Below are 55,296 nucleotides of genomic sequence, written 5' to 3' on the forward strand. Positions count from 1 at the left end.
AGCTCGCGCAACTACGCCGGGAGAACCGCCGGCTGCGTGAGGACGTCGACATTTTGAAACGGGCCACGGCTTTCTTCGCGAAGGAGACCCGGTGAACGCGTTCGCGTTCATCGAGGTGGAGCAAGCCGGCAAGCACAACGTCAAGCGTGCGTGTGAGCTACTCGAGGTCTCCAGGTCCGCCTACTACCAGCACGCCCGCGGCCACCAGTCGGTACGGGAACGCGTCGATGAGCAGCTGACCGGCCAGATCATCGCGGTTCACGAGGAATCGAGAGGCACCTACGGCGCTCCCCGGATCCACGCTGAGCTCGCGGGCGCCGGCCATCGGCACGGCCGTAAACGCATAGCCCGGCTGATGCGCGGTGCCGGTGTGCGCGGCAAAAGCCCTCGACGGTGGCGCACGACCACCGTCGCCGATCCGGCCGCCGCCAGCCGACGAGATCTGATCCGCCGGGACTTCACCACCGACCCGGCCCAGGTCGATACCCGCTGGTGCGGCGACATCACCTACATCAACACGTGGCAGGGCTGGCTGTATCTGGCCACCGTCATCGATCTGGCCTCACGCCGCGTGGTGGGCTGGGCCGTCGCTGACCACCTCAAGACCGACCTGGTCGACGAAGCCCTCCATGATGTGCTCACCCGCCGCCGTCCCACGGCCGGGCTGGTCTTTCATTCATGCCCGGGAGTCTCGGTAGCGTGTACTCATGGCCCAGCCGCCGGCATTAGATAAGGATCTGGTGAAGCTGCTTCACGATCGTGGTGGCGTGGAGACCGTGGTGATGCTCCAGGACGGTCGTCGCCTGGTCGTGTTCGACATCGCGTGGGGATACGACCTCGGGGACCAGTGGGCTCACGTGACGACGAATATCAGTCCCGGCCGCGAGGGCGCCGCCGTGAACCTGTTCTGGACCAACGAGGTGGTGTCGGTGATTGACGCCGGCACCGACCGAAAGATCTACACCGCTTCGTAGCTGCCGTTCGTCCAGCGGACCAGGCGTCGCCAGCAGATCAGAACGCAGGCGAGGCTGACAAGACCGTCGTGGATGTCGAGGCGGCGTTCCCAGCGCACCGCCGAGGCGGCGGAACTGGTGCAACAGCGCGAACGTCTGCTCGACGACGTAACGGAACCTACCCAAACCTTTGACGCCGGCTGTCTTGGGCTTGGGGATGATCGGTTCGGTGCCCCGATCGCGGCAGGCCTGCCGGAACGCCGCGCTGCTGTACGCCTTGTCCGCCAGCAGAGTCGCGAAGCGACGGCGAGGCCGACCTGGCCGGCCCGCGATCGGCGGGTAATAAACCCACCGACCGGCCCGGCGACCCGGACGAGCCCCACCATCACCGACGGTGGGCCCTCATGACCCCTTCGCTTGTAAGTCCTAGGCGGCTCGTCCGGCGTTGTCTGTACGTGGCTCTGACCTCGGGGGAGTCGTCCGTTGGTGCGTCGCTTCGACCGAGATCGTCCGGGCCGGTTGCTGTCACCGTTGCCGTCAACAGCTCCGCCCCGGCGACCACTTCCGTGTCGAGAAACGATCATGGCACGATGACCTTGGCGCAACTTGGAGCTGAGCTGCACGGACAGTCCACCGAACTCCGTCGCCGTCCGCCGGTGCACACCTAGGTTGTCACTCAGTGTGAAGAGCGACTGGGTGGCCGCCTGGCGCAACTGGATGCGCCGTGAACAGTCCACCATCGAACTGCGTCCCGGATTTCAGGGTACGCGGGTGCAAACCGCGGTGGACCCGGCAGTAACACCACCGCGCACGCCAGAGGAAATGTGTCCGGACCATCGAGGCCACCGCGCTGCGACCTGCGGCCTCTGCCGCGCCGAACGCATCGCAGCCGACATTCCTTGATCGACTCGGGCGGTCTTACCACCACCCAGCAGGATAGGCGCTCGCCCGAGCCCGGCGTCGGCCTGGTCGGCGGCGAGTGGTTACGCCAGGCGACGACCTCGAGCTTGACGACGGCGGAGGGCTGGTCGTCGTCGCGTCAGGACTGCTGGCTCGCCTGTCTATCGCTCGATGGCGTGAAGGTATGGAGGTTCATGGCAGTGGAGTGAAACGGAAGCTGGCGGCGTCCGCGGCTGACGAGGCGGTCGCCTCCAGTAGGCCGGTGTATCGGGGCGGGCCGTCGCGGCGGGCTGACAGGTAGCGGTTGCGGCCGATCGAGAACAGTGTGACCTCGCCCTCGGCGGCCGGGACGACCGTCAGCCATTCGTATGGTCCCTTGCTCGCCGCAGACAGCCGCAGCACCGCATCGCCCGGACGCCGCGGCCGCGTCGACATGAAGCGCTTGTGCGCGGCGAACCCCCTCAGCAGGAAGCTGTCCGGCTGTCGCGGGAGGCGGCACATCTGGAACTGTTCCCAGGTTCCGTAGGTGTCGGGACGCGTCCTGGCCCGCAACACTCCCGCGTCCAGCCCCTGGTAGCCGTCTTCGGCGGCCACCAGCAGACCTGTACGCACCTCGAGCAGCCCCACGGCTTCTCGCTCGCAGTGCAGCGGGTCAATCATCGTTGCGCTGCCGGGAACAGTGGCCAGCGTCAGCAGGCCGACAAGAACCGACGACAGCCAGCGTCGGCGAAACCTGCGGCTGCCATGACGTTCCGTCTCAGCCGCTTCGTGGCGGATGCTCTCGTCGACGAACCGGCGTTCCAGTGGGCTCAGCGCCGCCCGCCACGACGGCGACGTGGTCCACTGCCGGGTCTGTGCCAGCCGGTTGCCTCGGTAGAGAGTGCCCTGGTCGTACCCGAGTTCCTGCCAAACGACTGCGGAATCCGCGAGGTGCCGATGCGCGCGCAGCGTCGCGCGGTCTTCGTCCACCCACAGGCGCAACCGCGGCCACGCCCGGATCAGCGACTCGTGCGCCAGTTCAACGCTGCCGTGGTCGGTGGTGAGCAACCGCGCATCCACCAGCCGGCCGACCAGTTCCGCCGAGTTGACCTGCGAGAGCAGCACCCGCCGGCCCCGCACCCCAGCCAGGTCGTCGAGGTCGATCATCCGGAGCAGCAGCCGGCGAACCGCCGTGCGCTCCTGGTCGTCGAGGCCGCGGTAGACGCCCTCGGCGGTCGCCGCGACCGCGCCGTCCACCCCGCCCGCCGTCTGGTAACCGTCCAGCGTGATCGTGGTGCCGCGTCGCCGCCGCCACGCCTCGAGCAACGCGTGCGAGGCCAGCGGAAGCGCCCCGGGCCGGCCTGCCACCTCGGCCACGATCGCGGAGACCAGGGCGCCCTCGACCCGCATCCCGACGTGGTCGGCCGGTTTCACGACGGCCTCGCGCAACTCGGCCGGGCTCATCCCGCCCACCAGCAGCTGCCCGTCCTGCATCTCGGCGAGCAGGTCCGGGAACTCCACGAACCGCGGGTAGTGATCGGCGCGCACCGCGAGGACCACGCGTGTCTTGCTGTCCGCCCGGCACAGAGCCACCAGGGCGGCGATGAAGGCCGCCCGCTCGCAGTCCCGTACAGAAGCCGAGAAGACGTTCTCGAACTGGTCAACCACCAGCAGCAACTCGGCGGTCTCCGCGAGCAACGCCTGCCGCACCACCAGCTCGGCGTGTGACGAATCCTTGGTCAGGTCGTCGAGCAGCGCACCGGCCGGGATCCGGGCCAGGACGGCCAGCTGCAGCGAGAGGTCGGTCAGCGGACTTTCCCCGGGAACCATCAGCACCGCCGGCCCGGACGTTGCCGCTATCAGCCCGGCCCGCACCAGCGAGGACTTGCCGACGCCCGACGGCCCGAACACCACGACCAGCCGGCGCTGCGACACCCGTCGCACGAGGTCGCCGGCGAGTAGCCCCCGCCCGAAGAAGAGCGCGGCGTCGTCCTGCTGGAAGGGCGCCAGCCCCACGTACGGTGGGGTGCCGTCGACCGGCTCACCCGACTCGGGCTCAGCCGGCTCGGGACGGCCCGCCCTCGCGAGCACGCGCCAGCGATCCTCCCACTCCGTGACGTCACCACCGCACGCCCGGACATACGCCCGGGCCACCTGCAGTGTCGGCAGCTTACGCCCGGCCGCGGCCGCTGCGAGCGTCGCCGCGGAGAAGTTCGCCAGGACGGCCAACGACCGGTATGACGGACTCCCCGCCTTCTCCCGCAGCTTTCGCAGTCCGGCCGCGAACTCGACAAGCGGGTCACCGGTGTCACCTAACGCGCGCTCGGGCCGCGGCACATCCACCCCCGTGAGTTGAGCAGCAGTCGTCCGGTCCATTGTCCAAACTGGTCAGGAGGAATCAAGTCAACTTTGTCGGCCGCTAGTAGGGACGCATCCCGTTGTCCAGAGTTGTCTGCGGTCCTTGTCCAAAGCGCCCGGTCGGAAGCTAGACGACCTTTCGGCGTCTACAACGGATTCCGAGCAACGGATCGACCGCTCTCGGAAGGGACAATGATGCGACGAACTGTCAGGCGCGCCACTGCGGCGCTTGCCTTCACCGCACTCGCGCCGCGTGATGTCCGCGACGGGCAGTTGATCCACCACTCGGACAGGGGATCGAACTACACCAGCTTCCGGTTCTCGCAACGCTTGCAGGACAACGGAATCCGGCCGTCGATGGGGTCGGTTGGCGACACCTACGACAACGCGCTTATGGAGAGATTCTGGTCCACGCTGAAGATCGAACTGGTCTACCGCACGAGCTGGCGGACCCGCGACGAAGCCGAGAACGCAATCTTCGGATACATCGAAACGTGATACAACACCTGCGGCATCCAACGCGAGCTGGGCTACCTCAGCCCGGACGAATACGAGACCGCCTGGCACGCCCAGAACCAGCCAGATAACCTCACCCCCGCCCCGACCGGGAGCACTCTGTAGTATCAGGGTGACACTGCCAGCAGCCCGCTCCCTCTGGGAGCGGGCTGCTGAGTTCTACCCGGCGCTATTAGGTCACCCTCACCAGCGGGCTGCACCCGACCGTGTCTTCACAAACGTCGAAGGAGACGACCACGGTGGTGGGCACGTAGCCTACGGCGCTGCCACACCCGTCAGGGTCACGAACGCCGCCCGAAGAGCCGCTTGAAAGGTTGTAGGTCGCATAGACGCCGTGGCCGTCGCACTCATGATCACTGACGTAGACGCCGGCGTGATTGGCACCGACCCATGCCATGTCGAGGCCGTGCCAGGCAGAGACCTCGTGAGCGGCGGCGCTGGAGCTCCAGGTCACCAGGACAAGAACGGTCCCGGCCGCGACAGTCGCGATCCGCCGGTAGGCCCTGGGGAAGCTCTTTTGTTCTTCCCTGCTTCGTAGACGTGTTGCGTGATCCTGTCCACATACAACCCGGCGTTTGTTCTTCAGCATGTGAAGCCTCTCTGCCGATCGATGATCGACCTGGATGTGGTGCCGGAAGTCGGTCTTCGCCGACGTCTCGGCTTCGTCGAGACCCCTGTCTAGCGGCGTGAGAGTTGTCTAGCCACTGCTCAGGGTCATCGGACAACAACTCTGGACAACGCGGAGACAATTGACGGTGAGCGATGGATGTCGTGGAGTGGGGGGGTCGGGGGATGCCGAGGCCGGAATGACCCTTGGACGAGCCGGAGGGCCCGGTCGCGCAACTGGCGGCTGAGCTTCGGCAGTTGCGGGAGAAGGCGGGTAAGCCGGGCTACCGGCAGATGGCGGCGCGGGTGAACTACTCGGTGGCGACGCTGTCCGCGGCGGCGTCGGGCCGGCGGTTGCCGACGCTGGAGGTGACCTCGCGTACGTCGCCGTGTGCGTGCAGCAGACGGAGCCGTCGGCGCGCTGTCATTCGGCGCGCGGGGGCCATCCCGTGAGGCCAACCGTCAGTTCGCCGGCACTCCGAACCAAGCCCATTGCTGCTCGGTGGCGCCGTTGGTGCGATCCCACAGCCGCGAGCAGTACCTCATCCGTATGAGGCGCACCGGAAACCTCTCGCCAGCCACGCTCGCCGAACTTGACGAAGACGCCGATGACGACTGACCGACCACACCGCGAGCATGATCGCCGCGCCGCAAACGCGACCCTGACGGCAACCGTGGTCCTCGCGTTGATGACGGCCTGCGCCCCCGCCGACGCCGGAACGGAACCCGACCCCGAGAGCATCACCTTCACCTACGAAGCGGCAAGCTCACCCGGGCCGGGCGTCACGGACTACCACGGGGCGTACAACACGGCAGACGGATTCGCACACACCTGGCGCCGCGACGACCTCCCCGAACAAGCCTGGCGCGACGTCCTCAAGACATACACCACGCCAGAACAGCACGACCGGTTCGACACCATGCAACCGGGGACCGGGAGAGCGTTGCGGGGGCGTCTCGCCCCGATCCGCAGCGATCCGGGACAGGTCGACTTCACCGTCCAACTCGACGCGGGCACCCTCGTCATCCACACCCGGCAAGCCGACAACAGATGGGTGATCACCAACGCCGCCGTGGTGCCCTCACCAACTACCTCACCCCCGCGATGATCAGCGCCCCCAGCGGGCGCATCGAGGCCAAGTCGATACGCGGTGCGGGTCGGGCATCGATGAAGGATTGAGCCTCGAAGCGCGACGAACCAGGTACGGGCAGGCCCCTGAACTCCTCACTGCGAGGCATCGAGGCGTAAGCGATCGAACTCTGGCCGAAGAACGGCGCCTAATACGTCGCCAGCCTCCCCGGCCGTAGGAGGAATGTCGGTGGTCGCCACTAGCGTGTTCCTATGGCTGTCCCCATGGGTTACTGAGCTTCTGGAGTCGAGGTTACTCTCGTGTCCGCATCACCGCGTGGGGTGATTCCTGCTGGTTCGCGTGTGCTGTCTAGTTAGGGCATGCGATACGGGGACGGCGGCGGGGTGGGCCCGCGGCAACGCGCCCGCCGTGAACAGGTACGACGGCAGGCGGCACGGATGTTCGCGGCCGGGGTGAGTGCGCCGCAGGTAGCCGCCGAACTGGAGATCTAGACGAAGTCGGCGTACGCGTGGCGGCGGGCGTGGCAGGCCGGCGGGGAGCAGGCCCTGGCTTCGCGAGGAGCACCCGGACCCGACCCGGTGCTGTCCGAGGTCCAGGTGCTGAAGCTGATCGGCAAGCTGGAGCAAGGTCCGGGCGCCGCCGGTTGGGACGAGGATCAACGCTGGACCCTGGCCCGGGTGCGCACGCTGATCGGCCGGATGTTTCACATCAGCGTCAGCATCGCCACCGTGTGGGAGACCCTGCGCCGTGCCGGCTACACCCCGCAGCAGCCGATCGGTCGCGCCGCGGAACGCGACGAAGCCGCCATCGAACACTTCAAGCGGTATCAGTGGCCCGCGGTAAAAGAGTCGCGCGCAGGCTGGGTGCGTGGATCTGCTTCGCCGACGAGTCCGGCCTCTCGCTGAGACCAGCCCGGGCCCGCACCTGGGCCCGGCGTGGCAGCACCCCGATCGTGAAAGTCGCCGGCCGCGGCGGCCGCAAACTATCGCTCGCCGGGATCGTCGCCTACCGCATCGGAGACCAGCCGCGCGTCATCTACCGCACCATGGCCCACCGTGGCCGTAAAGGCGAACCGAAAGGCTTCGGTGAGCACCACTTCGCCGATCTGCTCGACGCCGCCCACCAGCACCTCGGCGCGCCGATCGTGCTGGTCTGGGACGGACTGCCCGCCCACAAGTCCGCCAAGATGCGCGCCCTGATCGCCGCCCGGCCTTGGCTGCGCGTCTACCGGCTGCCCGGCTACGCTCCTGAACTCAACCCCGTCGAGAACATGTGGTCCAGCCTCAAACGCGGCATGGCCAACCTCGCCCCCCGGCCGGATCGACGACCTGCTCCGCATCGCCAAGAACCGGCTCAAACGGATGCAGTACCAGCCCACCCTCGCCTTCGGATTCCTCGCCACCAGCTGGCTGGCACAACCCTGACCCTGACCCCAAAAGCTCAGTAAGCAAGGGATCTCGCGGCGGCTCTGCGGGGCACCGCCCTACAGGGCCACCCCGTGCAGGAAGGGCTCGGTGACACCTTCCTCGTCGGTGAGGTTGATTCTGCTCGGCTGCTCGGGGCCTGGGAGGCCGCTCATGCGGTCATGCCCGTCACCGGCCGGTGGCCGATGTTCACCTTGCCGGGCAACCTGCGCCACCGGGAACCGGTAGCGGCGCGGCGGGGTGGGGATCAGCGGCTCATGGCGCTGCCACAACTGATCAGTCAGGACTCGTTCATCCACGACCCACAGCTTCAGCCGACCACCACGTCCATCGACGCACACCGCGTCCGCTCATTCTGAACTGAGCTCTAAGAACGCACCCGGTATGGCAAGCTCCTGGAATGGAGATGGGGCCGTACGCGGGCGGGCTCGGTGCCGTGATGGGTGCTTCGGTTGCCTTAGTCGGTGTGGTCGTCACCCATCAGCTGAGCTTGCGCCGGGAGTTGGCGCTTAATCAGTGGAAGCTGACTGCGGAGACCTACATCGATGTCATTGCATGGACCGGGTGGGTGCAGCACTGGTTCATCATGGGGTCGCCCGACCCTCATGAGCGGCCATACACCGTGACGATGGCACGAATTGCGGCTCGGCTGACTGCGTTCGGCGACAAGGCAGCTGGCGACAAGGCATTCGAGCTGCTTACCGAGTTAACACCGTACGTGAGCAACAAAGACATCAGCGGGCATGCGCCGCCGCCTGCTCACATTCGTGTCCTGGCGACCGAACTTGCCGACCTCGCCCAGCGGCGCCTTGCCGGACCGGCCAGACGCAGACCGTAACTTCTGAAGGGTGCCGATACAGGGCGCCATGCAGAGAGCCCTTGCCTGAGGCTTGGGACGATTCCGACACAGCGCCGTGGCCAGAGCCCGGCATGAGACAAGCGTGACTGGTCGCCATCCTTGACCCCGCGCCGAGCACTGCGGCTCACCTGCGTAACCATGCACGATCGCCGACGGCTGGCGAATCCGGATGGCAGCGCCTGCATGGATCTGCCGAGCCTGGCTACAGCCTTCAACGGCGGGCGGCCCGCGGAGTCGGCGGCGATTGCGGCCTGGCGCCGGGCCGGGTACGACGAGAAGCCGTTCCGGCGTGCTCGACTGCGACGACCCGTCGAGCCCGTGGGAGTGGATGGCGGCTGAGGCGGCCGCGTGAGGCTGCACCGACTGAACAACCTTCGGGGGAGGTGGTGGCGTGGTCGGCGCCGCACGACCGCGGCGCTTACGGCTGGGCGTGAATACCGAAGTCTTCGTACTCCCACATGGTGACCCGCCGCAGCCTGTCGTGTACGTCCTGCCAGGTCGCGTCGGCGATCGATTCGATCTCGTCCCGCAGCAGCTCCATGATGGCCGACCAGTCCCACTGCGTGACCAGCAGGTATCGGCGGCCGAACCGCGACCCCTCTTCGGCAACCTCATGGGCCAGGTACTTCGGCGTCGTCACGATCACCCGGTAGCAGCCGGCCTCCGTGCGCCCGTTCGCGCTGATCTCCAGCTCGACGACGATGCTGAAGTCGTCCGCTGCCTCCGGCGCGATCGCCCACGGGTTGCGGTTGTCGCTCGAGTTGCCGGCGATGAAGAAATTCCGGATCTTTGCCCGTACGGGGCGCCTGCTTGCCATGGCGGGCAGCTTGTTTCGGCACCGGCGGGAAGTCAACGCGATTGCCGGGCAGCCGAACGCCAGTGAGCCGCGTACCGGCGTCACGTCGGATGTCGATCGGTCAGTGGACCTGACAGATCATGCAGAGCCCGCCATCACAGGTCCTGCTGGCTGGACCCCCTGATCCGTGCGGCGTGAGCAAGGCCCGATCGCCGCCCGTTTGGCGGTCGTGAATATGCTGCGCCGCATGAACCCCCAGGATCCGCATACCGGGCAGCAGCAACCTTATCCGCCGCCGTACCCCGGCCCGATGCACATGACCGCGGAGGAGCAGGCGCGGCTCGCGGGGCATCAGAACCGGCTGCTGAACCAGGCCGGGAACCAGTTTGTGTGGGGTCGGCGCGTGCTCAAGGCGATGGCGGTGCTGTTCGCGGGGATCGCGGTGGTGTCGCTTGTCGCCGCGGTGGTCGTCGCGTTGCTGCCGAACGGGTCGCCGATGTATGCGTTGGTCGCCGCGTCCTGCGGCTGCCCGATGGCCGGCGTCGCCGCGCTCACCTGGTGGGCGGGGAACTCGTTCCGTGCCCATCAGGACGCGGTCGCCACGATGGCCGACATCACTCACCGCCAGTCGCAGCCCCCCGACCCGCGCTGACGTCCCGACCGTCACAGGGGGAGCGACATGCCGGGGCCGCGCTTCCCGGCCCACTGATGGCCTGAGCCACCAACGTTGCCTGCTGGCGGATCGCTGGCTCGTGCAGAGTCGTCGAGGCTTGAGCGAGGCGCGCTGCCACGCGAGAGGACGCCCTCGTTGGCCGGGATAGTTGACCGCGGCGGTAGGAGTAGCTCGCCGCCGAGTTGAGCCGGCGGATCCCGGACACGCCGACGCGAGTCGCGGCCGACGTCGAACCTCTTCTGGCACTCGGTAGATGCCGGAGGCCAACTCACGTGCCGGGCGTGCTGGTGCGCCGGTCGTACCGTTGGTGCATGTCGTCGCAGCCACGGATCACCCTGCTCGTGCTGTACTGCCAGGACCTCCACGCCAACCGGGAGTTCTACGCCGGTCTGGGGCTGCGCCTGGAGCCCGAGCAGCACGGGGATGGACCACGGCATTGGGCGGCCGAGCTTCCCGACGGCACCGTGTTCGAGCTCTACCCTGCCAGCGAGCGGCGACCCCCGAGCAGTCTGCGGCTCGGGCTGGCCGTCACCGCCGGCCGGACCGACCCGCCGCTCGACCTCGGACGCCACCTGTTGCGGGATCCCGACGGGCGCACCGTCGAGGTTCACGCGGGCTGACCGGCGGTCTGGACCCGTGTGCCGGGACCGTGCCGCTCCGCTCGGGCGTCGAAGGGTCCCACCACTTCCCGCGGGTGGCGAGCGGAGCGGTCGGTGCCGGCGTTCTCGTCCACGGTGGAGCCAGCCCAGGACCGTGGATCTCACGCAGGATGACCGCGTCGGTGATATCCGGGGGTCAAGGGATCGAGCGGGCGCTGTAGGTGTAGCCCCAGGCCACTCGGGTCGCTTGTAGTTCGCCGGCAACATCGAGGAACCCCGCGGAGTAGCCGGGTCGATGTCCAAAGCGGGTCCCCCCGAAAGCCTGGTGAAGCGCCGAACGGCGGCCCGCTGAATCAGTCGGGCCGCCGTTCGCGGAGTCTGGATCAGAGCGGGCGGATGTTCGACGCCTGCGGGCCCTTCTGGCCCTGGGTGATGTCGAACTCGACCTTCTGGTTCTCGTCGAGGCTGCGGTAGCCGCTCGTCGAGATCGCGGAGAAGTGGGCGAAGACGTCGGCGCCACCGTCGTCCGGGGTGATGAAGCCGAAGCCCTTGTCGGCGTTGAACCACTTCACGGTACCTGTAGTCATGTCTGCTCTTTCGCAGGTTGTAGAGGCCGCACTGTGCGGACTCTTACGTCGCCGCATTGATCACCCATGCCGGAACCGACACGTCAACGAAAAAGCGCCCGTAAGGGCTTGGATAACCCATACAGGCGCCGAAAACGTCTATGGAAATCAAACCGGCAACTCGGACACGGTAGCACACGGGCAGCCGCTCGCCAGGTGAAATCTCGCAGTTCAGCCGGCTGTGTAAGGGCTGCTGCGCTACGCATGCCACTCGGATCGTTCGGCAGAACCTGTTCTGCTGCCCCATTGATCGGCCGACGGGCCGCACGCGCTAGCCGCACCATCGTGGCCCATCGGCGCGTGCACAGCACTGCGGCCCGCACTTCGGCATGGACCCGGCGGCAACCCAAACAGCGAGGGCTGGTGGGCTGTCTCGGTGCCCTAGCGTTGCCGTCGTGCCATCGCCGTGTCGTGGTTGCCGCGCCGCCATGCGATAACCACGGCACTGCCAGTGCACGGCGGACAGCCCACCCCACATACCTGTCCGCCGCGCCGGCGTTGACGGGGTCTGCTGCTCATCCGCGCCCCACCTGCCGTGGCCGTGGCGGCGCCGTGAGGGAGTGTTCTCGCCAACGCATCTCGAGCTCCCGGCGTCGCTGTGTCGCAGTCCACCGACGCCTCTCTTCCTTGTGGATAACTCCCGGCTGTGGATAGCCCACTCGCCGGGTCGCTGTCGTGCTACGGCCAGGACCAGCTCGGCAGGGATGGAGAAGCCTCGGTGGGCCGCGCGCTGTCGTCGCCCGATCCGCGTACGGGCGCGACCGGTCCGTGTCACGATCACGCGGGAGGTGGTGTCATGCGCGCGGCGCGCGTGGTCCTGCTGGTGGGTGCCCTCGCGGGCCTGCTGACCGGCGCGGCGGCCTGCGACTCGGGCGGCGAGCGGGCCAACGGACCGGCCGGTCGGCCGCAGGACCGGCCGACCGGGGGCAGCTCCGCCGCGGCGCCTCCCGTCGCTTCACCCGACCCCCGCGGCCAGGTCATCGAGGGCGCCTTCGTCGACATCCGGCAGTACGCCGCGGTCTCGAAGTTCCGCAGCTGCGAGGGGCACGACTTCAGCGGCCGTAACATCCAGGGCAAACCCGAGTCCGCCCGGTCGATGAAGCACTACCTGCAGGCGCGGCCCACCCTCGTCGGCTCGACCGGGAAGCTGGCGGTGCGGGCGCCCTTCGACGGCACGGTGGGCATGCTGGAGCCCGACCAGCGCGGCCAGCGGCTCGGCATCGTCAGCGCGCGCCACCCCAACTGGATGCTGCTGTTCTTCCACACCGATCCGGCGCCCGGGCTGCGGGCGGGCTCGAGCGTCACCCTCGGTCAGACGGTGGGGTACGGCAACCTGTCGGGCGGCGCCGAGAACTTCGACGTGACGCTCAAGTGGTTCCCCGGCGGCAACAGCCAGGAGGAGCGCTGGGACTCACCGTTCCTGCACCTGACCGACGCCGCGTCGGCGAAGTTCGGGCAGCACGGTGTACGGCCGGAAACGGTAGTGACCAGCAAGGCGAAGCGCGACGAGGCGCCGTGCCGGAAGTTTCGTCGCGCCGCCGAGAACTGGACCACCGTCCGCTAGTACTGCAACGACAGTTAGATGAGTGCGTAGCCTCGGCGTTTGTAGTGACTGAGGCGGGCTTGGTGCTGGCGTTTGCGGCGCCAGTGTGACCACCACCAGACGTGCGGGGGCGGGGGCGGCGCACGATGAGTGCGGCGATCAGGCGTCGTATCTCGGGTACCGCGTAGCCGATCATCATGGCGTCGGCGGCGGTGGTTCCCCTTTTGCTGTCAGGGTTTTGGCGGCGACGAGCCAGGCGTGCGCGGCCATCGACAACGTGATGTGGGCATACCAGGCCCGCCAGTCGCGAACCTGGTACTCGTCGAGGCCTGTGGTGTTCTTGGCTTGCTGAAAGCATTCCTCGACGGCCCAGCGGGAGCCGGCGATGCGGGCCAGGTCCATCAACCGGGTCTTCCTCGGCCCGTAGCAGACGTAGTAGGCCAGCCCACCCGTGCTGATGTTGCGTCGTGCGAGCAGCCAGTGCCCGCGTCCGGGCCGCCAGCAGATCCGGATCGGGATCCGCGCCCACCAGTATTCGCGCGGACCGTGAGCGCCCGGCCCGGCCGAGATCTGCGACCAGGCCCGGCCGGGCAGCGCCGCGATCAGCTTGTCGACGCGGGCGAAGCCCATCGAAGTGGTGACTACCTCGTCGTTGCGGCGAGTCGCGACGACATGCGCCTGGTCGTGTTCCTCCATCCAGACACGCAGCGACTTCGACTGCCCGTAGGCCTCGTCCATCGTCACCCAGGCCGCGGCGACGCCAGCGGCGAATGCCCGGGCGAGCATGTCACGAGCCATGTCAACCTTCGTGGCGAAGCCGACCTCGTCGGGGATCCCCGCGGCCCGGCAGCGCGCACGGTCGTCGGTCCAGGCCTGCGGTAAATACAGCTGTCGGTCGATCAACGCGTGACCCTTGGCCGAGCGGTAGGCCATGAACACGCCGATCTGGCAGCTCTCGATCCGCCCGGCCGTGCCGGAGTACTGCCGGGCCACCCCGGCGGACCTGACACCCTTCTTCAAGAAGCCGGTGTCATCGATGATCAGCACGCCGCCCGGGTCGCTGAGGTGCTCAAGCACGTAGTCACGGACATCGTCACGCACGGCGTCGACGTCCCAGTCCGCCCAGCGCAGCAGCCGTTGCATGCCGTCCGGCGAAACGTCGCCGGCCTGCTCGGCAAGGGTCCAGCCGTTCTTGCGATCCAGGCCCGCGACGAGTCCAGACAGATACTGCCGTGCCCGCTGCCGCGGCTCGGACCGGGCGAACCGGCCCGCGATCCGGGCATGCAACCGATCCAACTCCGCCGACCACACCGCAACATCGACATCCGTCACACCATGACCAACGAACCGATCATGAACTCGTTTCGCCTGGTAACTGCCGTTGCAGTACTAAGCCAAGCTGTTGCCCTGGTGGGCCAAAGTTGCTGCCCTGGTGGGCCAAAGTGCAAACGGTCGAGGCGCGCCGCGAGGTGGCCGGCGTGGTGGTGAGCTGGCGCGGGCCGGGCACGGCGTTTCGCGGTGTATCGGGTGGACGGCGGCGCGGCGGTGCTCGTGCCGATCCGCCGGAGCGAGGGCGGCCAGGAGCGGCGCTGGCTCGTCCGCATGCCCGGCGGGCGGTTCTGCGTGACCGCCCTGGACCGCTGCGGCAATCAAGGGCCGGCCGGCCGCGTGTGGCGCGCCCGAGTTGCCGCTCGGCGAACGCAATCGACCCTCCGGCTCGAGTTGCCAACACCTGTTAGTAGTTGGCGCCTGTTGAGATCTTGGAGGCATGCAGGTGACGGAGATGGCTGCACTTACCCGGCGGCACGCGCTGGGTCTGGGTTTCGGGTTCGGCGCCAGTGCGCTGCTGGCCGGATGCGGGGTGAAGACCGGCGGCGACGGCAAGGACGGGTCCGACTTCCCGCGGCGGCCGGTCGAGCTGGTGGTGCCGTTCGCGCCCGGTGGCAGTACCGACCTGGTGGCGCGGATGCTGGCCAAGGAGATCCAGCGGCCGCTCGGGCAGACCATGGTGGTGGTCAACCGGGAGGGCGCCGCAGGGGCGGTCGGCACCAAGGACGTCATCGGTGCGCCCGCCGACGGATACAAGATCGGGTTTGCGCCGAGCTCGCTGTTCACGCTCACCCCGCAGCTGGTCAAGAACGCCGACGCGCCCGCGCTCGATGCGCTGCGCGTCGTCACCGGGCTGACCGTGGAGAACATCGTGATCGTCGCGCACCGCGACTCGCCGTACCGCAGTCTCGAGGACTTGATCCGGCTCAAGGACGGCGGCAAGCGCATCACGTTCGGCCACTCCGGCGTCGGTACCGGCTCCTACTTCGCCCAGGCCGCGTTCTACAAGCTGGCCGGGGTCAACGCGGTCGACGTGCCGTTCGGCGGCGGCGGGCCGGCGGTGACAGCCGTGCTGGGCCGGCAGGTGGACGTCGGCGCCTTGCATCTGGCGGAGTCGATGAAGCTGGTGCAGTCCGGCGAGTTGCGCTGGCTGGCGCTGTTCAGCCAGCGGCGCAGCCCGCTGCTGCCCGACGTGCCGACCGTGACGGAGAAGGGCTTCGACCTCACCGTGGACCAGGCTCGGTTCATCGCTGGACCGGCCGGCCTGCCCGACGAGGCGGCCGGCACGCTGCGCGACGCGTTCCGGCAGGCGGTCCGCTCGACGGAGTACGACGCGTTCCTGAAGAAGAACTTCATCGACCGCTTCGAGACCGACGGCGTCACCGTGCAGGCGAAGATCCGGAGCGACGCCGAGCGGTACAAGGCGCTGATCGACCGGTTCGGGCTGCAGCCGAAGTGAGCTCGCCAGGCGTCGACGAAGACGTTGCCGAGGAGGAGGCGGCGGCGCGTGCTGGCGGGGCCGGCCACCTCGCTGCCTGCGTCGTGCCGGTACTGGTCGGCGCCGGCGGCCTCGCGTACGCGCTGACACTGCGGCTCGGCATCCCGGTCGACGCCGGGCCCGGGCTGTGGCCGGCCGCCGTCAGCGTGGTGCTCGTCGGCGCCGGGCTGTGGGCGCTCGTGGCCGGGCGCCGGGTGCGCGACGTCGAGCGGTTCAGTCGCGGCGCGCTCGACATCGCCCTGGGCCTGGCCAGCCTGGTGGCGCACGCGCTGCTGGTCCCGCTGGTCGGGTTCGAGATCCCGACGCTGCTGGTGCTGGCGTTCTGGCTGCGCGTGCTGGGCCGCGAGCCATGGCGGGTGACCGCGCTGGTGAGCCTGCTGACCACCGCCGTGTTCTCGCTCGTGTTGGTCGTCCTGCTGGGTGTGCCGCTGCCGAGATTGGCGTTCTGAGTGGACTTCCTGGACCCGATGCTGTCCGGCTTCGCGGTGGTGTTCGCCCCGCTGAACCTGCTGTACGTGCTGGTCGGCGTCGTCATCGGCATGGTCATCGGGGTCCTGCCCGGGCTGGGCCCGGTCGCCACGATCGCGCTGCTGCTGCCGGTCACCTACGAGATCCCGGCCGAGTCGGCGGTCATCCTGCTGGCCGGCATCTACTACGGCGCGATGTACGGCGGGACGATCACCTCGGTGCTGCTGCGGTTGCCCGGCGAGGCCGCGACGGTGGTCACCACGATCGACGGGTACCAGATGGCCCGACAAGGCCGGGCCGGCTCCGCGTTGGGCATCTCGGCGGTCGGCTCGTTCATCGGCGCGACCTTCAGCATCGTCGCGATGACGCTCGTGGCGCCGCTGCTGGCCCGGTTCTCGCTCGGCTTCGGCCCGCCGGAGTATGCGGTGCTGGCCGCGCTCGGCATCGTGCTGGTCGCCTCGCTCGGCACCAGCTCGACCGCCAAGAGCCTCGTCGCCGCCGCGTTCGGCCTGCTGCTGGCCACGATGGGGCCGGACCCGCTGGTCGCCACGCCACGGTTCACGTTCGGCAGCGTCCAGCTGGCCGACGGGGTCGACTTCGTCGCCTTGGCGATGGGTCTGTTCGGCCTCGGCGAGGTGCTGTACCACCTCGAGCGCCGGGCCCGGGGCCGGTCACGGCGGGTGCCGGTGGCCAACGCGTGGCCGTCGCGGCAGGACTGGCGGGCCTCCCGCGGCGCGATTGGCCGGGGCTCTGTGGTCGGCTTCCTGATCGGCCTGCTACCCGGCGGCGGTGGCGTGCTGGCGTCCATGGCGGCGTACGCGCTGGAGAAGCGGCGCAGCCGCCACCCGGAGCGCTTCGGCCGCGGCGCGATCGAGGGCGTCGCCGCGCCGGAGGCGGCCAACAACGCGGCGGCGACCTCCACGTTCGTCCCGCTGCTCACGCTGGGCATCCCGACCAACCCGGTGATGGCGCTGATCTTCGGCGCGCTGCTGCTGCAGGGCATCCCGCCCGGCCCGCGGCTGATCACCGACAACCCGGAGGTGTTCTGGGGCGTCGTCGACTCGATGTACGTCGGCAACATCTTCCTGCTGATCCTCAGCGTGCCGCTGGTCGGGCTGTTCGTCCGGCTGGTGAGCGTGCGGGAAACCGTGCTCGCCCCCATCGTTGTCATGATCATCATGCTCGGCGTGTACACGGTCAACAACAGTACGTTCGACATGCTGGTGGTGATCGTCTTCGGGGTAATCGGCTACCTGATGAAGAAGACCGGCTTCGAGCCCGGCCCGCTGGTGCTCGCGTTCGTGCTCGGCAGCATCCTGGAGACCGCGTTCCGCCAGTCGATGCGGATCTTCGACGGCAACGTGGCGGGCTTCCTGGGCCGGCCGATCGCTGGGCCGCTGCTGGTGGCCGGGGCATTGGTGCTGGTCGCGCCGGCCTTGCTGCGTGCCGCGCGCGGGTGGGTCAGAGGGCGCGGGCGGGTCAAAGGGCACGGGTCGGGCGGGCGACCGGAACCCGCGTCCGGTTCGCACGAGGCTGAGCCGCCCGCTTCGGCCGGACGGTCGTCGGACAGCCCGGCCGACCGCTCCGCGCCCGCCGCACCGCGGCTACCAGCAGACTAAGCCCGAACGACAGCAGCAGCCCGATACCGACCGAGACCAGCGGGTTGCTGCTGACCTGGCCGCCGAAGTAGCCGAGTTACAGTAAGTGCATCCAGGCCCGGCACGTACCCTTACCTTGGGCGAGAACGCTCGGTAAGCGTCGCCCAGCTTTGAGGCACGCCCCCTTCGGCGAAGGTAGTACCCGGCCTGTCCGTCGTCCTGTCCGCCCGGTCAGACCCGCCGTCTCGTATCAACGATGATGGCTCAGTTCACTTTGTCGAGCTCGCTGCGTAGCGTGATCGCCTTGAGTAGCAGGTGCCGGCCGATGAGGGTGAGCAGGAGCAGCACGACTGCTGCGCCGACGCCGCCGGCTGCTCCTATCCAGAGGCCGACGGCGTCCATGCCGTCGGCCGGGGAGGGGATGTCGGTGAAGGTGACGTATAGAAAGAGCCCAGTGGTGACCGCGGTGACCGCCGCGGCAGCGCCGACGCTGATGTGGGCCCAGGTCAAGGTGGGGCGTTGGAACAGGGTGCCGGCACCCGTCCGTCTGAGCAGGACGATTAGCGCGACGAGTCCTACCTGAACACAGGCGATGAAGCTGATAGCGGCGGTCACCAGGGGCATCTCCAGCGGCGCGTATGGCGCGTAGGCGGCGACCTCGGCGGCGGCGGCCGTGGGAATGACGACGATCTGCGCGAAGAGGCCGACGATCAGCGCGAAGCCGAGGATCAGCTGCAGGAGGAGGGCAACGGCACGGGGCATCCGACCTGGCCTCTTGCCGGTGTCGGCTTGTTCATTGCTGCCTCGCCCGCCATTGTGCCGCTGTCCGGATCGTTGTACGGCTTGGACGGCCCGGGTGAGCTCCGACGTGCCGGATGTGCCTCCAGGGTCCTGCCCGCCTGTGGCGACCAGCCGATCGAGCAGGTCAACCGTGGAGGGACGGCGGGCGGGATCCTTGTCCAGGGTGAGGGCGACCAGGTCGCGCAGGGGCCCGGGGAGGCCGGTCAGAACGGGGGGCCGGGTGAGGATGGCCGCGGCTGTTGCGGCCGCCGAGTCGCCGTCGAACGGGGTACGGCCGGTGCCGGCATACGCCACCACGACTCCCCAGGCGAACACGTCCGCGGCCGGCCCCACCGTGTGGGCGGCGTCGGTGTCGAAGCGCTCGGGGGCCATGTAGGCGACTGTGCCGACCAGCTGGTCGGTGCCGGTGTGCTGGCTCGTGGCCTCGAACGCGCGGGCGATGCCGAAGTCGATGACCTTCGGTGTGCCGAGGGCGAACAGCACGTTACGGGGTTTGAGGTCGCGGTGGATCACGCCAGCGCCGTGAATCGCCGCGAGGGCGGTGGCGACGCCGACGGCGACGCTGTACAGATTGCCGCCGCTGAGCGGGCCCTGGCTGGTGACGATGTCGGCCAGGCTGGGTCCGTCAACGTACTCGACGACCAGGTACGGGGGCTCGTGATCGGCATCTGCGTCGAGGACCTCGGCGGTGCAGAACGGCGGCACCTCGCGGGCCCGGTTGACCTCGCTGCGGAAACGGGCGCGGAAGTGCTCCTCGTGCGCGTACTCGGGCTTGACTACCTTGATCGCTACCGGGCGGTGGTCGCTGGTCTCTGCGAGGTAAACGGTGCCCATGCCACCCTGACCGAGGCGGCTCCGCAGGTGGTAGCCGCCGAGCCGGCGCGGGTCGTTCGGCAGTAACGGGCCTCTCACCTGGTCATCCCCGCTTCGGCCGCATCACTGACATCGAAGCGACGATACTACCTACGTCCATGCCCCCACCGGCGGCGCGGCAATGCGGTAGCTGTCAGGAATGGCGAGGTCACGCCGCAGCGGCGTCCGGCTCGGCATGTTGCCGTGAGGGCGAGCGCCGCCGCCGACCTCGAGGACTCCGACACCGCCGCCGGGGCCGGTACCCGGGCCTCGCGAACCACATCTACGCGGCGCAGAAGCCGAAGCTGCCCGGCAAGCCCGGTGGAATGTTCTCCGATCAGCCCGGCTCCAGCGGGAAGTTGACCCGGCTATACGACAAGAGTCTGCGCAAGAAGAACGGGTCGCGCGCCTGCCCCAGCGGTTTCCGCGCCAGAGCCGGGGGACCAGCGAGTACCACCTGCGACGAATACCCATTCCGGTCGACGAATCAGGGCGCCTACACGGTGGACAAACAGAACAACCTGCCGCGGACGTTCAGCTTCTGCCATCTGCCACGCACCTCCAAGACCGGTGTGCACGGCTACAGTCAGTGCTTCATCAACGGTAAGCAGAACTCGGCCGGAGGCCGATGGGTCGGCCGTTTCTACGGCACCGGCTCGGGAGGAATGCGCATCCTCGATGGTGACGGCTTCTACGTCGGAATTTCCTGACCGATAGCGCTACGACGGCGGTCCCGGCACATGTCGTGTGCTGGGATCGCCTTCACAGGTCGAACCGCCGGTGCAAATCTTCCAAAAACTGTTCATAGGCGGTATCGCCGTGGCTGATGGCGGCCAGCACCACGGCGTCCAGCGCCGCCTCGAGCGAATCCGGTCGCGCCGTAGCCACCACCGCCAGCACAGCGTTCCACGCGCTCACCGGCTCCTGGTCGTCCTCGACGACGCCGCCCAACGCGGCGATCCGCGCGACGGTCCCCTGCGGCAGCGTCTCTTCGACGGCGTCCTGCGCGTCGAACTCATCATCGAAGGGCGCCGGAACCTGCTCGCTGCGACGCAGCGCCGCGACCGCCGGGGCAACCGCCGGCAGATCCAACACGCCCGCGGCCGACAACGCCTGCAATGCGCTCCAGCGGGCGACCACGCGGTGCGTGTCGTCGTCCGCCTCGGCAAGCGCGTACATCAAATTCTCGTCCAGAGCCTTGATATCACCGAGGTAGAGCCGTACCGCCCGCAACCGGTCGTTGGACACCCGGTCGCCGGCCTGACCCCGTTGTGCCTGCTCAACAGCCGCCGGTGCGGAGATAGCACCGGCGTGCTCGCGATGCCAGTACGCCGCGACCTCGCTGGTCTGCCGCACGATTCGGTCTTCGGTGGGTTCACCTGCCCAGAATTCCAGCAGGTAGTGGTCGACCGGCTGGTCGTCGTCCAGCGACTCCACATCCCAGCCTTGTTGCATCCCCCGTGCGCAGTACCGGACCCGGTAATCGCCCGGCGGCAGATCGAGCCTGTAGCGGACGCCGTCCCACTCCCGCAGACTCACTCCGCCGGACTCGGCACGGAACGAAACCTCGACCACGTCCTCCCACCGCTGCTCGAGCGGCGGCTCCGTCGAGTGCCGGCGTACGGTGCAGGCCACCGGACCGTTACGCAGACCCGTTACCAGGAACAGTGCCCCCGGGACCGCGGCGCCACAGAGTCCGTTGCGCTGACCGCGGAAGGCAAGCTCGGCGCCGACTTCGTCCGCTTCGCCGGACTCGATGTAGAACTGGCCGTAGTCGACCTCCACCACACGGTCCAACAACACATCGACCGGCATTTCACTCTCCACCATTTCGAGCGGCTGAGGGCACGTCCTTACGGAGCCAGGCAGCCGCCGCCAGGCAAACGACCGGCAATGTAGCCGTGCTGCCCGTTGCGGTCGTAGACCAGCAGAACACAAACCGGACCGACCGAGAGCGCGGCCAACACGCTGCCGGCCGGCGTCGGGTCGTCCACGCGGGCCGTGCGCGCCACTGACTCGTGAAAACCCTCGTCGACCAGCGCCCGCCGAACCGTGTCCGCGGTCGGCGGCACCGGCGCGGCCAGGCAGTCATCGTCCGACGGCGGGCATGACTGCCCGGCCGCTGAGGCGACGAGGACCTGGGTGGCCCGGTCAGACTCGTTTTCGGCGGCCGAGCGCTGCGCATTGGTCAGGGCAGCGCGCCGTCCCAGGTCAACCAACACGCGTTCGCAGTGATCAGCAGCGGTATCGCAGCTGAGCCCGAAAGACACCTCTTCGGCTGCATGCCCCGGCGCCGACACCGCAGAGGAGCCGAACGGGGGAGCGCATCACGATCACGGCCACAGCAGCGATCATGGCCACCGCCGTCCCGACGATCACAGGACGCCGCCACCCGCGCTCACCAGCCGCCCATGGCATGATCACTCCGGCACTGTAACGCAGCTTTGAGAACGCAGTCGCCGCTGTGCGCCCGTCGCCGCGCGGGCCGGAGGTCGGTGATCTCCTCTCGGAATGAGTCCGGCGCGCGGCCTGATGAGGGCAGGCCACCGGCCTGCCCTCGTGACAACCTGCCCGAGGGTCGCAGAGGCTCCGAGGTCAAGGGCGGCCCGCAGGGCCGTCGCTTGCGACGCGAAGCGCCCTTGAGCTCGGAGGGGCGGCCCGTCACACTGCGCGCCGCCGGACCCGGCGCCGACGGCCGTGAATCGCCACGCAGTCTGGCGCGGCAGGTTGGCCGCGTGGCCCACGCCGCACCGGCCGGTCGCCGGCCGTACCGCAGCCGTGCGCCGCCCCTGTTGTCGCTGCGGCCCGGTCTGCTTCCCCACGCCAGCCGGCGGGCTGCCTGCGTGCTCGGGCCAAGCGACAGCGGCGGCCGGGCACGCGCCCTGGCGGCGGCGTGAGCGGCCGTTTCGGGCCGCCTTGAAGAAGTACAGAAACTTTGAACTACATCGGCGGCAGGCACATGTCCTCCGTCGACTGATGTGCGACACCTGTCCGCCAACTGATCTGCGACACTTTCGCGCGCTGATCGCGACACCCGGATTCGCCAGGTAGGAGTCGCGTGACGGCGTGTGGGCGGTCCGAGCTGCCTACGATCATGGGCGTGCCCAGTCTGCTCGAAGTGATCGCTCATCTTGATGACGTCCGTCCCGGTGACGGCTTCTCTCCCGGTCCGACCATCTACGCCCGGCTGCCATGGACGCCGCAGGCCGACGCAGTAATACTGCGCGACGACGAGGTCCCTGACGGAGTCGCAACCGAATCCGGTCACCAATACCTGTTGGAGGTGGACCTGGCCATCGAGGCCGTTGAGGTGTGGAGCGCCTGGCGGGACGGCGCGACGCCGACTCCGGAGGAAGCGACGTTGGCCGTAATCCACTATGGCGAGAACGACGCGTACCAGCCGGTTGACGGCGAACTCTGATCCTGGCCGTCTGATCCGCACGCTCATTGGCTACTCCGCACGTCCCGACGCCCGCTGAGGTGCCCCCAGGTTCATCACGCTGGCGCGCATCACGTGGCGGAGATGTGTCGCACACCAGTCGACGGACGACACGGCGGCAGGCACACGGCGGCAGGCACATGTCGAGGCCGCTTTGGTGACGCTCCTATTTCCCGCAAGGGGCGATCTCAAGCGGTAGCGAACAGGTGTGCGGTGGGGGTGTAGTCGATTTTCCAGTCGGTGTAGACGCCCAGAGTGTGTCGTCCGTGAGACAGCGTAGGCCCACGCTGATCCAGCGGACTTCGTTGTCGGCGGTCATGGCGAAGCCGACTGCGACGGCGAACGCCGCGTCGGGTGACCCGCAGGGCGCGGAGTGGGTGCCCACGCCAACTACCACTGTCGTTTGATCGCCCATCGTTTCTACTTCGCCGCGTCGGACAGGTTCTCGATCGCGGGCACCGGCTGAACGTTGGACAGCACGGGGATGAGGGACGAGCCCAGGCTCCTGATCAGGTCACTACGCCATCCGGTGCCAGCAGCGAGAGAGGCGATCTCGACGGTCGGGTCGACGGGTCTACCTGAAGGCACACAGCCGGTGAGAACTCGGTCAGACCCGACCGTCGAGATCACCATCAACATCATTGTCGGGCTCCAGTTGATGCGTAACGGATCAAGGTCAGATGATCCGTGACAGCTTCGGCTAGTGCCGAGACCACGAACGTTCGCGGTGTTGGGTGACACGCCGTCCAGCCTGACGGCTGGGCGGCGTTATGCCGTTCAAGCAGTGGCCCGCTACCGGCTCGCGTTCGTGCCGGTCCACTGCTGGTACGTGCATGAGCTACCCGCGATCTCGGACACCGAACTCGCCGCTATGCAGCTTGCCGGGTACCTTCGGCGGCGCACCGAGTTGACCCGCGCGAACATGACGACCTTCGCCGACAAGGCGTATGAGGGTGCCCGCGGCAGCGTCTGGACACCGTTCAAACGCCACCGCTTCCGGCCGAAGCTCTCCCGCCGGCAGAAGGCCGTCAACCGTGCGCATGCCCGGATCCGCGCCCGTGGCGAGCGGGCCAAGGCCACCCTCAAGACCTGAAAGTCCTCACGAAGCTGCGCTGCTGCCCCCGCCGTTTTCCTGCTCGCGTGTGCCGATGTCATGTCACCCACCCGAGAATCTAATGCACCGGAGGGCCCCGCCACCCCGATGGCCGGCGGGGCCCTCCGGTGCCGTCCTCAGCCGACCGTGTGGTGACCGGACCAGCCGCCCGCCGGGTTCCAGTAGTTCTCCGCCAGCTGTCCCGCCGAGGCGTAGTGCACCTGCACGTTGCGGTTGTGCGGGTTCACGATCACCGCGGGGTCACCGCTGATCGAGCCACCCAGATCGTGCTGACCGGACCAGCCCGCCGCCGGATTCCAGTACCGCTCGGCCAGCCGGCCACCGGCGTTGTAGTACACCTGCACGTTGTCATTGTGCGGGTTCACGACGACCGCCGGACTTCCCGAGACGCTGCCACCCAGGACGTGGTGACCCGACCACCCCGCCGCCGGGTTCCAGTAGTTCTCCGCCAGCTGTCCCGCCGAGGCGTAGTGCACCTGCACGTTGCGGTTGTGCGGGTTCACGATCACCGCGGGGTCACCGCTGATCGAGCCACCCAGATCGTGCTGACCGGACCAGCCCGCCGCCGGATTCCAGTACCGCTCGGCCAGCCGGCCACCGGCGTTGTAGTACACCTGCACGTTGTCATTGTGCGGGTTCACGACGACCGCCGGACTTCCCGAGACGCTGCCACCCAGGACGTGGTGACCCGACCACCCCGCCGCCGGATCCCAGTAGTTCTCCCCCAGCTGCCCGCCCGCGTTGTAGTGCACCTGCACGTAACGGTTGTGCGGGTTCACGATGGCCACCGGATGTCCGCTGACGGTGCCGCCCAGATCGTTCACCCCGGACCAGCCGGCCGCCGGGCTCCAGTACTTTTCGTGGAGCCGCCCGCCGGAGTTGTAGTACACCTCGATGTTGCCGTTGTGCGGGTTGTGGACGGCCGCCGGGGCGCCGGTGATCGCGTCGCCCAGCTCGTGGCGGCCGGACCACCCGGCGGTGGCATTCCAGTACTGCTCGATCAGCCGTCCGCCGGAGTTGTAATAGATCTGCAGATTGCCGTTCGCGGGATTGTGCACCACCGACGCCTGCGTCATCGGGGACTGCTCGTCCGCCGGGGCGCCGCAGTTGTGGCTCGTGAGGGTCTGCGTCCGCCCGATCTCGACCGTGACGAGCTGGCCGTCGAACGCAGAGCGGACCGTGGTGCCGTCCTGCATCTGCTCGAAGTGCAGGTGGGGCGCGCCGCTGTCGCCGGTGCTGCCCACCCGGCCGATGAGCTGGCCCTGGGCGACCGTCTGGTTCACCGAGACCGGCGGCTGCGAGATCATGTGCAGGTAGCGCGTCTGCCAGCCGTCGCCGTGGTCGATGCGGACGTGCCACCCACCGCCGTCGTCGTAGCCCGCCTTGACCACGCGGCCACCGGCCGCCGCGAGGATGGGCTGGTTGTTGCTGCCGCCGCCCACCTTCATCAGGTCGAGGCTGCTGGGGTTCGGCTTGTGGTCCGCCCGGGTGCTCGCCGTCCATTGCTGCCCGCAGGTGAACGGCAGTTGGAACAGGGGGCGGGGACCCGCGGCGTGAACGGTTACGGGTGCCGTCAACGTCGCCGCGACGGCGGCGAGCGTCAGTCCGAATGCGGTGATCGCTCGCCGCGGGAAAGTGCCTACAGGCACGGATTCCTCCACTGGTGACAGGGTATCGCCGGAAGCCACGACGGCTCCGGCCAGAGCCAGGAACAGCTTGAGATGCCACCGTCGTCGATGGAAGGCGCTGGGACGGGAAGGGATGAAACGCCGGGCCCATCAGGGGTTTCCCGGCGGGGCGGGACGCCGGGACGCCGCCCTCTAGGCTGTGGGCAGCCGTCGTACGGGGGAGATGATGGGAAGGTCCGATGCCGTGCGGGCATTGGCCTCGGTGCTGCGCGATCTGAAATGCCCGCCAACTATCACAAGCTGCACAGCGTGCGGCAGTTCCACGGCTGCTACTCGGTCGGCGACGACCAACTCTGGGGCGTCGTGCACCGCCGTAAAAGCGCCGCGAACACCCTCGGCGCACTCAAGTCCATCCGCCGAGCCCGCCCGGATGGGGCACCGATCTACGTGATCCTGGACAAGCTGTCCGCGCACAAGAGCAAGAAGATCCGCGCCTGGGCGGGACGCAACAAGGTCGAGTTGTGCTTCACACCGACCTACGGCTCCTGGGTCAACCCGATCGAGGCCCAGTTCGGGCCGCTACGCACCTTCGTGATCGCCGGCTCCAGCCACCCGAACCACGGCGCGCCAACCCGCCACCCGTACAAATATTTACGTTGGCGCAATGCCAACGCCCGCCACCCCGACGTCCTGGCCGCCCAGCGCCGCGAACGCGCCCGCATCCGCAGCGAACGCCAATGACGCTGGGGCCAACCCACCATCCGGGCAGCGTGACCCCAACACCTCAAACGTTCGTGGTCACGGCACTAGACGATCTTGCTTACCGTGTCGTAGGCACCCTCATGGTTGCGCGGTTGATGCCGCTGAGAGGCTCAGGGAGTGGAAGAGTCTGCGTGGTCTGAGGTCACGGCGCTGGCAGCAGCAGCTCCATACCCGGTGCAACTGCTGTTGACCGACCCTGAACGGGCGGCGGCCTGCTTAACGGCCTTGGGAGTCACCACCAGGTCATGGCTCGGCGCCGTGGTGGCCAACAGCGGCGGCCTGGTGATCGATCATGGTTGGCTTCGGGTACTCGGTGGTGGGCATGACGGGCTGCCGGAGGTGGCTGGCGATGATGGCCGCCTGGTCGTTGCCTTCGACGTGATGGGCGGACAGTTCGCATGGTTGCCGGCAGAGCCAGGCGCGAGACGTACGGTGCATTACTTCGGCCCAGAGGACCTGGAGTGGCAGGATCTCGAGCTCGGGTACGGCGATTGGTTGGATGCGATGCTCGCTGGCGCGGTGCCGCAGTTCTATGCAGGTCTGCGCTGGCCGGGGTGGGAAATCGAGGTGGCTGGCGTTGCTCTGGACGAGGGAATCAGCGCGTGGCCGCCGCCGTGGACCAAGGAGGGGAAGGATCTCTCGGTGGTGTCCCGTAGACCAATCCGGCTTACCGAGCTCGTTTCAGTTCAGCAGGAGACTGCCCGTCAACTGGGCTTCCTCTAGAGCACCCGCCGCCTTTCCGGACGACGACCGAATGCGGTGTCAACGGGGCGTGCATCAGACAGGCTGTGCCATCACGTTCGTCGCCGCATCACTCGGCGGAGTGTCACGCATCAACTGAAGCCACGGCGTAACGCATCAAGCGGAGTCAGACACACCATCAACATCATCCCCGTGAGAACTTTCTTTCCTCTTCAAGGCGCGGCTCGGGGCACGGCGCCTGCCGCCTTCGGCTCCGGCGCCGACCCCGGCCGCGCCGATGGACACCTCAGCCTCCACACGACGAAGCCCCGGCAGCTCCACGAAAGAGTGTCCGGGGCTCAACGGTAGGCCGTCGCTAAGTACCCTTGTTGCAGTCGATCAATGATCGGAGCGTCGCGACGATGCCACCTCAGGTCTGGGCTGCGCTGATCGGGGCTGTCGGTGTGCTGGCCGGTGTCGTAACCGGCGCCCTGCTTACGGCTTTCCACCAAGGGCAAGCGTGGAGGCGCGAACATGCAGCGCGATCGCGAGATGAGCGCCGCCGGCTCTTCGCCGACTTTCTGACCGCGGCGCGCGAGTGGCGTGCTACCACGCAGCATCCTGACACCAAGTTGGTCAAGGGTTCTGCAGTATCCAGGTCCGAACACGCGGATGGAGGCATCGCCGCGGTGCGAACGCTAGGGCTGCGGTCCGAGATCGCGCTGCTCGGACAACCTGCGATCATCCGGCAGGCTAGGGAAGTGACTAGGTCGCAGATTGCCCTCGCCGAGAGTCGCGCCAAGTACCCTGCGGGCTCACTGCCGGATCGGCTAGTGGCTGCATGCAGACACGCCGAGGTCAATTTCGTACGAGCTGCCCGGGAGGAACTAGGGATCGCCGCTGTTGAGGCAGAACTAGAAGACGCCCTCCGCCACATCGATAGCGATCCGGTTGAGACAGCCGACTGATTACGCTCGGCGCCATTCTGCGAATGAACCCGTGCCTCCGGCGGGCAGGATCTCCGACCCTGCACCCGGAGCGTGCCTCCGGCGGCCGGGCTGCCGCCCTGGACCCGGCGGCTCTGGGATGCCCGAGCCCAGCGGGTACCCATCGCACACCGACAGGCAGCCAGACCGCGCCGACCTGGTCCAGGTCGGTCAGACGTAGGGTGTTCCACCTGGACCAGGTCGGCGCGGCCCGGCAGGGCGATGCCTGCACGACGGGATGCCCGCTCAGGTAGGCGACCCTCTCGCCTGGGAGAAATCTGGGAGACGATCTTGTAGAATAGACCGCCGGAACCCATCCCAGACTCATGGACACCACCCACCTTAACCAGGCGATTATCACGCTTGTGCTGGTTAACTGACTGGGGTCAAGGGGTCGCAGGTTCAAATCCTGTCAGCCCGACCAAAGAACCGCAGGTCAGGGCCGGTTCCGCGAAATTGCGGACCGGCCTTTTCCGTTTCTTGGGCTTGCTGGGGAGAATTCTGGGAGATGATCTTCTCCCGGATCAGATGGTCGAGGATCGGCACCGGGGAGCCGGGGGAGAGCTGCAGGCGGGTCACCAACGCCTTCTCCCACACCACGGTCAGACCGTCGAGGAGCCGCCGGATCATGTCGGCGGTGGCGTGCACGTAGCGCGCCTGGACGGACCCGTCGGAGTGCCCCATCTGATCGTCCATCACGGTCGACGGTGTGCCGAGTTCCACCATCAGCGTCTTGTACGTGTGCCGTAGTCCGTGCGGCGTCATGCCCGGTGCGATCGGCAGCCAGCATGCGTCCGCCCGGCTCGCCGCGCCGCGACCCCGGATCGGTACGCCGGGCCACGGATCCGCCACCATCGGGACCGGCCGGGCGACCTTGGGTGCCCGCCCGGTCAACCGAGCGCACGAACACCGTGTGCGGGCCATCCGAGCCCGGCGTCAACTTCGCCGTGGCCGTACCACCTCCAGCACGGGCTCCGGCAACGCACCCGGCCAGCTCATGCTGATCCGGTCGGCGCCCGCACCCACAGATGCGAGTTCCCAGGAATCCGCGCCATGAGCCCCAGACAGCTTCAAACCATCCGGATGCGCCACCGGTTCCACCGAACCATCGGAGGCCCTCCGCAGCGTCAGATCGACGGGCACCCACGTTGCGTCGCGGCGGACACGCACCACACCAGCCGCGACAGTGGCCTCCACCCGCCCTTCAGGCAAAGCGAAGAACTCCGACGTCTCCGACGTCATCGACGCGATACGTACCCACTTGCCGGTCAACCGCGCCGTCACCAACGCCGCCGCCTCATCCGCCCGCTCCAACACCGCGCTGGACGGCTCCTGACCGGGCAGCGCTGCCTCAGGATCTATGGCGGCGGAACCTTAGGCACGAGAACGCACGGCGGTCAATCAAGCACGCAACGTGAGCGGTCGACGCGGTTGCCACCAGGACCGTTGCCCGTAAGACCACGGACGGTGATACCAGCGAAAATTCCAGTGCCCGACTTCAAGGTCAGACATCCGACTGTCCGACCAAGGTCGAAGTGGTTCGGCTGACCTGGAGCCGTCACCTCCGGCTGGCCCTGCCTCACAGCTCTGTGGCCTTTCCCGGTGGGACATGGGGCTGGACGGCGCAGCCGTCATCGTCGCAAGTGCAGCCGGCATTACCGCGAGGCCAGACCGGGCCGGGCCTGACCACGACGACGGGCGCCGGCGGCGGTTGATCCCGAAGGCCGACGCGGCATGATCTCGATCTGCCGACGGTCATGATGACGAAGCACGCCACGGTTGGCGCGACGGGTTCTCACCCACCGAGGTTCATTGACCGCTGCCGAACTAGGGGTTGTGCTCTCCAGCATCGCGCCGAGCCACAGGCTCCGCGTCGACCTCGGTTGTGGACGGTCCCGTGGCGAGGCCGCGGGTGCGTATGATGCCCGTGAATGCGCCGAAGGCACCGAACACAACCAGGAGAGTGGGCGGATGGGCCCGGGACGTAATGCCCTGGCCGCGGTGGGCCTGCTGGTCGGTCTCGGTGCCATGGTGGCGGTGCCGGCGGTACCGGCCGTCCTGCTGCCGGATGAGGGCCCGGCGTTGCCTGCCGGTCGCCTCGAGGTCGGTTACGGCGTCGCCCTGACCGTGCCGCACGGGGCGCGGCTACACCTGGGTGACTCCCGGCCCGGTGGCGGCGGCGTCACGTTCCGGACGGGTTCGACGACTGTCACTGTGTCGGCCATACCGGTACCTGAGCGGCCGGAGGATTTCATCGCGCACACCCGTCGCAAGTTCGTCCGCGACGAGGGGCAGACGCCAGGCCCCGCCCAACCGTGGCACCTGGGCAGTGGGGTGACGGGTGAGCGCGCGGACCTGTTCGCCGGCGATGGAGCGACCGCCGGTGAACCCGGCTGTTACGGTGCGGCGGTCTCTGAGGGGATAGGCGCCGTGGTGGTGTTCTCACCGGTCGCCGGGTGTACGGCGGTGCCGGCGGAGATCTGGACCGCCGTCGCCAGCATGACATTCGAGGCGGAGAAACAGCTATGACTCCGGACCCGCCGATCGCACCGTGGCCGGTGCCGCCGGGGAGTCATCCGGGCCCGCCACCGCCGGCCGCGGACCGCGCGTACGGGCGACGGTGGTCCCTGGGCGCTGCCCCCGCGTTCTGGCTGCTCGGAGTAGCCGGTGGATTGTCCGCGCTGGGAGTGGCCGCGTTGACAGTTCTGGCGGCGATCACCACCCCTCGGGCGGCGGCGGTCGCGGTGCCCTTGGCGCTGGTGGCCGCAGCGCTCTGGCTGGTGGCGTTGCTCGTGCTGGCCGATCCGGTCGAACGCCGGCCGGCGTGGCTGGTGTCATCCGCGCTGGCCTGGGGTGGCTCGGTCGCGATAGCGGCGGGCGCGGCCGGCGGCTATGTCGTAGACCTGCTCGTGTCCAAAGTCATGACGCCGACGTTCGCCGCGCACTGGGGAGCCGCGATCGCCGCACCGTACGCGGAGGAGATCGGCAAAGGCTCCGGCGTCGTCATGGTCCTACTCGTGGCACGGCCATACATGATCACCGTATGGTCCGGCGCGTTGTACGGCGCTGTAGTAGGCGTTGGCTTCACGCTGGTCGAGGACATCAGCTATGCCCTCACAGCAGCCGATGAGGTACTGCCCGACGATGCCGCAGCGGCGGTGTCCAGCCTGGTGCTGCGGATGGCCGTGCCAGGGTTGGTCGGCCATCCGCTGTTCACCGCGACGGCTGGCGCCGGAATCGCGTACGCGTGGTTGCGCCGCGACCGGTCCCGCCCGCACCGGCTCAGCGTCTTGGTTGCCAGCGCAACCGTTGCTGCTCTGATGCATGCCGTGGTCAACTCACCGTGGGCATTCGGCGCCACTGAACTGCTGGCCGCCATTCCCGGCGCCAGCGCGATGGCCGGTTATCTGCTGGTCGTCACCGTGGCGGCGCTACCCGCACTGTGGTGGTTGCACCGGCTGCGCCGCTCGGACGCTCGGATGTTGTTGGCCCGGGCCGCTGCGCTGGCCCCAGACGCGATACACCCCGAAGAAGTGCGGACACTTGCCGGAATACGAACGCGACAGGACTCGGGCCGGCGGATCCGCCGCATGCATGGCGCAGAAGCCGCCCGCCGTGCCGCCCGGCTCCGCCGAGCGCAGGTACGGCTGACCGCTGTGTTGGCCCAACCATGCCAGGGATACGCGGCTTTCGGCCCATGGGGACTGGCTCCCCCCGTGAGATGGTGGTGGCACGAGGCCGTTTCGGCCCGTCAGGCCTTGTCGCCAGCCGTGCCAGGGACGGTGGCTGCTACATCGGAGACCGGTCCAGGGGCGGCGACGGAGCCGATCCGCGATCCGTCCGAGCAGGGCGGGAACTCGGTAACGGTCGCGGTGCCGGATCGACGGACGACCGTAGCCGCCGGGACCGTACTGGTGGCCGCTGTCGCCGGCGTACTGTCCAGTCCCGTTTCCCTCCTCGCCGTGGCCGGGGCCGCGATGCTGAGGTGGCGCCGGAGCCGCGGTTTTCTGGTGCTCGCCGCTGAAGCCTCCGCGGTGTTCAGCGGCTACTGCGCCCTGGCCACACTGCTCACCAACGCCCTCTACCCCCAGTGATCCGCGCCAGCCAAGGACATTCGCCACGGCTCCCAGCAGGTCGGCCGCACGATGAAGGGCGTGTAGGCGTACGTCGCTGCGCTGTTAGTCGCCGACCTGCCTTTCGTGTCATGCAACTGTAAGTACTTGAGATCGCTGAGAGTGCCCGGCAGACCGTCGAGTCAGCCGGCGGATGTCGAGCCCGTTCCTGGCGGCGCGTCGAGCGGCTAACGCGATCCCAACGGATCGTGACCACTCTGTGATGTTCACGGCGCGCAATGTCCTATTAGGTCTCTCAGCAGGGAAACCTCGAACGACTGCGCCAACTCAGCACCATGCGCGACGCCAAACGATCTTGGTAGATGTGCCCGCAGGCCCATCGGGGACACGGCGATAGGCGACGGCCTATATGATCTCAGTTGCTTGAAAGCCATGGTGCGTCGATCACCTGTCGTCGGCGCTTCCGGTTGCGGAGCGTGTCAGCGCCGCGAAATCGGATCACGGCTCGCGGCAACGGGGAACGGGGGCACGTCCGACATGTTCGACCAGTCAGTTTGCGAACCTTGGGCTAGAGCTGATCTCTGCTCGTGGAATGGCGCCCGATAGTCGGCCTTTTCCGAATCTCCAGGTCGACTCTCCACCGCGCTCCTGCTGGATGGGGAGACGTTCCCTCAAAGATTGAGTATCGGGAATGCCAGTGTCGTCGACAACGTAAGCAAACAAACATTGCCGACAACATCGGGTGCGGCCGTGTTTGCTCACAATGGGGAGGTTCCATGGGTTCTAATCGCATCGCCACAAGGATCCTGGCAAGCATCACCGCTAGCTTCCTGGCCGTCGTCGGCCTCGGCGTGACAGCCAGCCCGGCGTCCGCAGCCTTCGACGGCCACTGTGGAAACGGCGAGTTCTGCCTCTACTACAACACCAACCTTTCAGGCGGGGTAGCCGACTTCAGTAACAACATCTCTAATTACGCCGGCTACAACTTCTGGGGCACCGGTGGCGGCCTGAACGACAACGCCGCTTCCGCACACAACAACGGCAATTGGCAGGATGTCCACCTGCACGAGGCCGCGAACTACAGCGGCGCCAACCTGGAGTTCAACGTCGGAGTCAAGCGCAATACCCTCGGGGCGATGGCCAACAGGGGCAGCTCTCACAAGTGGTGATCCTTCGCCACTGGTCCTCAATATTCCGGCCTGCCGTCGGTTGGCCGATTCCCTCGACAGGAGATGCTCATGACGAAGCTTCGTGCTCGGTTCGCGGCGGGCGCCGCTGCTGTCGCGCTCGCCGGCGGGGCTCTGTTCGGTACCGCAAGTCCGGCAGCGGCTGCGTACGACGGCCACTGCGGTCATACCGAGTTCTGCCTCTACTACAACACGAATTGGAATGGCGGACTCGCCGACTTCGGCGGCGACATCTCCAACTACAGCGGCTACGCGTTCTGGGGTACGAGTTACAACTTGAACGACAACTCGGCGTCAGCCAAGAACATGTCGTCCTACTGGGATGTTCACCTGCACGAGGCGGCTAACTACGCCGGCGCCAAACTGGAATTCAACCCGAACACCTCGCGGTCCACCCTGGGCGCGCTGTCGAACAAGGGCAGTTCTCACCGTTGGTGAGGCTTGCCTAGAGAAGCCGACCTCACGGCGTTCTGGCAGCCCAGCGATCCGTAGCTGACGAGGAGCGCCTGCGTTGTGTCAACATCGCAGGCGCTTCCGTCCTCAGTGCACGAGGTGTCGTGAGGAAGATGACACTTCATGACCCTGTGTCATGCCGCTTTCCGAGCGACAACGTCAGAAGAACATCACGCCGTTACGTGACAGGGCGTACCGCAACGGTGACATATCATGCAGGCTCACCGCGCACTCGACCGTCCTGCACGCTGGTCCGTCGACCGATCGACGTCGTGACCCAGAACGCGAGGAAGACTCATGCTGAACAGACCGGTGACTTCCGCTCTGCCCTGGAAGCTCGCAGCCGTCGCCGTCGCAGCTGCACTCTGTGTCAGCGGCTGCAGCGGATCCGACTCGGCGTCCGACTCGGGAGAACCCGCCGTCGACACGATGCTGTCCATCCAGGACATCAAGAAGTTCGCCCTTCCGCTGGACGCCTACAAGGCGATCGGCGAACAGGACCTCGCGTTGGACCAGGCGCGCAACCGCCTGCTCTCCGACTGCCTGGCTCGCTTCGGCTTCGAGGTGGAACCACCACGGCTGACCCCCGAGGTGCTCGGCGAGAACCAGAAGCGGTACGGCATCACCGACCCGAACCGGGCAGCGCAGTACGGCTATCGCGAGCCTGAGGTGGAGCAACGCGAGCGCCCGAAGGAGCCCGAACTGTCGCTGGAAGCGCAGGCTGTGGTGACCGGAGAGGGCCAGGACACCCTGGCCGGGCAAAAGGTGCCCGAGGGTGGCTGCATCGCCGAGGCCCGGCGCAAGTTGGCGGAAGGAGCGCCACAAGCAGCGGACCCGGAGCTGGTCAATCAGTTGGATCAGGACGCGCGCAACCGTACTGAGCAGGACAGCCGCGTCCGCAAGGTGTTCGCGGAGTGGAGCGCCTGCATGAAGGAGTCCGGGTACGACTACAGCGGACCTATGGATGCGAACAACGACCGGGCCTTCAGCACGCCCAAGCCGACCGAGAAAGAGTTCGCCGTCGCCGTCGCGGACGTCAAATGCAAGCAGCGCACGAATCTGGTGAACATCTGGGCGAGCGTGGAGACCGCTTACCAGCAGCGGCACATCGAGCGGCACAAGAGCGCCTTGGACGGCATCAGCAAGAACCTGCAAGCCCAACTCGCGAAGGCCGCCCAACTCGGTAAGGCGTGAAGGATGATGATGACGAGCAGTCGATGGATTCGCCTCGCCCTGTGCACCGCAGCGGTGGGCCTGGTCACCGCCCTCGGCGCCTGCGCGCAAGAAGCGCCGCCGCCGAACGGACGGCCCTTCGCCGGCTGGGTCCCGACGCCTCCGCCGACGCTGGAGGCATACGCCGCCTGCCTCAGGAAGTCCGGCGTCACGGTGGACCGCCTTGTCGGTATGTACGTGGTGACCAAGTCCGACCCTGCGGTGACCAGCGCGAACGGTGACTGTTCTTCGGAGCGCAAGGCTCACCAGCAGACGATCACCGGCGTGGATCACAAGATTCCCGACGAGGACGGCTATCGCTTCGTCACGCAGGTGCGCAGCTGCCTGTCCGGCAAGGCGACGGCGTTGCCGGCCGAGGACGAGCCGGTGTTCGTCCTGGGCGACGATCCTCAACGCGTGCTGGCCTTCGATGACTGTGTGGAGGAGATTCGTGCCCGGCCCACGCCCAGTGAATTCTGAGGCGGGCAGTCAGACTGCAGCCGAAGTCGGCACTGAGGGCAGCGGCGATGCTGCGCCAAACGTGCGGCGCAAGCGTCGTGCCCTGCAGCTGATCGTGTTGGTCGCGGTGCTCGTCACCGTGACCAGCCTGCTTGCCACGGGCTGGATCCGCTCGCCTCAGCAACGGCGCGCAGAGGCGGCCCCGCCGGCGTTGACCGTGCTCACCGCACCGGTCGAGTACCGCGTCCTCAAGGACACTGTCATCGTGCGGGGGCAGGTCGGCGCCGGCGGCACCATAGAGGTGACGCCGACCGCCCGAGACGGCGGTCGTGCCGTCTTGACCGGCGTACGCACGAAAGCGGGTGCCGGCATCGCCTCCGGCACCGTGCTGTTGGAGGTGGCGGGCCGGCCGCTGATCGCGCTTCCCGGCCGTATTCCGGTCTATCGTGACCTGCGTCCCGGCGCCGAGGGCAAGGACGTAGCGCAGCTACAGCGGGCGTTGCGTGCACTGGGGCGGCCCTCGCCGGACAACAGCGGCGTCTTCGGCAACGGCACCAAGACGGCGCTGGAAGCGTTCTACCGCGACCTTGGATACGACGCGGCGACAACGGGTGAGGACGACGCCCGAGCGGTCGCAGACGCTGCCAGCGGGGTGCGAAAGGCGAAGCGAACCCTGTCCGAGGCCGTCGACGAACGCGACCGCCTCCGCGCGGCCGGGAAACGTACGTCCTCCGCAGAGGCGCTGCGCGAAGCGGACCGAGCAGTGCGGTACGCCCGTGAAGATCTCGCCGAATTGCAGGCGAACCTCGCCGCCTTGGAGCGACGGTCGGGCCCGATGCTGCCGATGTCGGAGGTGGTGTTCCTGCCGTCGTTCCCCGCGCGGGTGGAAAAGCTCAACGGAGCCGTCGGCCAGGACGTGAAGGCACCGCTAATCACTTTGTCGGGCGGGGAGCTCGTGGTGCAGGCCAAGCTCAATCCCGCACAACGCACCCTGCTGGACGTCGGGATGACCGTCGCCGTCAACTCGGAACTCACCGGCGACAGCTTCATGGGCAGCGTTTCGTCCATCGGCGCGTTACGGCAGGACGACACCGGCGCCCGCAACCACCAGCTGGTGGTCAAGACCAAGAAGCCGCTGCCTGCGGCGATGGCCGGTGCCGACGTCCGCCTGACCGTGGAAGCGGCATCCACCGACGACGAAGTGCTCGTCGTCCCGGTGTCGGCGATTTTCGCAAGCGCGGACGGGCAGACGGCGGTGCAGAAGCAACGGCCGGACGGCACGTCCGAACGGGTGATCGTGACCGTGGGGGTCAGCGGCGGCGGATACACCGCGATCAAACCGGTGAACGGCGGCTTGGAGAACGGCGATCAGGTCATCCTCGGCGAGGCAGCCAAGTGAGGCTGTGGCGGCGGCCGGCGCCCGAGCCGCCTGCCTCTACCAGGGTGACCGATGGTCCGGTTCTCGAGTTCACCGAGGTGTCCCTGACCTATCCCGGTCCACTGCCTGTCGCCGCGCTACGGTCGGCGACGTTCTCGGTCCACCGAGGCGAGTACGTGACGATCGTGGGCCGATCCGGATCAGGCAAGTCGACCCTGTTGAACATCATCGGACTGCTCGACCGACCGACGACGGGCACATACCGACTCGACGGCATCGACACCGGCCTGCTCGGAGACTGGCAGATGGCGGCCCTGCGCGCGCGCCGAATCGGCTTCGTCTTCCAAGCATTCCACCTGATGCCGCACCGCACGGCCGTGGAGAACGTCAGCCTGGCGATGCTCTACACCGGCGCGAGAGGCGCCGCCCGGTTGCGCGCCGCCCACGACGCCCTGGAAAAGGTAGGACTCGGGCATCGCCGTGACGCCCTGCCGACGCAGATGTCAGGCGGCGAACGCCAGCGGGTCGCGATCGCACGGGCATTGGCGGCTCAACCATCCCTGCTGCTGTGCGACGAACCCACCGGCAACCTGGACACCGAGTCCGCCGACCTGGTGCTGCATCTCATCGACGAGCTCCGCAAGGACGGCCTCACAGTCCTCATGATCACCCACGACGAGAGCGTGGCAAGCCGTGGTGACCACACCGTGCGGATCGTGGACGGGCGACTGATCGACCCACGAGTCGTCGACCGCCCCGCCGCGGTGATCTGATGGCCCACGATGATCAGGCAATGGTGATCCGCCGCTCACGGATACGCCTGGTGGACCTGTCCACCGAAGTCACGGCCGGCATTCTGCAACGACCCGGACGTGCCGTCTTGACCGCCCTGGGCACCGTCCTGGGCATCGGCGCATTCGTGGCCGTCCTCGGCCTCACCGCCAGCGCCCAAGGCCAAATCAGCGACCGCTTCACCGCGCAGGTCGCCACCGAAGTCATGATCGAGGACACCGGAACCGCGGACGCATTCACCGAACCGGCCTTTCCACCGGACGCCGACCGCCGCGTGCGCCGGATCAACGGCGTGAGCCACGCCGGCGTATGGTGGCAGGTCGAGCACACGCCCCCCTTACCGGTGACCGGCGTATCCCTTCCCGGTGTGAGCAGCCCAAAGGGCCTGTCCGTCTATGCCACGACAGCCGGATTCCTCGAAGCAGTTCGGCCGAGGATGCTCAGCGGTCGTCTCTACGACGAGGGCCACGACTCGACTGGCGCCCGCGTCGTGGTTCTCGGTGCCGGAGCCGCGCGGCAACTCGGCGTCCGCGATCTGCAGATGAGACCGGCGGTGTTCATCGACGACATCCCCTTCACCGTGATCGGAGTCATCGAGGACGTAGCACGCCAGCCGGAACTGCTGAGCTCCGTCATGGTGCCGCGCCGCACCGTGGAGGAGTTCTGGGGCGAACCCGCGAAAGCCGGCCAAGCCAAGATGCTGGTCGAGACGCGGGCCGGAGCCGCCCAGGTCGTAGCACGACAGGTCGCAATCGCGCTACGCCCCGAAGCGGCCGACCGTTTCAAGGTCATCCCCCCGCCCGACCCCCGCCAGCTACGCGATCAGGTCGACTCCGACCTGAACACCCTGTTCCTGATCCTCGCCGGCCTCTGCCTGATCGTGGGAGCCGTCGGCATCGCCAACACCACTATGGTGGCGGTCCTGGAGCGAACCTCCGAGATCGGCATCCGCCGCGCCCTCGGCGCGCGACGCCGCCACATCGCCGCACAGTTCCTCAGCGAAAGCGGCGTGGTCGGACTGCTCGGGGGCCTCGTCGGTACCAGCCTCGGCGTCCTCACCGTGGTCCTCGTCGCCGTGGCGAAGAACTGGACCCCCGTCATGCCCATCTGGACCGCCGCTGCGGCCCCCATACTCGGAGGCATCGTCGGAGTCCTCGCGGGAGCCTACCCGGCCATCAGAGCTGCCCGAATACAACCGGTCGAGGCCCTGCGACGGTAGCGGTAGCCCCCCCCGGCAGACATCGCGATACCGCGAGGAGCTGACGGAGGCCGCCCATCAGTGGAACGACGACCCATCGGAGCATTCTGAGATGTCTGGCCGCTTGAATTCAATCTCGGACCAGCCGCGCCGGACATCTGCCGGCAGGACGGCGTGACTTACTACGAGAATCAGGAACCCTGATGTCCGCTCACCGAGCAGGCGTAGCTGTCGCCGACCGAGCCCATCGAGGCGGCGATGCCGTGGTCGGCCAGCCGGGTGGTGAAGCGGAACGCGGTATAGGTCGATCCCTGGTCGCTGTGATGGATCAACTCGCCGGCGCGCACGTCGCGGGAGAAGATGCCGTACTCCAGGGCACCCAACACGAGGTCGGTGTCGCAGCGGTCGGAGGTCTTCCAGCCGACGATGCGTCGGCAGAACACGTCGCGGACGGCGGCCAGTCAGGACACCCCTCGCCGCAGGGGATGCGGGTAGCGTCAGCGACCCCACAACCGGTTCGGCGCGGCCGCGGCGAACTGCCGGTTGACAAGGTCCGGCGCGAGCGCCGCGTGGGGATCGCGGCGGGTGGACCCGCCGCGCCCATCCGCGGCGCAGGAAGGCGCCCTGCCAGCCCTGGCCGGCCATCAGCCGCTCGACGCGTTGCGTCCGACACCGATGCCGTCGCGGCGTAGCTGCTGGTGCACCCGGTCGGCGCCGTAGGTGCCGCCCGAGGCGGTCCAGATGTCGCGGATGTTGCTCAGCAGGCCGCGGTCGACCTCGTCGCGGTCACACGGCTGCTCGGCCTGGCGGACCCAGTCGTAGTAGGTCGACTCGCTGATGCCCAGGACCCGTAGCAGGAGTGCGACCGCGTAGCGGCCATGAGGTTCGTCGACGAACCTCACGACCGACGCCGGGTCGGGTCGCGCTCCGCGGCGAAAACGCCGACGCGGCCTTGAGGACCTCGTTGATCCGGCGCAGCTCCGCGTTCTCCCGCCGCAGCCGGCGGTTCTCCTCGTTCATCTCCGTCGTCGGTCGGTCATCGCGCTGCCCGCGGTCGGCCTTGTCCTGCCGGATCCAGTTCTGCAACGCCTCGTGATGCACGCCCAACTGCTCGGCCAGCTTGCGGATCACCGGCCTGGGCTCCGACTCGCGATACAGCCGCACCGCACGGGCGCGCAGCTCATCGGGGTACTTCTTCGGTGCTGCCACAGAACGTCCTCCCCATGGCCATCAGACCATGATCAGAAGACTCCGGTGAAGCGAGGGGACCTCACCCGGCTGCCCCTGCCCATGCTGCGACTGGTGTCGACCGGCGGCGACGCGCCTCCCGCTGCGTTGGTCGGACCGTGGGCGGCCGGCGGACGGAGGTTCATCAACGGATACGGTCCCACCGAGACGACTGTCGCCGTGGTCGTGGCGGAGTGCCGGGAGGAACTGGGCAGCCGCTTGCCGATCGGGCTGCCCATCGCGAACCACCGGGCATACATCATCGACTCGGCTGGTGACCTCTTGCCGGACGGAGTTCCCGGCGAACTGGCGGTGAGCGGGCCGGGGCTGGCGCGCGGGTACCTCCACCGGCCGGCAGCGACGGCGGAACGCTTCCAGCCCGACCCGTTCGCTGGCCGCGTCGGTGAGCGGATGTATCGCACCGGTGACCTCGTCCGCTGGCGACACGACGGCCAGTTGGAATTTCTTGGCCGGTTGGACAGGCAGCTGAAGATCCGGGGGAACCGCGTGGAGCCCGCGGAGATCGAATCCGCACTGCTCGAGGCGCCGGGCGTCCGGCAAGCAGCGGTCGAGTACCTCGCCCACCAAGGCCAGCTGGTCGGATGGGTTGTCGGAGGCGAATCCGACGATGCGGAGCTGCGAGAGTTTCTGTCGCTGCGGCTGCCGCCCTACATGATCCCTGGCAAACTCAACCGGTTGCCTGGCCTGCCGATGACCGCAGCGGGCAAGGTGGACCGATGCGCATTGCGCGTCTCGCTTGGTTCAGAAGAGGAGTTCGACATGGCCGATGGCACCCACCCCGTCAACGACCCCGAGTTCGTCGTCGTCCGCAACGACGAGGACCAGTACTCCATTTGGGCAGCCGACCGTCCCCTACCCGCTGGCTGGACCGCCGTCGGCGAACCTGCGGATCGGGCAGCGTGTCTTGAGTACATCGACAAGGCCTGGACGGATCTGCGGCCCCGAAGTGTGCGCGCGCTGGACGGGGCGAGGTAGTCCTTGCCGGTTTCGGCGGGTGATGCTGGCGAGCCGGCGGCGCCCGCCGAAACCTGGCGGCACGGTGCGGAGTCACCGGAGCGGGATGCTACGCTCCAACCCCTACCGGACTACGCGGCGAAGCCGCGACGGAATAGATCCACAATAGTTTGGTCGCGGGGCGATTTCGACCCATGGCGTAGCGACGACTTGTCGGAGATCATCCAGCGGTGTCCCATGACGACGAATCAGAACGCTACCGAGTAGCCCAGACCGCCTTGCTGGCAACCGCGCCAGCGGCCGAGCCGCTGGTCGGGCAGTGGCGTCGCCGCTTCGATCCGTCTGCATCGGCCGGGGTTCCCGCCCACGTCACGGTGCTCTTCCCGTTCCTCGACATCGACCGCATCACCAGCACGGTCGTGGGTGACCTCCGGACCCTGATCGGCGCACGCGCACCCTTCACGGTCCGATTCGAGGAATGTCGCCGCTTCCCAGACGTGCTCTACCTCGCCCCCACGCCGGACCAGCCGTTCCGCGCTCTTACCGAAGAGATAGCGAAGCGATGGCCGGAGGCGCCGCCCTACGAAGGGCAGTTCACCGAAGTCATCCCGCATCTGACCGTCGCCCATGGCCAGCAGCCTCGAATTTTCGATGAGCTGGAGGCAGAACTGGCCGACCAGCTACCCGTCACAGCAACGATCTCGTCCGTCAGTCTGTTCGTCAGCGACGGCCACCGCTGGCGACACCACCTGGAGTTCCCGATGCTCGATTGCCGGACCCCGGCCTGAGCGCAGGCTACAGCAAAAGTGCCCCGGGACCGCGCGGTCCGCGGCATCGGCGGGGCGTTCGCTGAGGACGACATCCGCGGTGGCACCCCGAGTGTGCCCACAAGACCCGAGGCGCGTCCCGGGGGGTGGGGCTGCTGGCGTACGGGACGCTCTCGGCGCAAACCGCTGCCTCTGGGAGAAAGAACGCCGCTGCCGTCGCTCTGTCGGGTACCAGCATCAAGGGCAACGCCTCGTTACCGCGAGGACCTCGCCGATCCGTACGTTTGCCCATCGACCGCAGTCGGAGCCAGGGCGGGCATCGGGAGGGACGGTCGAGCCGGGGATGCGCGGAACGGGCATCACCGCCGTATCAAGCGCATAAGGCTCCGATCGGACCACGCTTTTGGACATTGTCGAGCTTGACTGCCATGCTCTCCAGCCGTGGAGGGGGCCATGAACGAGAAGCACTGGACCGTACGCGTCGATGAGGGCTACCGCGTCGGTCCCTGGCAGGTCACACAGGGCCTGGCCAGCGGCAGTTGGAGCAGCGTCTATGCGGCGGTGCACGAGGGGACGACGGGGGAGTCGACGCGTGCGGCGCTGAAGTTCCTGCCGACCGGCACACTGACGCCACGCCAGCTCTCCCATCTGGCCGCCATGACGGACCGCGAGCTCGCCGTGCACCGGCAGCTCCGCCATCCTCACGTGATCGCGGTGCTCGGCACCTATGTCGTCGACGACCGGGGACACCCCGATCTCGACGGCGCCACCGTTATCGCCATGGAGTTGGCCGAACGCTCGGCGGCTGCAGCTCTGCGCGACGCCGGCGGGGGCGGATTGCCGGAGGCGCCGCGGCTCATCGAGGAGATCTGCGCCGGCCTCGCCGGCCTGCATGAGTCCGGGTGGGTGCATGGCGACCTGAAGCCGAGCAATATCTTGTTGATGGCCGATGGTTCGGTCCGGTTGGCCGATTTCGGGCTCTCCGCCGAGTTGGACGGCACCCACGCCTATCTGCCGCCGGGCGGGTCCGCCGATCACATGCCGCCGGAACGATGGGGGGAGGGCATCACCGCAGACGGCACCGTCGTCCGCCAATCGGCGGACATCTGGGCGCTCGGCGTCACCGCGTGTCAGCTCCTCACCGGCCGCCTGCCGTTTCCCGGCGTGACGTCTCGCGCGCGCATGGCGGCGGCTTCGGCATACGCAGAGGGTCGTGTCGAGCTCACGTTGCCGGAAGCGCTTTCTCCGCAGTGGAGGCGCTTCATCGCCGACTGTCTGGCTCCCGACCATGCCGGTCGTGCGTCGCACACCGCCGCGGAATTGCGGTCGAGGGCCGCTGCCGCGGCAGGGACGGGCGCTGCGGCGGATGCCCGAGGAGGTTTCTTCGCCAGCCGGCGAGCGGTCGCCACCGCGGGGTCCATCGCGATGGCCTCCTGCGTCGCCGCACTGGCGTTATGGGCACCCTGGGGAGGAAGCGCCGACGCGGGCAAGCAAGAGGGTTATCAGCGGTACTTCCGCACCGACTCCGATATCCCGCCCCGCTATTACGATCTCATTGTCAAGGCGGGAACGAAGTGCCCGAACCAACCCGTCGTGACGCCCCATCTGGTGGCGGCCGTCCTCAAGACTGAGAGCAACTTCGACCACACCTTGAGAGATTTCCAAAAGGATGAGTACGGCATCGCCCGGTGGACGCCCAGCGTCCTGCAATACTATTTGCCGGAGGAACAGAAGAACAGAGAGCCGAAACCAGAGGAAATGTCGCCGGAGGTGTCCATTCCGCCCCTGGGTGATTTCCTTTGCAGGTTCGCGCCTGAGCTGCAAGGCGTCCCGGGCGATCCGACGCTCAATCTGGTAGCGGCCTGGCGTACCTCCGCCGACGTGGTGCGCAGGGCCAACGGGGTGCCCGACCGGCCCGCCCTGCGGGAGTACATGCCGAGGCTACGCGCCAACCTCGAGGCATATCGTCCGACGGCAACATCCTGATCGGCACACCGGCGCGGCAAGGCGTCCGCGTCAGGGGCGGGGCAGGAGGCTGAGGTGCTCCTCGCGTACCAAATCGAACTGGAGTGCCAGCGAGATCAACGCCGCACGTTGCCAGTCGGCCTTCGGTGCCGTTCCTCCTGCGCCGGAGACGGGTTTCGGCGTCTTCACCCGCAACTTGGATCGGGCAAGGTAGTCGATGTGGAAGTTCACCGCCGATCGGGTGAGGTCGGCCGCGCCTCCGATTCGGTCGATGATCTCCGGGACGCTGCGGATCACCGGGGACGAGGGGTCGCGTAACCGCGGTTCGCAGAGGGCCACCAACACCAGGAAGTACTTCGCGGTCTCGTCGAGGGGGAACGCCATGCGGGTGGCATCCGCCGTCCCGTCGAGGCGCTCGTGGTGGTCGGCGTAGAGATGCTGCGACGCGAAGACATAGAAGGAGCATGAATCCTCGAGGCCGGGTAGGACCACCTGTGAGAATTCGAACGGCACCGGCATGTCGAGGCGCCGCGGGGCAAGCTTCACGAACTCGCCACCGCCTTCAGGGTTTCTGATCACGTAAGTGTTGTGCCGGCTGAGGTTGCTGATCAGCCAGTGATCCTCGACCGCGGTGATGGTGCCTGCGAGGCGGGAGACCCCAGCGTCGGGCAGCGGCAGATCGACCGGCCGCTCGACGGTGCCCCGGCCGAACGTCGCGCTGCTACCGGGCGCGAGGTTCACGATCGTGCACGGCTCGTCGCCGCCCTGGATGACGATGCCTCGCCAGTCCACCCGGTCGCCGGCGACCGGGGCCGCCAGAAAAGACGGACCCTCGCCGGCTCCATCGCGTGTCACCCCGCCATTGTCGCAGGGCGGAGTCCGGCGTGCCGCATCCGAACGTCATCGGGCGGCATGTCTCGGAGCCGAGGCGCCCCCGTGACCCCCGACCCGAGACATGACCTGTCCGCGGTCCGGTCTTGCCTCCCACCGCCCACCGCGTCATGATGCCTGCGACGTCACCACCAATCGGCATCACCGGCCTCCAGCGCCTCCGCCTGCTCCAGGATGGCGTCCCACAGCGGCGACCAGTCCGCCTGGTCCAGCTGTAGGGCCGCTGGTAGAGCGGGAACTCGGAACCGGGTCTTGCCGCTGACCAGCTTCTCGAGGGCAGCGTTGCGCGCTGAGCCAGGCCCGGTGGCGAGGGGACGCCTCCGCTTAGGTGTGCTGGTCACGGTCGTTCTCACGACGCCTCACCCCTCGTCCCGGGCAGAGGTTCGCGGATCTGCCCCGGCGTTGAGCAGCGGACAGCGGACCGTGATGTCGCCCCGGTCGCCGTGAGCCTGGGGCCGCGCGGCGACCATGCCACGCTCGCGCGTGGCGTCGGTGCCTGGCAGAGGTACTGCTCACGGCGTGCGTGGCGCGCGCCTACCGGGCCCGGTGTAAGGCTGAACGGGCAAAGCAGATCCAAGCGCTCGCGGTCCGGGCGTACGGGCTGTCCGGTGCGCCGACGGGCTTCGTCCAAACGACGAGCTGTATGCGCTGGCCCGGACCCACGACGGCAAGGCATCACCGTCCGAATCATCAGACAAGACACGGCAATCGCACGAATGGGCCAGCTCTTCGCCCGGCGAAGATTCTCTTGTTGCCCTGTGCTCGGCAGCAAGACCGCCAATCGGTCCCACTCCTCATCAGTCAGATCACCAGCCCCACCACACCCAACGATCGATCATCATGCTGAGAGTGGACGTGCTCAGGCAGGGCGTAGGCGAACCGAGTTGATGGGGGTGAAGTCGTTCTGGATCCAGCCTGGGTTAATGGCGGGCCCACAGTTCGTGCCGTTGTAGCCGTAGCACAGATCCACGACCCATCCGTCGGTCTGGTTGTTGTGGAGGTGCCGGGCGCCATAGACGTCCGAGAGGTTGTAGACGCCTTGCCACCACACGTGGGTGCGCAGGCCTACATTCCCGTCTGCCGGGTTGCCGGCGGTGGTGTAGAGACAGGCAGCCCCGACCGGGCATGCCGTTGGTGCGGCTTGAGCCGGGGTTCCCCCTGCGGCCACGACAATCGCCACGCCAGCGCCGACGACCGCCAGTTTGCTCGTCACGTTCTTCATCAAGCGCACGTTTCTTCCTTCCCGCGTTCCAGTTCTCCTCGCCAACGGACAATTGAGCGCTTGCTATTGCTCTTTGCCCTGGGGTGAACACATGTTAGTCGGGTATCTTCTGGAATCGCGATTCGGCGACCCTGGAAGCCTATAGGTAGTGCGCCTGTGATCGACCGGTTAGGGTTTCCGCGTTGCCACTTCGCAGGCAATTGCGGCCGGGATGGGATGGGACGCCGCTCCATCCCGGGATGTCCCGTCCCGCGTCGCAGCCGTTGTGCCGTACACGGCGCCGGCCCAAGACTCGCTGGCGCCGGCTGACTCGCCGGCCGGGGTCGGGAACGGCGCCGGAGACAGGAAGGACTTCCGATGATTTCTCTGAAGCGACAGGGTGCCTCGATGCTGCGGATGGCCGCCGCCGTCGCGGCGGTCGTGGCGCCGCTCGGGCTGGCCGGCGTCACCGCGACGCCCGCACAGGCGGCTTCGGGCAGTTGCTGGGGCGGTCCGCAGGCCACCGACCACCAGGGGCGGACGTTCAACACCCGGGTCTGCCCCACCTGGACCACCGCGGATCTGCTCAACCACACGTACCAGATCGGCGAGGGGGCCGGCGCGGTCGGCCGGATGTACGCGAACAACAACTGGGTCGTCTGCCAGACGCGGGGTGGCTCGAATCCCCCGTACGGTGGCAACTCGAATCACTGGTGGCTCTACACCCAGGCGGACCAAAGCTACGGCGGGCCGACCAACGGGTGGGGCTGGCTGCCTGCCACGGCGGTCTCGTACGGTGGCAACGAGGATCCGATTCCCGGCGTGCCGACGTGCGCGACCTACCCCGGATATGACCCGATCCCTAGGTGACAGCCCTCCCGGTGCTGGCCCCGCCCAGGGCCGGCACCGTTACTCATCTCCTGCACTCGCCGGAGATCGGTCAACAGGGGAGTGGATGAGATGGGGCGAACGGTCGGCAGCTGGCGGATGAGCTGCAGGCGCTGAAGGGCCGTTCCGGCGCCAGTTACGACTCGCTCGGGCGGCGGCTGACGCCAGCGGCTCAACCCTGCACCGGTACTGCTCCGACCCCACCGACTGCCGGCCGGCGCCACCTGCTCGACGTCGGCCGCAACCGGCAGGTGTGGCTGATCGCGGGCATGGTCGTGGCCTCCGTTGCGGTGCTCTTCATAGTCGTCGGGCCGCAGTTGGTCACCGAGTCGCCGCAGAAGGCCGCTGCCGACACTCTCTCGGTCCGGGGTACGCCACACCGACCCGCTCCACGACGACCGGGTCTATACCGTCGACTTCCTATGCCCGAACGATGCGCACGCCACTGTGGTCTCGATGTCCGACTAGACCACGAAGGTCGGTGAGATGGAGACCAGATCGAGCTGGTTTCTATGCTGGATCCGGCGGCCGAGGGTCGTGGCAACAGGGTCTGGTACTACACCTGTGGGTGTCGGTGCGGTGGGGCTCCTCGGGTGTTCAGCCACTATGCGTTCACCGGGATCTCTCGGCGGCATCTGCACCTGCTGGTGGTCGAGCTTCGCCCGGCGTGGTCGGCCGCTCGTGAGGGCCGTTTGCATGCCCGTCGTGGCGCTCACCGACGGCGGGCTGCGGGCGCCGGCCGCGGTTGCGGTTCACCGACCGGCTGGTGGTGACGTTGGCGCATCTGCGTCTCGGGATGCCGCACGAAGCCCTCGCGGAGGCGTTCGGGGTGGACCGCTCGACGGTGACCCGCGCGATCGGGCAGGTCCGGCCGTTGCTGGCCGGGCGGGGATGTGCGCTCCCGGGGGTATCCGCTTGCGGAAGGTGAAGATTCTGGTCGACGCCGGCTACCAAAGGCTCGCCAAAAAGCACCCCGAACAGGTCTGTGCACCAGCTGAGGCGACACTCAGCATAACGCCTGCTGCAGGTCACATTCCGCGAACGCCATTCCTCAGGCTGTTCACAGCTGACAAAGCGAAGACTTCGGTCCATGGATACCATCGAAGTTGCCGAGCCTCCCCGATGGGCGCGGATCGCTGGAACGGTGGGATGGATGGCGCCCATCCTCGGCTTCGTGCCCCTCCATCTACCCTGGATCTTCGGCATCCCCTTCCTCGCCCACGCGGAGAGCTTCGAGGCGTGGTACCACGGCCGCAGTAACGGCACGGAAAGCCTTCCGGGCGGCATCATGGGTATACCCGCAGGAGCGTTCTACCTCGTGGTGCTGACGCTGCTCGCCATCCTCGGCGGAGTACTCTCGCTCGGCCTCATAAGGCCGTGGGGGCTGGTCTATCCACTCTGGATACCATTGCTGGGCGGGCGCCGGGTCCCGGTATGGTTCCCGCTCACACCGACAATGCTCGGCTCCGCTCTCATGGTTGGCTATACACTCACGCTTCCCGTCCAGATCCCCCGGGCCATTGCCGATGCGAGCCCCGCAGATCCGTTCACTATCACCGGAGCGCTGATCGGCCTGCCCATCTTATTGGCATGGACGGTGGCGCTCCCGGTCGCTGGCTGGTCGTACTTCCAGCGCACTCGGCGAGCATTCCTCTTATCCTCCGCTTCCGCTTGAGTCATGCCGAGGAGCCGCGACCATACGGTGCTTTCGCATCGGCGCATCTTGACGCACTAAATTCGGCACGAGCGGGCGCAGGCTGCCGGTGTCGGGGCGGGACGCTGCGCGACGGCCATCCAAGTCTGGTATGCGCGCTCGGCGGCAGATCCGGCGCATCCCGCCCGTCGAACTCCCGACTTGGTCATAATCCGTACGGGCTGGTTCAGTCCGACGCCATCGGAGGTGCTAATGCCGGTAGACGGGGACCTTCACCAGGTGATCCTCACCCTCAGCAGCGGAGAGGTCGCATGCCTCTCCGCTGTCTTGGTCGAGTCGACATCAACTCTGTCTCCGGCCGAGTTCTACATTCGGACCGGTTGTTCGGCAGTTCGATCTCATAGCCGCGGGCCGGTCGCAGGGCTTCGAACTTCCCATACTGGAAGGCGTGGAAAGCGAAGAGAACCCGCTCAGGCCACGCTAGCCACGGCATCGTATCGACGCACTGTCTCGGCACGAGTGCGCGCACGGATAGCAGACAGTGACACCTAGCGTGACGGTGTGATGCGACGCTGGCGCGCGTGCTCAGCGGCAGATCGGCACCTCGCATGAATAGCAAAGCCGACCTATTCTCCACGCGTCGGAATGCTGAGCGCTCCCGCGAAAGCGATGATCACTAGCAAGAATGCGGCGACGATAAGCGAAAGGGAAAGATTTTCCTTCCCCTCGCGTGCGAGCGCCAATGCCGCCATTCCGCACCGCACTCCGAGACCCGCGACGAGAAGCGCCAGCAGAGCCAGGACGCGATTGCCGATCTCGAAGGCCATGATGATGAGAGCGAGTCCATGGGGCGGCGCGCGCGTCGTCGAGCTGGCGCTGCCCGTCGGCCCGCTGGGGGGATGACCGCCGTCCCCGGCGCCACGCTTACCCGAAGTGTCGAAGGCGCGGGTGCGCGGCGCCGACTCGCGTGATGATGCCCGGGTGATAGGGGATCGCGAGTGCTGGTGCCGCTGATTTCGGTGGGCGTGCCTGGGCGGTTGGTAACGGTCGGCGAGGAGAAGCGGTGCGTGGTGCGGGGTACGCCGTTGTTGCGGTGCTGCTGGCCGCCGCTGTGGGCGGCTGCGGGCGAGCACTGCAAATCAATCATCATTTGCCGAGTACGGCACCGCCGCATCCCTCGGAAGCCAGGCCGCGTGGCTCGCCGGCGTGTCCGGCGCGGTCGAACGCATGGAGTCGGACGGCCAGCCCCTCATTGAGGCACTGATGTATTTCGACTCGAACCCGAAGTGGGCCACCCTCAACCCTCGGCTGGAGGGGCTTCAGGCCCTGAGCAGCGTCTACGCCAAGGCTCCCGAGGACGGTAGTGGACGACACGACTGGTAGCGCCTGGGCGAAAGAAGCCTCATGCTTTACATGAGCGATTTTTGTACAGCCCGCACCACACTTGGCGAAAAGGCCCGCTCCGCGACTGGCTACATCAGCCACCTCGCTATGATCCGTCCAGTCAACCCAGATCTCTACGACGTGCCCTTGTTGACCTTTGCACGTCCTGGTGCATAGAAGACCAGTGCTGCAGGCGCAGTCGTCGAGGCGCTAGGCGAGCCTTCCGTGTCAAGGAACGATCTTGGCGGCCTCACCAGTTCTGCCAACGCTCCTGAGCAGGCAAGGCAATCCGCCAACGTCCGTGACCGTCCATGGTTGTACGACTCGTTGTCACCCAGTGGGTCCTCCCACTTGCCAGAGGCTCGCCCTACAGGTTGTCGTCCAAATACTCCTGCACAGGGCCATAGAGCGGGTACGGGACGTAAGTGGCAACTGCAGCACGGTCACACCAGGCCACCTCGGCGATCTCTTCTCCATCCGCCGCGTGCGCCGATCCTCCAACAAAGTGGGAGGCAATGTAGACCATCGTTCGGCCACTCTCGCGGTGCACTCGTTGGCCCAGGCCACGGACCGCGCATACGGCAACTCCGGCCTCCTCTAAAGCCTCTCGGACTGCCGCCCCGTCAGCGGACTCGCCGGGCTCTACCTTTCCGGCGGGGAACTGCCACGAAAGCCGGCCTTCCTTCACCCGTCGCCGCACCAACAGGACTCGACCGTCATCGACGATGACAGCCGCGGCGACAGGCCGGCAGTCGTCGACCAAAGGCGACTTCATCCTGTCTCTCTATCAGTGGGGCGGGCGGGAAGCGAACCCGCGACCGAGGGATTCCCGGCGATCCAGTCGGACTTGGTTCCGCTCCAGGTCAGACGGGGCGAGTGGATCCGCTACGGCCGCGTTCGGTGGCGTCAGGTGCTGTGCAGCAGCGTCGAGCCGGGCCGCATGCAGAAGTCCATCTATCGGATGAACACTCGCCACGGTTGTCGCTTGTAAGGTAGTCACATGCCCAGATATCTGATGGGGACGGCCGAAGTGCGCCGGAGGCTCGGAGGCATCAGTCGTCAGCGCGTCTACCAACTCACGCAGCGACCGGACTGGCCAGCACCCTACGATGAGCTGATCCAGGGAAAAGTATGGCGACGAGATGACGTTGAGTCCTGGATCGAGCAGCATCGACCCAACTCCCACCCGGACACCGTGAACCCCAGCCGTCCCTGATCTTTGTTCGAGCTGCGGATGGGAGCCTGGCAATCGTGGACTACCCGGACTCGATCTCGAAGGAATGCCGGCCAGGGTGCTCCGCGAACAACAGGCATACGATCTCATTGCCTCGATCATCCGGCTCCGGCAGCGCGACCGGACAGATTTTGATCTCCTTGATCTCCGATGCGGTCAGCGACCAGCGGACCCCCCAATCGGTTCCGGTTCCCTGCTGCCCATGGGATCCGTGTGGACCATCGTGTCCGGCTTCAAGCTCGCAATCAACCTGGCACGTACTGGACAAGGGCATCGCCCACAAGTACATCAAGCCCCGCACCCCGCGGCCCAACGGCAAGGTCGAGCGCTCGTACCGCATCGACGCCGAGGAGTTCTACCGGATGCTCGACGGCGTGCTTCAACGACAAGCTCCGCGAGTGGGAGGAGTACTACAACTACCATCGGCCCCACGGCGGCCTCGGCGGCCAAACCCCCTACGAACGGCTTAAGCGGAATTCCAGGACCCAGGCATAAACGATCACCGTCGGTTGCACAAGATCTGCGGTGAGAACTTCTATACGTCTTTCAAGACGGCCCTCCGGGCCGCGCGCCCGACCATCCTCGCCGGCCGGTCCCGCCTTGCCGCTTCGCTCCCGGCGCGAGCCGGCAGCGGTTTTGCGGCAACCGGCGGACACGACGAAGCCCCGGATCTTCATTGACTAACGAATATCCGGGGCCCTTTTCATACGTGCCGACGATCAACCAGGTTCGGTATCGGTGCCCTCTTCTGCGACTCCGGGTGCCGCAGGTTGCTCGGCACCCGAATCGATCCGTTGCAGCTCTTCATCGAAGATCCGCGATACAAGAGTCCAGGCCGGACGCCTGCCTTCTTTGGTTCGTGGTTGACTCCACCACGCTCGTCCAGCTGCCGTCGCCAGGAGTCCTGCGGCGGCTTCGTTTCTTACGTCGCTCTCGGTGACTTCACCGACCTCCACTCCAGCCACGATGTACTGGAGTTGCAGCGTGCGCCACACGTCGCGCATGTACTCATGATCGCTGGGGTCGCGGCCAAATGCGGGTGCGCATATGTGCGGATATTCGAATGAGAGCCGAGCGATTTCCACCTGCATGGGCCGTAACGCTTGGATCTCAGCAGCACGGCTTTGCCTAGCCTGGGTGGCGAATGTTCTGGCCACTGTGAATAGCGCTGCAGCCGAGATCAACGCTGACGCGAAGCCGTAGGCTTGGCCGATGTTGCTCATCCTCGACAGGTCGGCGTCGCCCACTTGGGCTAGTCCGAGGAACGCGAGAGGTGAGAGCAGTACGGCGATAACGAATGTCATGACGAGTAAGTACATCTTGGCGTTGGTCCAGGCGGGCTTCGTCTTCTCCACTGCACTCCTCGGCCTGTCGCTTGGTAGGGGCTATCTCGTGACCGAAACCGTGTATTAATGGTGACGCACGAAGGCACGTTTCCGATCATCGCTTTAGCGGTGGCTGTTCCGATCAGCCCCTGCGTCCGGCGGGCAGGGCCTCCGGCCCTACAACCCGGAGCGGCCTTCGGCGGCCGGGGCTCGCCCGAACCCCGCGGCTGCTCTGGGATGCCCGCGCACCTGCCGCGTCCCATCGCGCACCGGAGGCAACCAGACCGCGTCCAGCTGGTCCAGGTCGTTCGTCCGGTGGGGCGCTCCACCTGGACCAGCCGGACGGGGCCCGGCCACGCCGACAGCCGGACCACCCGCGAGGTCTACACCCACGTTCTGCCGGAGAGCGAGCGGAAGGCCGCCGAACTGATGGACTCGGCGCTGCACGACGAAGCAGCGTGGCCGTGCTGAGAGCGGGTCCCGCGGTATAGGGGTCGACTCCCGATCGCGCAGGCCTGGCTGAGCGGGCCTCGGGGCGGCCTGGAGGCCGAACCCTGCTGCGACTCACGCCGAGCATCCGCAGGTCTTCGGCCAGTGTTCGGCTACCGCGAACCCTGTTTGTGGGACCACATCTCTGTCAACACCTGTCAACCTTTGCCGACTGCCGACTGCCGACTGCCGACTGCCGACTGCCGACTGCCGACTGCCGACTGCCGATAAGGCGATCCACGTGGTGCCCTTCGCGAACCCTGCGCCGGACTCTGGTCGACGCCCTGACGGGGCGGTGTTCCTTCGCGCCGATGCCCGGTCGCCGCACTGCACCGATCTTGGCAGTTACGCCTCTGTCTGATCGACGACCAACGCCGCGCCCCTCACTCATCGTGACGAGTAAAGTGAGAAAGCTCGATGGCTAGGCCGCTGATCCAGCTTATGAAGCGCAAGGAGAATAGATGTCTCCAGGATCGAACTCCGAAAGCCGACGTACGTACCGCAGTTCACAGTCGAGCGAAGACGCCTTCGGTCAACAGTCTGACCACGCGGGCGCCCAAAAGTTCAGCCCCGATGCAAGCGAGGACGCCTGGACAGCGGGGACGGAGTCGCTTCTCCGAGGCCCCTTCCTGCCAACTGGTACATCTAAGAAGCCCACCAGCCTTGCACCGGCCACAAGCGGGCCGTACGTCGGCGAGCGGCCCGCCGTCGATGAGCGGACAAGACAGTCGATCGAGCAGCTCAAGGAGCGCATCGAGGCGTTGGAGAGCAAGTCGGACGAAGGCCCGACCACCGGGTCTGCGCCGACACGCACGGAGCCGCTCGAACGGGCCATGGCAAAGCTGAGTAGGTATGACGGTCTCATTCGCCAAGCGGAAGGCCGGGAGAAGGCCGACCTTCAGCGGTGGCGGGTTAAGGCTGCGGCCGAGGTCTTGCATAGCGCCGTCACCACGGTTGACGGTCACGTCCCGGACAAGATCGCCGAACCGCTCAGGGAAGTCCAGACGGCATGCGACCGTGACTCCTCACTTCCGGGCTGGCTCGACCCGGAATCCTTTGTGGGGATGGCAGTGATCGTCGGGATGGCGGTGCTGGTGGCGACCGGGGCGGCGCCGCTGAGTGCAGCCGTTGTCGGCGAGTCGATGTTGAAGGAAACGATTAAGGCAGCGATCACGACACTGGTGGCCGGCATGCTGATGGAAACAGGCAGTCATCAGCTCAAGTCAATGCGGGAAAGGCGTCTTGCCTCAGCCGACGACCAACGTACTGGATCAAAGTCAGGGAAGGAGTCCGGGAAGTGATTTCTCCGAAGTGTCGATCTTGGGGTTTGGGTCGGCCGCGCTGGATTGCAGAGTCGCCCCCCGGTGTCCTCCCGGGCCCGTCCCGAGTGGTTTGGCGTCGGCGGCCATGCGCCGGTAGACGATGTCGGACAGGCGTCGTTTCATCGCACGCATGGCTTCCGTCGGGGTCTTGCCGGCGGCGAGTTTGCGTCGGTAGTAGCGGCGGCCTTCGGTGTCACGGCGGAGTTGGACCACGGCCACGATGTGCAGAACCCGGTTGATGCGCCGGTTCCCGGCCCCGGATAGCCGGTGCCGGTTCTGGTCGCTCGAGGGCGCGTCGATCGGTGCGGTGCCATTCCACGACGCGAAGTGCGCGCGGCTGGGGTTGATGACACCGATTTCGCCGAGCAGCCGAGCAGCACCGGACGGACCGATACCGGTGAGGTCCTGCAGGGCGCTGCGGTGGTCTCGACCAGCTCGGTGAGTTCGGCGTTCGCGATTTGCCCCCTCGGCCCAGCGCCGCGCGGGTCGCGATGGAGTGCCGGCGCTCGGCAACCACGCGTACGGGCTGCGGAAGCGCTGTGCCGGGCGGTCGCGTCAGCTGGGCGTCAGGTACTTCGCGAGGGCCGGGGCGTAGTCAGGGTTCTGCTGGAGCCACGCCTTGACGGCCTCCGCCTCCTGGCCCTCGCCGAATTTGTTGACCACGGTGTCCTCGAGGCTGCCGTACTGGGCGTCGTCCAGCTTGAAGTTCTTGATCATGTTTGCGATCTCAGGGAAGTCCTTGGAGAATCCGCTGTGAGCGAGACTGTGCAGACTCTCCGGTTGGCCGAACGCCCCCTTCGGGTCTTCGAGGGGCCGGACGGGGAAGGCCTGGTTGGCCCAGAACGGCTTCCACAGCGTCGCCACGATGGGCTGCTTCGCCGCCGTGGCCTTCTTCAGCGCGGTCAGCATCGCGTTCGTCGAGGAGAGCACCAGCTCGAAGTCGGGGTCGAGTCCGTAGGCGGGGAAGACGTCGTCCTTCGTCGCCTTCGTCAAGCCGGCGCCAGGCTCGATCCCGATGATCTTTCCGTCGAGCTCCTGGGCGTAGCTCGGCAGATCGGCGATGGATTTGATATCGGAGTACGTGGGCGCCGCGAGGAACAGCCCCGCGTCGGCGTAATACTTGCCGAGGTCCTCGATCTTCGCG

At 67.3% G+C, this 55,296-nt stretch carries 58 protein-coding genes and 6 pseudogenes (2 of these 64 only partly in view); 41 read left to right on the plus strand and 23 right to left on the minus strand.

Annotated elements, in window-relative coordinates; genetic code table 11:
* The 3 genes and pseudogenes from AB0M36_RS34795 to AB0M36_RS34805 form a co-directional block, all read left to right on the plus strand.
* A pseudogene (locus tag AB0M36_RS34795) lies at positions 1-74 on the plus strand (transposase); its annotated part reaches 208 nt to the left of the window's first position; the annotation flags it as partial.
* Between the two features lie 17 nt (positions 75-91).
* Positions 92-733 carry an IS3 family transposase gene (locus AB0M36_RS34800; protein WP_364166504.1) on the plus strand — a complete coding sequence of 214 codons (642 nt, stop codon included), beginning with the start codon at positions 92-94 and terminating at the stop codon, positions 731-733.
* Positions 708-974 carry a hypothetical protein gene (locus AB0M36_RS34805; protein WP_364166506.1) on the plus strand — a complete coding sequence of 89 codons (267 nt, stop codon included), beginning with the start codon at positions 708-710 and terminating at the stop codon, positions 972-974. Before AB0M36_RS34800 ends, AB0M36_RS34805 begins: the two co-directional genes overlap by 26 nt.
* A gap of 1,071 nt (positions 975-2,045) precedes the next feature.
* Here the strand turns inward: AB0M36_RS34805 and AB0M36_RS34810 are convergent.
* Positions 2,046-4,175 carry a hypothetical protein gene (locus AB0M36_RS34810; protein ID WP_364166508.1) on the minus strand — a complete coding sequence of 710 codons (2,130 nt, stop codon included), beginning with the start codon at positions 4,173-4,175 and terminating at the stop codon, positions 2,046-2,048.
* 207 nt (positions 4,176-4,382) lie between these two features.
* Here AB0M36_RS34810 and AB0M36_RS34815 point away from each other — a divergent pair, with 207 nt between their 5' ends.
* Positions 4,383-4,688 (plus strand): integrase core domain-containing protein, encoded by a 306-nt coding sequence (locus AB0M36_RS34815; protein WP_364166510.1) that lies wholly within the window; start codon positions 4,383-4,385, stop codon positions 4,686-4,688.
* A gap of 190 nt (positions 4,689-4,878) precedes the next feature.
* On the opposite strand, the gene AB0M36_RS34820 is transcribed toward AB0M36_RS34815, so the two are convergent.
* Positions 4,879-5,295 carry a hypothetical protein gene (locus AB0M36_RS34820; protein WP_364166512.1) on the minus strand — a complete coding sequence of 139 codons (417 nt, stop codon included), beginning with the start codon at positions 5,293-5,295 and terminating at the stop codon, positions 4,879-4,881.
* 311 nt (positions 5,296-5,606) lie between these two features.
* Here AB0M36_RS34820 and AB0M36_RS34825 point away from each other — a divergent pair, with 311 nt between their 5' ends.
* From AB0M36_RS34825 to AB0M36_RS34855, 7 genes and pseudogenes are all read left to right on the plus strand, one after another.
* Complete coding sequence (locus AB0M36_RS34825; RefSeq protein ID WP_364166618.1) at positions 5,607-5,765, plus strand: hypothetical protein; 159 nt, start codon at positions 5,607-5,609, stop codon at positions 5,763-5,765.
* Positions 5,766-5,920: 155 nt separating this feature from the next.
* Positions 5,921-6,421 (plus strand): hypothetical protein, encoded by a 501-nt coding sequence (locus AB0M36_RS34830; RefSeq protein WP_364166514.1) that lies wholly within the window; start codon positions 5,921-5,923, stop codon positions 6,419-6,421.
* Positions 6,422-6,762: 341 nt separating this feature from the next.
* Complete coding sequence (locus tag AB0M36_RS34835) at positions 6,763-6,894, plus strand: hypothetical protein (RefSeq protein ID WP_364166515.1); 132 nt, start codon at positions 6,763-6,765, stop codon at positions 6,892-6,894.
* Positions 6,895-6,915: 21 nt separating this feature from the next.
* Positions 6,916-7,308, plus strand: a pseudogene (locus tag AB0M36_RS34840) (winged helix-turn-helix domain-containing protein); the annotation flags it as partial.
* Positions 7,233-7,850: a transposase gene (locus AB0M36_RS34845; RefSeq protein WP_364166517.1), complete on the plus strand. Its 618-nt coding sequence runs from the start codon at positions 7,233-7,235 to the stop codon at positions 7,848-7,850. The pseudogene AB0M36_RS34840 and the gene AB0M36_RS34845, both read left to right, overlap by 76 nt.
* 138 nt (positions 7,851-7,988) lie before the next feature.
* Entirely contained in the window at positions 7,989-8,186 is a 198-nt protein-coding gene (locus AB0M36_RS34850; RefSeq protein ID WP_364166519.1) for a hypothetical protein, read from the plus strand.
* A 41-nt stretch (positions 8,187-8,227) separates the two neighbouring features.
* A complete protein-coding gene (locus AB0M36_RS34855) occupies positions 8,228-8,665 on the plus strand; it encodes a hypothetical protein (RefSeq protein WP_364166521.1) in 438 nt (145 codons plus the stop codon).
* Positions 8,666-9,104: 439 nt separating this feature from the next.
* Here the strand turns inward: AB0M36_RS34855 and AB0M36_RS34860 are convergent, their stop codons facing one another.
* Positions 9,105-9,503, minus strand: coding sequence for an Imm8 family immunity protein (locus AB0M36_RS34860; RefSeq protein ID WP_364166523.1), 399 nt, complete (start codon positions 9,501-9,503; stop codon positions 9,105-9,107).
* 226 nt (positions 9,504-9,729) lie between these two features.
* Here AB0M36_RS34860 and AB0M36_RS34865 point away from each other — a divergent pair, with 226 nt between their 5' ends.
* Together AB0M36_RS34865 and AB0M36_RS34870 are read left to right on the plus strand one after the other, a co-directional pair.
* A complete protein-coding gene (locus AB0M36_RS34865) occupies positions 9,730-10,134 on the plus strand; it encodes a hypothetical protein (RefSeq protein WP_364166525.1) in 405 nt (134 codons plus the stop codon).
* 332 nt (positions 10,135-10,466) lie between these two features.
* Positions 10,467-10,775 (plus strand): hypothetical protein, encoded by a 309-nt coding sequence (locus AB0M36_RS34870; protein ID WP_364166527.1) that lies wholly within the window; start codon positions 10,467-10,469, stop codon positions 10,773-10,775.
* 362 nt (positions 10,776-11,137) lie between these two features.
* Here the strand turns inward: AB0M36_RS34870 and AB0M36_RS34875 are convergent, their stop codons facing one another.
* The gene (locus AB0M36_RS34875; protein ID WP_364166529.1) at positions 11,138-11,341 is read right to left on the minus strand and encodes a cold-shock protein; all 204 of its coding nucleotides are present in this window, start codon (positions 11,339-11,341) and stop codon (positions 11,138-11,140) included.
* Positions 11,342-12,176: 835 nt separating this feature from the next.
* Between AB0M36_RS34875 and AB0M36_RS34880 the strand changes: the two genes are divergently transcribed.
* Positions 12,177-12,944 carry a hypothetical protein gene (locus tag AB0M36_RS34880; protein WP_364166531.1) on the plus strand — a complete coding sequence of 256 codons (768 nt, stop codon included), beginning with the start codon at positions 12,177-12,179 and terminating at the stop codon, positions 12,942-12,944.
* Positions 12,945-13,118: 174 nt separating this feature from the next.
* On the opposite strand, the gene AB0M36_RS34885 is transcribed toward AB0M36_RS34880, so the two are convergent.
* The gene (locus tag AB0M36_RS34885) at positions 13,119-14,255 is read right to left on the minus strand and encodes an IS701 family transposase (protein WP_364166532.1); all 1,137 of its coding nucleotides are present in this window, start codon (positions 14,253-14,255) and stop codon (positions 13,119-13,121) included.
* 451 nt (positions 14,256-14,706) lie between these two features.
* On the opposite strand from AB0M36_RS34885, the gene AB0M36_RS34890 reads away from it, so the two are divergent.
* From AB0M36_RS34890 to AB0M36_RS34900, 3 genes are read left to right on the plus strand one after another with little or no spacing between them, the layout of a single operon-like run.
* On the plus strand, positions 14,707-15,711 hold the full coding sequence (locus AB0M36_RS34890) for a tripartite tricarboxylate transporter substrate binding protein (protein ID WP_364166534.1): 1,005 nt from the start codon (positions 14,707-14,709) through the stop codon (positions 15,709-15,711).
* The gene (locus AB0M36_RS34895; protein ID WP_364166535.1) at positions 15,708-16,199 is read left to right on the plus strand and encodes a tripartite tricarboxylate transporter TctB family protein; all 492 of its coding nucleotides are present in this window, start codon (positions 15,708-15,710) and stop codon (positions 16,197-16,199) included. The genes AB0M36_RS34890 and AB0M36_RS34895 overlap by 4 nt, the downstream gene beginning before the upstream one ends.
* Positions 16,200-17,837 carry a tripartite tricarboxylate transporter permease gene (locus AB0M36_RS34900; protein ID WP_364166536.1) on the plus strand — a complete coding sequence of 546 codons (1,638 nt, stop codon included), beginning with the start codon at positions 16,200-16,202 and terminating at the stop codon, positions 17,835-17,837.
* A gap of 243 nt (positions 17,838-18,080) precedes the next feature.
* On the opposite strand, the gene AB0M36_RS34905 is transcribed toward AB0M36_RS34900, so the two are convergent.
* Entirely contained in the window at positions 18,081-19,529 is a 1,449-nt protein-coding gene (locus tag AB0M36_RS34905) for a serine/threonine-protein kinase (RefSeq protein ID WP_364166538.1), read from the minus strand.
* Between the two features lie 266 nt (positions 19,530-19,795).
* Between AB0M36_RS34905 and AB0M36_RS34910 the strand changes: the two genes are divergently transcribed.
* Positions 19,796-20,179: a hypothetical protein gene (locus tag AB0M36_RS34910; protein WP_364166540.1), complete on the plus strand. Its 384-nt coding sequence runs from the start codon at positions 19,796-19,798 to the stop codon at positions 20,177-20,179.
* A 52-nt stretch (positions 20,180-20,231) separates the two neighbouring features.
* Here AB0M36_RS34910 and AB0M36_RS34915 read toward each other — a convergent pair whose 3' ends face one another.
* Both AB0M36_RS34915 and AB0M36_RS34920 read right to left on the minus strand, forming a co-directional pair.
* Complete coding sequence (locus tag AB0M36_RS34915; RefSeq protein WP_364166542.1) at positions 20,232-21,284, minus strand: hypothetical protein; 1,053 nt, start codon at positions 21,282-21,284, stop codon at positions 20,232-20,234.
* 38 nt (positions 21,285-21,322) lie between these two features.
* Positions 21,323-21,691, minus strand: coding sequence for a hypothetical protein (locus AB0M36_RS34920; protein WP_364166544.1), 369 nt, complete (start codon positions 21,689-21,691; stop codon positions 21,323-21,325).
* 878 nt (positions 21,692-22,569) lie between these two features.
* On the opposite strand from AB0M36_RS34920, the gene AB0M36_RS34925 reads away from it, so the two are divergent.
* A complete protein-coding gene (locus tag AB0M36_RS34925) occupies positions 22,570-22,890 on the plus strand; it encodes a hypothetical protein (protein ID WP_364166545.1) in 321 nt (106 codons plus the stop codon).
* Positions 22,891-23,328: 438 nt separating this feature from the next.
* Here the strand turns inward: AB0M36_RS34925 and AB0M36_RS34930 are convergent, their stop codons facing one another.
* Positions 23,329-23,541, minus strand: a complete 213-nt coding sequence (locus AB0M36_RS34930) for a hypothetical protein (RefSeq protein ID WP_364166546.1) — start codon at positions 23,539-23,541, stop codon at positions 23,329-23,331.
* Between the two features lie 274 nt (positions 23,542-23,815).
* Between AB0M36_RS34930 and AB0M36_RS34935 the strand changes: the two are divergent.
* Positions 23,816-24,036, plus strand: a pseudogene (locus tag AB0M36_RS34935) (transposase family protein); the annotation flags it as partial.
* A 102-nt stretch (positions 24,037-24,138) separates the two neighbouring features.
* Here AB0M36_RS34935 and AB0M36_RS34940 read toward each other — a convergent pair.
* Positions 24,139-25,671, minus strand: a complete 1,533-nt coding sequence (locus AB0M36_RS34940) for a peptidoglycan DD-metalloendopeptidase family protein (protein WP_364166548.1) — start codon at positions 25,669-25,671, stop codon at positions 24,139-24,141.
* 258 nt (positions 25,672-25,929) lie between these two features.
* Here AB0M36_RS34940 and AB0M36_RS34945 point away from each other — a divergent pair.
* Both AB0M36_RS34945 and AB0M36_RS34950 read left to right on the plus strand, forming a co-directional pair.
* Positions 25,930-26,391 (plus strand): annotated as a pseudogene (locus AB0M36_RS34945) (transposase); the annotation flags it as partial.
* A 138-nt stretch (positions 26,392-26,529) separates the two neighbouring features.
* Positions 26,530-27,135 carry a DUF2625 family protein gene (locus AB0M36_RS34950; RefSeq protein ID WP_364166550.1) on the plus strand — a complete coding sequence of 202 codons (606 nt, stop codon included), beginning with the start codon at positions 26,530-26,532 and terminating at the stop codon, positions 27,133-27,135.
* Positions 27,136-28,481: 1,346 nt separating this feature from the next.
* Here AB0M36_RS34950 and AB0M36_RS34955 read toward each other — a convergent pair.
* Entirely contained in the window at positions 28,482-29,003 is a 522-nt protein-coding gene (locus AB0M36_RS34955; RefSeq protein ID WP_364166552.1) for a site-specific integrase, read from the minus strand.
* Positions 29,004-29,015: 12 nt separating this feature from the next.
* The gene (locus AB0M36_RS34960; protein WP_364166553.1) at positions 29,016-29,396 is read right to left on the minus strand and encodes a hypothetical protein; all 381 of its coding nucleotides are present in this window, start codon (positions 29,394-29,396) and stop codon (positions 29,016-29,018) included.
* 654 nt (positions 29,397-30,050) lie between these two features.
* Between AB0M36_RS34960 and AB0M36_RS34965 the strand changes: the two genes are divergently transcribed.
* The 9 genes from AB0M36_RS34965 (at position 30,051) to AB0M36_RS35005 (ending at position 38,852) form a co-directional block, all read left to right on the plus strand.
* On the plus strand, positions 30,051-30,608 hold the full coding sequence (locus tag AB0M36_RS34965; protein ID WP_364166555.1) for a hypothetical protein: 558 nt from the start codon (positions 30,051-30,053) through the stop codon (positions 30,606-30,608).
* Positions 30,605-32,173 carry a PrsW family intramembrane metalloprotease gene (locus AB0M36_RS34970; protein ID WP_364166556.1) on the plus strand — a complete coding sequence of 523 codons (1,569 nt, stop codon included), beginning with the start codon at positions 30,605-30,607 and terminating at the stop codon, positions 32,171-32,173. Before AB0M36_RS34965 ends, AB0M36_RS34970 begins: the two co-directional genes overlap by 4 nt.
* 755 nt (positions 32,174-32,928) lie before the next feature.
* On the plus strand, positions 32,929-33,321 hold the full coding sequence (locus AB0M36_RS34975) for a peptidase inhibitor family I36 protein (protein WP_364166558.1): 393 nt from the start codon (positions 32,929-32,931) through the stop codon (positions 33,319-33,321).
* A 69-nt stretch (positions 33,322-33,390) separates the two neighbouring features.
* Positions 33,391-33,777 carry a peptidase inhibitor family I36 protein gene (locus tag AB0M36_RS34980; RefSeq protein WP_364166560.1) on the plus strand — a complete coding sequence of 129 codons (387 nt, stop codon included), beginning with the start codon at positions 33,391-33,393 and terminating at the stop codon, positions 33,775-33,777.
* Between the two features lie 312 nt (positions 33,778-34,089).
* Positions 34,090-34,986 (plus strand): hypothetical protein, encoded by an 897-nt coding sequence (locus AB0M36_RS34985; protein WP_364166562.1) that lies wholly within the window; start codon positions 34,090-34,092, stop codon positions 34,984-34,986.
* Positions 34,987-34,989: 3 nt separating this feature from the next.
* Entirely contained in the window at positions 34,990-35,484 is a 495-nt protein-coding gene (locus AB0M36_RS34990; protein WP_364166564.1) for a hypothetical protein, read from the plus strand.
* Positions 35,456-36,862, plus strand: a complete 1,407-nt coding sequence (locus AB0M36_RS34995; RefSeq protein ID WP_364166566.1) for a peptidoglycan-binding protein — start codon at positions 35,456-35,458, stop codon at positions 36,860-36,862. The genes AB0M36_RS34990 and AB0M36_RS34995 overlap by 29 nt, the downstream gene beginning before the upstream one ends.
* 44 nt (positions 36,863-36,906) lie before the next feature.
* Entirely contained in the window at positions 36,907-37,614 is a 708-nt protein-coding gene (locus tag AB0M36_RS35000) for an ABC transporter ATP-binding protein (protein WP_364166568.1), read from the plus strand.
* Positions 37,614-38,852 (plus strand): ABC transporter permease, encoded by a 1,239-nt coding sequence (locus AB0M36_RS35005; protein ID WP_364166570.1) that lies wholly within the window; start codon positions 37,614-37,616, stop codon positions 38,850-38,852. Before AB0M36_RS35000 ends, AB0M36_RS35005 begins: the two co-directional genes overlap by 1 nt.
* A gap of 170 nt (positions 38,853-39,022) precedes the next feature.
* Here AB0M36_RS35005 and AB0M36_RS35010 read toward each other — a convergent pair whose 3' ends face one another.
* From AB0M36_RS35010 to AB0M36_RS35020, 3 genes are all read right to left on the minus strand, one after another.
* On the minus strand, positions 39,023-39,292 hold the full coding sequence (locus AB0M36_RS35010) for a DDE-type integrase/transposase/recombinase (RefSeq protein WP_364166620.1): 270 nt from the start codon (positions 39,290-39,292) through the stop codon (positions 39,023-39,025).
* Between the two features lie 183 nt (positions 39,293-39,475).
* Positions 39,476-39,733 carry an IS3 family transposase gene (locus tag AB0M36_RS35015; protein ID WP_364166572.1) on the minus strand — a complete coding sequence of 86 codons (258 nt, stop codon included), beginning with the start codon at positions 39,731-39,733 and terminating at the stop codon, positions 39,476-39,478.
* Positions 39,618-40,040 carry a transposase gene (locus AB0M36_RS35020; RefSeq protein ID WP_364166574.1) on the minus strand — a complete coding sequence of 141 codons (423 nt, stop codon included), beginning with the start codon at positions 40,038-40,040 and terminating at the stop codon, positions 39,618-39,620. Before AB0M36_RS35020 ends, AB0M36_RS35015 begins: the two co-directional genes overlap by 116 nt.
* Before the next feature lie 81 nt (positions 40,041-40,121).
* Between AB0M36_RS35020 and AB0M36_RS35025 the strand changes: the two genes are divergently transcribed.
* From AB0M36_RS35025 to AB0M36_RS35035, 3 genes are all read left to right on the plus strand, one after another.
* Entirely contained in the window at positions 40,122-41,054 is a 933-nt protein-coding gene (locus AB0M36_RS35025) for an AMP-binding protein (protein ID WP_364166622.1), read from the plus strand.
* Positions 41,055-41,263: 209 nt separating this feature from the next.
* Positions 41,264-41,821 (plus strand): 2'-5' RNA ligase family protein, encoded by a 558-nt coding sequence (locus tag AB0M36_RS35030; RefSeq protein WP_364166576.1) that lies wholly within the window; start codon positions 41,264-41,266, stop codon positions 41,819-41,821.
* 432 nt (positions 41,822-42,253) lie between these two features.
* Complete coding sequence (locus tag AB0M36_RS35035; protein ID WP_364166578.1) at positions 42,254-43,786, plus strand: serine/threonine-protein kinase; 1,533 nt, start codon at positions 42,254-42,256, stop codon at positions 43,784-43,786.
* Between the two features lie 30 nt (positions 43,787-43,816).
* Here AB0M36_RS35035 and AB0M36_RS35040 read toward each other — a convergent pair whose 3' ends face one another.
* The 3 genes from AB0M36_RS35040 to AB0M36_RS35050 all read right to left on the minus strand — a co-directional run bounded on the left by AB0M36_RS35040 (position 43,817) and on the right by AB0M36_RS35050 (position 45,887).
* Positions 43,817-44,620: an FHA domain-containing protein gene (locus AB0M36_RS35040; protein ID WP_364166580.1), complete on the minus strand. Its 804-nt coding sequence runs from the start codon at positions 44,618-44,620 to the stop codon at positions 43,817-43,819.
* Between the two features lie 161 nt (positions 44,621-44,781).
* Positions 44,782-45,009 carry a hypothetical protein gene (locus AB0M36_RS35045; RefSeq protein ID WP_364166582.1) on the minus strand — a complete coding sequence of 76 codons (228 nt, stop codon included), beginning with the start codon at positions 45,007-45,009 and terminating at the stop codon, positions 44,782-44,784.
* 506 nt (positions 45,010-45,515) lie between these two features.
* A complete protein-coding gene (locus AB0M36_RS35050; protein WP_364166584.1) occupies positions 45,516-45,887 on the minus strand; it encodes a hypothetical protein in 372 nt (123 codons plus the stop codon).
* 348 nt (positions 45,888-46,235) lie between these two features.
* Here AB0M36_RS35050 and AB0M36_RS35055 point away from each other — a divergent pair, with 348 nt between their 5' ends.
* From AB0M36_RS35055 to AB0M36_RS35065, 3 genes are all read left to right on the plus strand, one after another.
* Positions 46,236-46,727: a hypothetical protein gene (locus AB0M36_RS35055; protein ID WP_364166586.1), complete on the plus strand. Its 492-nt coding sequence runs from the start codon at positions 46,236-46,238 to the stop codon at positions 46,725-46,727.
* 814 nt (positions 46,728-47,541) lie between these two features.
* Entirely contained in the window at positions 47,542-47,673 is a 132-nt protein-coding gene (locus AB0M36_RS35060; RefSeq protein WP_364166588.1) for a hypothetical protein, read from the plus strand.
* Positions 47,674-47,835: 162 nt separating this feature from the next.
* Entirely contained in the window at positions 47,836-48,420 is a 585-nt protein-coding gene (locus AB0M36_RS35065) for a hypothetical protein (RefSeq protein ID WP_364166590.1), read from the plus strand.
* Between the two features lie 605 nt (positions 48,421-49,025).
* Here the strand turns inward: AB0M36_RS35065 and AB0M36_RS35070 are convergent.
* Positions 49,026-49,226 carry a hypothetical protein gene (locus AB0M36_RS35070; protein WP_364166591.1) on the minus strand — a complete coding sequence of 67 codons (201 nt, stop codon included), beginning with the start codon at positions 49,224-49,226 and terminating at the stop codon, positions 49,026-49,028.
* 923 nt (positions 49,227-50,149) lie between these two features.
* A complete protein-coding gene (locus AB0M36_RS35075) occupies positions 50,150-50,557 on the minus strand; it encodes an NUDIX hydrolase (protein ID WP_364166593.1) in 408 nt (135 codons plus the stop codon).
* Between the two features lie 722 nt (positions 50,558-51,279).
* On the opposite strand from AB0M36_RS35075, the pseudogene AB0M36_RS35080 reads away from it, so the two are divergent.
* Both AB0M36_RS35080 and AB0M36_RS35085 read left to right on the plus strand, forming a co-directional pair.
* A pseudogene (locus AB0M36_RS35080) lies at positions 51,280-51,384 on the plus strand (IS481 family transposase); the annotation flags it as partial.
* A 43-nt stretch (positions 51,385-51,427) separates the two neighbouring features.
* Positions 51,428-51,511 (plus strand): annotated as a pseudogene (locus tag AB0M36_RS35085) (hypothetical protein); the annotation flags it as partial.
* A gap of 224 nt (positions 51,512-51,735) precedes the next feature.
* On the opposite strand, the gene AB0M36_RS35090 reads toward AB0M36_RS35085, so the two are convergent.
* Positions 51,736-52,371 (minus strand): DUF6082 family protein, encoded by a 636-nt coding sequence (locus AB0M36_RS35090; protein WP_364166595.1) that lies wholly within the window; start codon positions 52,369-52,371, stop codon positions 51,736-51,738.
* 285 nt (positions 52,372-52,656) lie between these two features.
* Between AB0M36_RS35090 and AB0M36_RS35095 the strand changes: the two genes are divergently transcribed.
* Positions 52,657-52,812 (plus strand): hypothetical protein, encoded by a 156-nt coding sequence (locus AB0M36_RS35095; protein WP_364166596.1) that lies wholly within the window; start codon positions 52,657-52,659, stop codon positions 52,810-52,812.
* A 479-nt stretch (positions 52,813-53,291) separates the two neighbouring features.
* A complete protein-coding gene (locus AB0M36_RS35100; protein WP_364166597.1) occupies positions 53,292-54,131 on the plus strand; it encodes a hypothetical protein in 840 nt (279 codons plus the stop codon).
* Here AB0M36_RS35100 and AB0M36_RS35105 read toward each other — a convergent pair.
* Entirely contained in the window at positions 54,108-54,665 is a 558-nt protein-coding gene (locus AB0M36_RS35105; protein ID WP_364166599.1) for a transposase, read from the minus strand. The two genes, AB0M36_RS35100 and AB0M36_RS35105, sit on opposite strands and share 24 nt — an antisense overlap.
* 42 nt (positions 54,666-54,707) lie before the next feature.
* Positions 54,708-55,296, minus strand: partial view of a glycine betaine ABC transporter substrate-binding protein gene (locus AB0M36_RS35110; RefSeq protein WP_364166601.1) — the 3' portion only. The gene runs 305 nt beyond the window's last position; 589 of the gene's 894 nt are visible here — the last part of the coding sequence; the start codon falls outside the window, past its right edge; the stop codon is at positions 54,708-54,710.

The sequence above is a fragment of the Actinoplanes sp. NPDC051346 genome (genome assembly GCF_040682215.1).
Taxonomy (GTDB): Bacteria; Actinomycetota; Actinomycetes; order Mycobacteriales; family Micromonosporaceae; genus Actinoplanes.

Bases quoted from the DNA above. Each gene is read 5' to 3' on its own strand.
- AB0M36_RS34975 (WP_364166558.1), top strand. From the start codon at position 32,929: ATGGGTTCTAATCGCATCGCCACAAGGATCCTGGCAAGCATCACCGCT.
- AB0M36_RS34850 (WP_364166519.1), top strand. From the start codon at position 7,989: ATGCCCGTCACCGGCCGGTGGCCGATGTTCACCTTGCCGGGCAACCTG.
- AB0M36_RS35065 (WP_364166590.1), top strand. From the start codon at position 47,836: ATGGATACCATCGAAGTTGCCGAGCCTCCCCGATGGGCGCGGATCGCT.
- AB0M36_RS35060 (WP_364166588.1), top strand. From the start codon at position 47,542: ATGCCGCACGAAGCCCTCGCGGAGGCGTTCGGGGTGGACCGCTCGACG.
- AB0M36_RS34955 (WP_364166552.1), bottom strand. From the start codon at position 29,003: ATGGCCCGCACACGGTGTTCGTGCGCTCGGTTGACCGGGCGGGCACCC.
- AB0M36_RS35100 (WP_364166597.1), top strand. From the start codon at position 53,292: ATGTCTCCAGGATCGAACTCCGAAAGCCGACGTACGTACCGCAGTTCA.
- AB0M36_RS34965 (WP_364166555.1), top strand. From the start codon at position 30,051: ATGGGCCCGGGACGTAATGCCCTGGCCGCGGTGGGCCTGCTGGTCGGT.
- AB0M36_RS35070 (WP_364166591.1), bottom strand. From the start codon at position 49,226: ATGGCCTTCGAGATCGGCAATCGCGTCCTGGCTCTGCTGGCGCTTCTC.
- AB0M36_RS34875 (WP_364166529.1), bottom strand. From the start codon at position 11,341: ATGACTACAGGTACCGTGAAGTGGTTCAACGCCGACAAGGGCTTCGGC.
- AB0M36_RS35025 (WP_364166622.1), top strand. From the start codon at position 40,122: ATGCTGCGACTGGTGTCGACCGGCGGCGACGCGCCTCCCGCTGCGTTG.
- AB0M36_RS34985 (WP_364166562.1), top strand. From the start codon at position 34,090: ATGCTGAACAGACCGGTGACTTCCGCTCTGCCCTGGAAGCTCGCAGCC.
- AB0M36_RS34860 (WP_364166523.1), bottom strand. From the start codon at position 9,503: ATGGCAAGCAGGCGCCCCGTACGGGCAAAGATCCGGAATTTCTTCATC.
- AB0M36_RS34915 (WP_364166542.1), bottom strand. From the start codon at position 21,284: ATGCCGGTCGATGTGTTGTTGGACCGTGTGGTGGAGGTCGACTACGGC.
- AB0M36_RS34835 (WP_364166515.1), top strand. From the start codon at position 6,763: ATGCGATACGGGGACGGCGGCGGGGTGGGCCCGCGGCAACGCGCCCGC.
- AB0M36_RS34805 (WP_364166506.1), top strand. From the start codon at position 708: ATGGCCCAGCCGCCGGCATTAGATAAGGATCTGGTGAAGCTGCTTCAC.
- AB0M36_RS34970 (WP_364166556.1), top strand. From the start codon at position 30,605: ATGACTCCGGACCCGCCGATCGCACCGTGGCCGGTGCCGCCGGGGAGT.
- AB0M36_RS34865 (WP_364166525.1), top strand. From the start codon at position 9,730: ATGAACCCCCAGGATCCGCATACCGGGCAGCAGCAACCTTATCCGCCG.
- AB0M36_RS34880 (WP_364166531.1), top strand. From the start codon at position 12,177: ATGCGCGCGGCGCGCGTGGTCCTGCTGGTGGGTGCCCTCGCGGGCCTG.
- AB0M36_RS35005 (WP_364166570.1), top strand. From the start codon at position 37,614: ATGGCCCACGATGATCAGGCAATGGTGATCCGCCGCTCACGGATACGC.
- AB0M36_RS35055 (WP_364166586.1), top strand. From the start codon at position 46,236: ATGATTTCTCTGAAGCGACAGGGTGCCTCGATGCTGCGGATGGCCGCC.
- AB0M36_RS34870 (WP_364166527.1), top strand. From the start codon at position 10,467: ATGTCGTCGCAGCCACGGATCACCCTGCTCGTGCTGTACTGCCAGGAC.
- AB0M36_RS34830 (WP_364166514.1), top strand. From the start codon at position 5,921: ATGACGACTGACCGACCACACCGCGAGCATGATCGCCGCGCCGCAAAC.
- AB0M36_RS34980 (WP_364166560.1), top strand. From the start codon at position 33,391: ATGACGAAGCTTCGTGCTCGGTTCGCGGCGGGCGCCGCTGCTGTCGCG.
- AB0M36_RS34910 (WP_364166540.1), top strand. From the start codon at position 19,796: ATGTTCTCCGATCAGCCCGGCTCCAGCGGGAAGTTGACCCGGCTATAC.
- AB0M36_RS34825 (WP_364166618.1), top strand. From the start codon at position 5,607: ATGGCGGCGCGGGTGAACTACTCGGTGGCGACGCTGTCCGCGGCGGCG.
- AB0M36_RS34890 (WP_364166534.1), top strand. From the start codon at position 14,707: ATGGCTGCACTTACCCGGCGGCACGCGCTGGGTCTGGGTTTCGGGTTC.
- AB0M36_RS35075 (WP_364166593.1), bottom strand. From the start codon at position 50,557: ATGAAGTCGCCTTTGGTCGACGACTGCCGGCCTGTCGCCGCGGCTGTC.
- AB0M36_RS34820 (WP_364166512.1), bottom strand. From the start codon at position 5,295: ATGCTGAAGAACAAACGCCGGGTTGTATGTGGACAGGATCACGCAACA.
- AB0M36_RS35035 (WP_364166578.1), top strand. From the start codon at position 42,254: ATGAACGAGAAGCACTGGACCGTACGCGTCGATGAGGGCTACCGCGTC.
- AB0M36_RS34990 (WP_364166564.1), top strand. From the start codon at position 34,990: ATGATGATGACGAGCAGTCGATGGATTCGCCTCGCCCTGTGCACCGCA.
- AB0M36_RS34930 (WP_364166546.1), bottom strand. From the start codon at position 23,541: ATGGTGATCTCGACGGTCGGGTCTGACCGAGTTCTCACCGGCTGTGTG.
- AB0M36_RS34855 (WP_364166521.1), top strand. From the start codon at position 8,228: ATGGAGATGGGGCCGTACGCGGGCGGGCTCGGTGCCGTGATGGGTGCT.
- AB0M36_RS34815 (WP_364166510.1), top strand. From the start codon at position 4,383: ATGATGCGACGAACTGTCAGGCGCGCCACTGCGGCGCTTGCCTTCACC.